Source organism: Bradyrhizobium sp. HKCCYLS20291, assembly GCF_051167715.1.
GTDB lineage: Bacteria > Pseudomonadota > Alphaproteobacteria > Rhizobiales > Xanthobacteraceae > Bradyrhizobium.
The window spans coordinates 112,507-159,891 of record NZ_JBNPTO010000018.1 but is presented as its reverse complement, the minus strand read 5'-3'; the positions used below and the strand labels follow the sequence as shown (position 1 = coordinate 159,891).

General features: G+C 66.5%; 45 protein-coding genes and 2 tRNA genes (1 of these 47 only partly in view). 16 read left to right on the top strand and 31 right to left on the bottom strand.

Annotation, left to right across the window (positions count from 1 at the left end; all coding sequences use genetic code 11):
- Positions 1–115: 115 nt before the first annotated feature.
- Positions 116–544 carry a hypothetical protein gene (locus ACQR07_RS30585; protein WP_434905783.1) on the bottom strand — a complete coding sequence of 143 codons (429 nt, stop codon included), beginning with the start codon at positions 542–544 and terminating at the stop codon, positions 116–118.
- A gap of 437 nt (positions 545–981) precedes the next feature.
- Here ACQR07_RS30585 and ACQR07_RS30580 point away from each other — a divergent pair, with 437 nt between their 5' ends.
- A complete protein-coding gene (locus ACQR07_RS30580) occupies positions 982–1,557 on the top strand; it encodes a hypothetical protein (RefSeq protein ID WP_434905782.1) in 576 nt (191 codons plus the stop codon).
- 59 nt (positions 1,558–1,616) lie between these two features.
- Here ACQR07_RS30580 and ACQR07_RS30575 read toward each other — a convergent pair whose 3' ends face one another.
- From ACQR07_RS30575 to ACQR07_RS30560, 4 genes are all read right to left on the bottom strand, one after another.
- Positions 1,617–3,026 carry a GSCFA domain-containing protein gene (locus tag ACQR07_RS30575; RefSeq protein WP_434905781.1) on the bottom strand — a complete coding sequence of 470 codons (1,410 nt, stop codon included), beginning with the start codon at positions 3,024–3,026 and terminating at the stop codon, positions 1,617–1,619.
- Positions 3,027–3,698: 672 nt separating this feature from the next.
- The gene (locus ACQR07_RS30570; protein WP_434905780.1) at positions 3,699–4,136 is read right to left on the bottom strand and encodes a hypothetical protein; all 438 of its coding nucleotides are present in this window, start codon (positions 4,134–4,136) and stop codon (positions 3,699–3,701) included.
- 488 nt (positions 4,137–4,624) lie between these two features.
- Positions 4,625–4,864, bottom strand: a complete 240-nt coding sequence (locus ACQR07_RS30565) for a DUF7336 domain-containing protein (protein ID WP_434905779.1) — start codon at positions 4,862–4,864, stop codon at positions 4,625–4,627.
- Positions 4,865–4,949: 85 nt separating this feature from the next.
- Complete coding sequence (locus ACQR07_RS30560) at positions 4,950–5,861, bottom strand: LysR substrate-binding domain-containing protein (protein ID WP_434905778.1); 912 nt, start codon at positions 5,859–5,861, stop codon at positions 4,950–4,952.
- An 89-nt stretch (positions 5,862–5,950) separates the two neighbouring features.
- On the opposite strand from ACQR07_RS30560, the gene ACQR07_RS30555 reads away from it, so the two are divergent.
- A complete protein-coding gene (locus ACQR07_RS30555; RefSeq protein ID WP_434905793.1) occupies positions 5,951–6,640 on the top strand; it encodes a nitroreductase in 690 nt (229 codons plus the stop codon).
- A 950-nt stretch (positions 6,641–7,590) separates the two neighbouring features.
- Here the strand turns inward: ACQR07_RS30555 and ACQR07_RS30550 are convergent.
- The 4 genes from ACQR07_RS30550 to ACQR07_RS30535 form a co-directional block, all read right to left on the bottom strand.
- Positions 7,591–7,666 (bottom strand) — tRNA-Thr (locus ACQR07_RS30550).
- A gap of 165 nt (positions 7,667–7,831) precedes the next feature.
- Complete coding sequence (locus ACQR07_RS30545) at positions 7,832–9,754, bottom strand: heme biosynthesis protein HemY (protein ID WP_434905777.1); 1,923 nt, start codon at positions 9,752–9,754, stop codon at positions 7,832–7,834.
- A gap of 17 nt (positions 9,755–9,771) precedes the next feature.
- A complete protein-coding gene (locus tag ACQR07_RS30540) occupies positions 9,772–11,085 on the bottom strand; it encodes a hypothetical protein (protein WP_434905776.1) in 1,314 nt (437 codons plus the stop codon).
- Positions 11,086–11,135: 50 nt separating this feature from the next.
- Positions 11,136–11,873: a uroporphyrinogen-III synthase gene (locus tag ACQR07_RS30535; RefSeq protein ID WP_434905775.1), complete on the bottom strand. Its 738-nt coding sequence runs from the start codon at positions 11,871–11,873 to the stop codon at positions 11,136–11,138.
- 139 nt (positions 11,874–12,012) lie between these two features.
- Between ACQR07_RS30535 and tsaD the strand changes: the two genes are divergently transcribed.
- The 4 genes from tsaD to ACQR07_RS30515 all read left to right on the top strand — a co-directional run bounded on the left by tsaD (position 12,013) and on the right by ACQR07_RS30515 (position 16,007).
- Positions 12,013–13,080: a tRNA (adenosine(37)-N6)-threonylcarbamoyltransferase complex transferase subunit TsaD gene (gene tsaD, locus ACQR07_RS30530; RefSeq protein ID WP_434905792.1), complete on the top strand. Its 1,068-nt coding sequence runs from the start codon at positions 12,013–12,015 to the stop codon at positions 13,078–13,080.
- 207 nt (positions 13,081–13,287) lie between these two features.
- Complete coding sequence (locus tag ACQR07_RS30525; RefSeq protein ID WP_434905774.1) at positions 13,288–14,268, top strand: NAD(P)H-dependent glycerol-3-phosphate dehydrogenase; 981 nt, start codon at positions 13,288–13,290, stop codon at positions 14,266–14,268.
- Positions 14,269–14,363: 95 nt separating this feature from the next.
- Positions 14,364–15,470 carry an alpha/beta hydrolase gene (locus ACQR07_RS30520; RefSeq protein WP_434905773.1) on the top strand — a complete coding sequence of 369 codons (1,107 nt, stop codon included), beginning with the start codon at positions 14,364–14,366 and terminating at the stop codon, positions 15,468–15,470.
- Between the two features lie 123 nt (positions 15,471–15,593).
- The gene (locus tag ACQR07_RS30515; RefSeq protein ID WP_434905772.1) at positions 15,594–16,007 is read left to right on the top strand and encodes an EVE domain-containing protein; all 414 of its coding nucleotides are present in this window, start codon (positions 15,594–15,596) and stop codon (positions 16,005–16,007) included.
- A gap of 45 nt (positions 16,008–16,052) precedes the next feature.
- Here ACQR07_RS30515 and ACQR07_RS30510 read toward each other — a convergent pair whose 3' ends face one another.
- From ACQR07_RS30510 to ACQR07_RS30490, 5 genes are all read right to left on the bottom strand, one after another.
- Positions 16,053–16,550 carry a DUF2059 domain-containing protein gene (locus tag ACQR07_RS30510; RefSeq protein WP_434905771.1) on the bottom strand — a complete coding sequence of 166 codons (498 nt, stop codon included), beginning with the start codon at positions 16,548–16,550 and terminating at the stop codon, positions 16,053–16,055.
- 330 nt (positions 16,551–16,880) lie between these two features.
- A complete protein-coding gene (locus tag ACQR07_RS30505; protein WP_434905770.1) occupies positions 16,881–18,383 on the bottom strand; it encodes an ammonium transporter in 1,503 nt (500 codons plus the stop codon).
- Positions 18,384–18,422: 39 nt separating this feature from the next.
- The gene (locus ACQR07_RS30500) at positions 18,423–18,761 is read right to left on the bottom strand and encodes a P-II family nitrogen regulator (RefSeq protein WP_008971557.1); all 339 of its coding nucleotides are present in this window, start codon (positions 18,759–18,761) and stop codon (positions 18,423–18,425) included.
- Between the two features lie 322 nt (positions 18,762–19,083).
- Entirely contained in the window at positions 19,084–20,394 is a 1,311-nt protein-coding gene (locus ACQR07_RS30495; protein ID WP_434905769.1) for an ammonium transporter, read from the bottom strand.
- An 83-nt stretch (positions 20,395–20,477) separates the two neighbouring features.
- Positions 20,478–20,816, bottom strand: coding sequence for a P-II family nitrogen regulator (locus ACQR07_RS30490; protein ID WP_434905768.1), 339 nt, complete (start codon positions 20,814–20,816; stop codon positions 20,478–20,480).
- Between the two features lie 212 nt (positions 20,817–21,028).
- On the opposite strand from ACQR07_RS30490, the gene ACQR07_RS30485 reads away from it, so the two are divergent.
- Positions 21,029–21,910 (top strand): DUF4339 domain-containing protein, encoded by an 882-nt coding sequence (locus tag ACQR07_RS30485; RefSeq protein WP_434905767.1) that lies wholly within the window; start codon positions 21,029–21,031, stop codon positions 21,908–21,910.
- A 5-nt stretch (positions 21,911–21,915) separates the two neighbouring features.
- Here the strand turns inward: ACQR07_RS30485 and tesB are convergent, their stop codons facing one another.
- On the bottom strand, positions 21,916–22,791 hold the full coding sequence (tesB, locus tag ACQR07_RS30480; RefSeq protein ID WP_434905766.1) for an acyl-CoA thioesterase II: 876 nt from the start codon (positions 22,789–22,791) through the stop codon (positions 21,916–21,918).
- 80 nt (positions 22,792–22,871) lie between these two features.
- Here tesB and ACQR07_RS30475 point away from each other — a divergent pair, with 80 nt between their 5' ends.
- Positions 22,872–24,167, top strand: coding sequence for a ubiquinone biosynthesis hydroxylase (locus ACQR07_RS30475; protein ID WP_434905765.1), 1,296 nt, complete (start codon positions 22,872–22,874; stop codon positions 24,165–24,167).
- A gap of 136 nt (positions 24,168–24,303) precedes the next feature.
- Here the strand turns inward: ACQR07_RS30475 and ACQR07_RS30470 are convergent, their stop codons facing one another.
- Genes ACQR07_RS30470 through ACQR07_RS30460 form a run of 3 tightly spaced genes read right to left on the bottom strand, consistent with a single transcriptional unit; the run spans position 24,304 to position 26,032 of the window.
- Complete coding sequence (locus ACQR07_RS30470; RefSeq protein WP_434905764.1) at positions 24,304–25,233, bottom strand: alpha/beta hydrolase; 930 nt, start codon at positions 25,231–25,233, stop codon at positions 24,304–24,306.
- 3 nt (positions 25,234–25,236) lie between these two features.
- Positions 25,237–25,434 carry a Trm112 family protein gene (locus ACQR07_RS30465; RefSeq protein ID WP_434866523.1) on the bottom strand — a complete coding sequence of 66 codons (198 nt, stop codon included), beginning with the start codon at positions 25,432–25,434 and terminating at the stop codon, positions 25,237–25,239.
- Between the two features lie 55 nt (positions 25,435–25,489).
- Positions 25,490–26,032 (bottom strand): TetR/AcrR family transcriptional regulator, encoded by a 543-nt coding sequence (locus tag ACQR07_RS30460; RefSeq protein WP_434905763.1) that lies wholly within the window; start codon positions 26,030–26,032, stop codon positions 25,490–25,492.
- Positions 26,033–26,119: 87 nt separating this feature from the next.
- Here ACQR07_RS30460 and ACQR07_RS30455 point away from each other — a divergent pair, with 87 nt between their 5' ends.
- The 3 genes from ACQR07_RS30455 (at position 26,120) to ACQR07_RS30445 (ending at position 28,024) form a co-directional block, all read left to right on the top strand.
- Complete coding sequence (locus tag ACQR07_RS30455; protein WP_434905762.1) at positions 26,120–26,470, top strand: hypothetical protein; 351 nt, start codon at positions 26,120–26,122, stop codon at positions 26,468–26,470.
- A 363-nt stretch (positions 26,471–26,833) separates the two neighbouring features.
- The gene (locus ACQR07_RS30450) at positions 26,834–27,181 is read left to right on the top strand and encodes a cupredoxin domain-containing protein (protein ID WP_434905761.1); all 348 of its coding nucleotides are present in this window, start codon (positions 26,834–26,836) and stop codon (positions 27,179–27,181) included.
- Positions 27,182–27,193: 12 nt separating this feature from the next.
- A complete protein-coding gene (locus ACQR07_RS30445; RefSeq protein WP_434905760.1) occupies positions 27,194–28,024 on the top strand; it encodes an FTR1 family iron permease in 831 nt (276 codons plus the stop codon).
- Here the strand turns inward: ACQR07_RS30445 and ACQR07_RS30440 are convergent, their stop codons facing one another.
- Together ACQR07_RS30440 and trxA are read right to left on the bottom strand one after the other, a co-directional pair.
- A complete protein-coding gene (locus tag ACQR07_RS30440; RefSeq protein WP_434905759.1) occupies positions 28,025–28,699 on the bottom strand; it encodes an LON peptidase substrate-binding domain-containing protein in 675 nt (224 codons plus the stop codon).
- Between the two features lie 60 nt (positions 28,700–28,759).
- Positions 28,760–29,680: a thioredoxin gene (gene trxA / locus ACQR07_RS30435; protein WP_434905758.1), complete on the bottom strand. Its 921-nt coding sequence runs from the start codon at positions 29,678–29,680 to the stop codon at positions 28,760–28,762.
- Positions 29,681–29,968: 288 nt separating this feature from the next.
- Here trxA and ACQR07_RS30430 point away from each other — a divergent pair.
- Positions 29,969–30,043, top strand: a tRNA-Gly gene (locus tag ACQR07_RS30430).
- Positions 30,044–30,082: 39 nt separating this feature from the next.
- Here ACQR07_RS30430 and ACQR07_RS30425 read toward each other — a convergent pair.
- From ACQR07_RS30425 to ACQR07_RS30415, 3 genes are all read right to left on the bottom strand, one after another.
- Positions 30,083–31,546 (bottom strand): caspase family protein, encoded by a 1,464-nt coding sequence (locus tag ACQR07_RS30425; protein ID WP_434905757.1) that lies wholly within the window; start codon positions 31,544–31,546, stop codon positions 30,083–30,085.
- A gap of 106 nt (positions 31,547–31,652) precedes the next feature.
- Positions 31,653–32,957 carry a nicotinate phosphoribosyltransferase gene (gene pncB / locus ACQR07_RS30420; protein WP_434905756.1) on the bottom strand — a complete coding sequence of 435 codons (1,305 nt, stop codon included), beginning with the start codon at positions 32,955–32,957 and terminating at the stop codon, positions 31,653–31,655.
- An 85-nt stretch (positions 32,958–33,042) separates the two neighbouring features.
- Positions 33,043–34,389: an amidase gene (locus ACQR07_RS30415; protein WP_434905755.1), complete on the bottom strand. Its 1,347-nt coding sequence runs from the start codon at positions 34,387–34,389 to the stop codon at positions 33,043–33,045.
- A gap of 369 nt (positions 34,390–34,758) precedes the next feature.
- Between ACQR07_RS30415 and ACQR07_RS30410 the strand changes: the two genes are divergently transcribed.
- Positions 34,759–36,036 (top strand): PQQ-dependent sugar dehydrogenase, encoded by a 1,278-nt coding sequence (locus ACQR07_RS30410; RefSeq protein WP_434905754.1) that lies wholly within the window; start codon positions 34,759–34,761, stop codon positions 36,034–36,036.
- Between the two features lie 141 nt (positions 36,037–36,177).
- Positions 36,178–36,753 (top strand): c-type cytochrome, encoded by a 576-nt coding sequence (locus ACQR07_RS30405; RefSeq protein WP_434905753.1) that lies wholly within the window; start codon positions 36,178–36,180, stop codon positions 36,751–36,753.
- 189 nt (positions 36,754–36,942) lie between these two features.
- On the opposite strand, the gene panE is transcribed toward ACQR07_RS30405, so the two are convergent.
- The 5 genes from panE to ACQR07_RS30380 form a co-directional block, all read right to left on the bottom strand.
- Positions 36,943–37,866, bottom strand: a complete 924-nt coding sequence (gene panE, locus ACQR07_RS30400; RefSeq protein ID WP_434905752.1) for a 2-dehydropantoate 2-reductase — start codon at positions 37,864–37,866, stop codon at positions 36,943–36,945.
- Positions 37,867–37,995: 129 nt separating this feature from the next.
- Complete coding sequence (locus ACQR07_RS30395) at positions 37,996–38,733, bottom strand: SDR family oxidoreductase (protein ID WP_434866510.1); 738 nt, start codon at positions 38,731–38,733, stop codon at positions 37,996–37,998.
- Positions 38,734–38,835: 102 nt separating this feature from the next.
- Positions 38,836–39,444: a 2-hydroxychromene-2-carboxylate isomerase gene (locus ACQR07_RS30390; protein WP_434905751.1), complete on the bottom strand. Its 609-nt coding sequence runs from the start codon at positions 39,442–39,444 to the stop codon at positions 38,836–38,838.
- A gap of 107 nt (positions 39,445–39,551) precedes the next feature.
- Positions 39,552–40,898 (bottom strand): MATE family efflux transporter, encoded by a 1,347-nt coding sequence (locus ACQR07_RS30385; protein WP_434905750.1) that lies wholly within the window; start codon positions 40,896–40,898, stop codon positions 39,552–39,554.
- A 110-nt stretch (positions 40,899–41,008) separates the two neighbouring features.
- Entirely contained in the window at positions 41,009–41,581 is a 573-nt protein-coding gene (locus ACQR07_RS30380) for a DUF2239 family protein (protein ID WP_434905749.1), read from the bottom strand.
- Positions 41,582–41,749: 168 nt separating this feature from the next.
- Here ACQR07_RS30380 and ACQR07_RS30375 point away from each other — a divergent pair, with 168 nt between their 5' ends.
- A complete protein-coding gene (locus tag ACQR07_RS30375; protein ID WP_434905748.1) occupies positions 41,750–42,415 on the top strand; it encodes a glutathione S-transferase family protein in 666 nt (221 codons plus the stop codon).
- 3 nt (positions 42,416–42,418) lie between these two features.
- Here the strand turns inward: ACQR07_RS30375 and ACQR07_RS30370 are convergent, their stop codons facing one another.
- On the bottom strand, positions 42,419–43,825 hold the full coding sequence (locus tag ACQR07_RS30370) for a serine hydrolase domain-containing protein (protein WP_434905747.1): 1,407 nt from the start codon (positions 43,823–43,825) through the stop codon (positions 42,419–42,421).
- Positions 43,826–43,988: 163 nt separating this feature from the next.
- Entirely contained in the window at positions 43,989–45,755 is a 1,767-nt protein-coding gene (ggt, locus tag ACQR07_RS30365; RefSeq protein WP_434905746.1) for a gamma-glutamyltransferase, read from the bottom strand.
- 101 nt (positions 45,756–45,856) lie between these two features.
- On the opposite strand from ggt, the gene ACQR07_RS30360 reads away from it, so the two are divergent.
- Positions 45,857–47,260, top strand: coding sequence for an MFS transporter (locus ACQR07_RS30360; RefSeq protein WP_434905745.1), 1,404 nt, complete (start codon positions 45,857–45,859; stop codon positions 47,258–47,260).
- Between the two features lie 78 nt (positions 47,261–47,338).
- On the opposite strand, the gene purH is transcribed toward ACQR07_RS30360, so the two are convergent.
- Positions 47,339–47,385: the 3' end of a bifunctional phosphoribosylaminoimidazolecarboxamide formyltransferase/IMP cyclohydrolase gene (purH, locus tag ACQR07_RS30355; protein ID WP_434905744.1), read on the bottom strand. 1,546 nt of this gene lie beyond the right edge of the window; 47 of the gene's 1,593 nt are visible here — the last part of the coding sequence; its start codon lies beyond the right edge, outside the window; the stop codon is at positions 47,339–47,341.

The following is a 47,385-nucleotide window of genomic DNA, read 5'->3' as shown; positions in this document are numbered from 1 at the left end:
GGAGCCACCTTCAGAATCGATTTTTGACCAGATCACAATGCCTTACAGGGCTGGTTCACATGCGATTCCCCTGCCCTCAAGGGGAGGGTGACAGCGGGGCTGACCTCCAGGCGGCTCACCAATAGATGCCGTGGCGGTGCAGCTCGCGCACGATGCGGGCTTCGGTCCAGCTCTTAGCCCGCGGCTTGGCGGATCGCGCCGACTTCGAGCGCCGCGATGATTTCTGCACCGAGCCGGTCGGCTCGGGCGGCGGCGCGGCCGCGGCACTGGCGGGCGGCGCGGCCGTCGTCGCTGGGGCGGCCGAAGACGATGCTGGTGCTGACGCGGCCGCGGCGGGCTGCGGAACCGGCTGGGCCTGTGCCACGGCCGGCGCTGCGGGCGCGGGCGTGACGGTGATCTCGCCGGCGGTCTGGACGTAGGCCGGCCGCGGTGCCGCGACCGGCGCTGTGTCGCTCGACGACAGCGACAGGCTGCGGGTTTCGCCGGCCTGCGCGACGGCGGCCGACGCCAGCACCCAAGCCCCGATCAGGATGATCTTGTTCATTTTGATAGCTCCCCTTGTTGGCTGCGGGGGATACTAGGCGGCGCATCGCTGCGCGGATGTGATCCGGGTCACGCCAGGTGCTGCAAGCTGTTCCTGCAAGCCTGAATTGATGAAGCGCGATCGGCACGCAATAATCGTCATTTTTGCAGAACCTTTTTCAAGGCCGCTGCGACTTCCGTTCAGGACGACGGGAGCTCGGGACGGAGCCCCTCGGCCATCCGGACATCATCGATGCCCGCTCACGCGCGCTGAGCACGCGCCTAGTTCCGCTCATCCGAGTTTGCTACCACATTACCGTCACGGCGGCGTTGTTCCATAAAACTGGAACCACCCAGATCGGGGTATGACTGTATGCATACGTACTGTTCGTTGGTGTTGTTCAGAAGGTTCGCCGAATCCGATAGGGAAAACGATCGAGTCGCGGGAAGGATGGGCGCATGCGCCGGGTGATCATTGCGCTGACGGGAGCAGTCCTGTTGCTGGCCGGCCATGGACAGGGCCGGGCCCAGACCGGCGAGAACGATGTCGAGGAGGTCTATATCGCGCGCAGCGTCCGGCATGGCCGTGTGGTGCCGTCGGATTTCTGCGCCCCGACCAAGACCGGTTTCGCGCCGGCGCTGGAGGATCAGCTCTCCGTCCATGCCGTCAACGTGCAGCCGAAAGACGGCCGCATGACCGGCAGCAACGACAAGAGCATCGGCGAGATGCGGGTGTGCATCGGCCAGGCGATGGATCCGACCGTGCTCGGCACCTATACGGAAGGCCAGTTCAACGGCATCGCCTTCATCGGCATTGGAGACTGCCGTCTGGTGCGCGGCAATCAGCCCGAGGAGGGCCTGCTCACCCACCGCTGCTTTCAGGCGCTGACGGGACTGCCCGAGCCCTATGTCGGCGGCTTCCTGGTCTCCAGCTCGCTCTATTCGAAGACGCCGTTCGGCACCGAGAGCTCGCCGCCGGGCTATGCCCAGGCCAGCATTCTGGTCATCCGGCTCTGGCGGAAGCGGCTGCCCTGAGGCAGCCGTTGCGCAAATCTTCTGCTTAGCCAAGTCTTCCGCTTAGCAAAGCCTTCCGCTCAGGCCGGCGAGAACGTCTGCACGAAGGCGCGGACGGTCGCCGACACCTTGTCCTCCGAGACGTGCCAGGCCGCGCCGTCGTCGGCCGCGAAGAAGCTCGAGGCGTTCGAGCCGCCCCAGCGGAACACCTCGAACGACGGCCAGTACCAGATGTCCTCGAGGTTGGAATTGTTGACGATCTCGTGGGCGACCAGCCGCATCGTGCTCTTCGACAGGCAGTCGGCCTGCACCACCGACTCGTATTCGAACGAGGTCAGCAGCGGCACCGGCGACACTGTGACGATCACCTTGATGCCGGGCCGGACGCTCCTGACGAAGTCGATCAGGTAGCGCACGTTGTCGACGTTCTCCTGCACGCTTGCGGTGCGGAACTTGTACTTCTCGGCCAGCGCCCGGGAGTTCAGCGCGGTCGGCCTGGGCAGTACGAAGGCGCCGGTCTCGCGGTCGAAGAACGCGGCGGCCACGCCGAGCGTCAGGATGAACACGTCGGCCTGCTTGATGACGGCGAGCGTGTTCTCCTGGCTCGATCCCGGCGGCAGCAGCTCGACGATGCGTTCGCGGATCTCCGGATCGATCTTGGCGCCGCGCAGCCAGTCGACGAACACGCGGTTGGCGAAGGTCGTGTTGATGTACTCCGAGATCTCCATGTGGTGGCTGTTGTAGCCGCTGTCATTGAGGCTCTTGGAGAGGTTGCGCGCGAAGCACGAGCCCATGGTGAAGAAGCGCGTGCTCTTGTCGAGGAATTTTGGCGCGCTGGCGAGGTTCACGGCGATGTGGTTGGTGATCAGTGTCTGCAGGTCGCCGAGGAAATCCTTGGTCTCCGGATAGCGGCCGACCTTGGCGCGCGCCCCCTTGGCCTCCTTGACCTTGCCCTTCTTGGCGTTCGAGCGCGCCAGATCCAGCGTCTCGCGGTTGATCGGGTTGTCATAGCCGGGGTTGAGCTTGATCGCCTTTTCGAGCGCGGCCACCGCCTCCTCGAACTCGTTGTTCTGGGTCAGGATCTCGCTGAGCGAGAAATAATCGGCGGCGTCGTTTGAAGCCGGCGCGAGCTTGCGGAACAGCTCCATCGAGCGCGTGAACGGACCGACATGGCTGCAGCGCACGGCGGCGCTGCGGATCAGGTGGAGGTTGCCTTCGGTGGCCTGCGCGAAGATCTCGGGATTCTCGTCGAGGATCGCCAGCATCATGTCGCGCGCCTCGGCGCGCTTCTTGTGCGAGCCGTCGTCGATCAGCTGCGCATAGATGAAGCGGGCGTTGATGTCCTTCGGGTCGAGCTCGAGCAGCTTCTGGAAGGCGAGTTGGGCGCTGACGTAGTCCTTGTCCTCGATGTATTTGTAGGCGAGCGTCCTGATCTGGCCGACGATGGACTGAAACTGGGTGTGGCTGTCGAGGGCGGTGGTGGTGCTCATGTCGAGGGCTCGCCTTTGTCGCTCGTTTCGGTTCATGAGCTGCGCGCCGCCCGTTGCCGGGCGCGACACGTCGTTCACGCGGACGCGGCAGCCCGCGCGTGACACATCTCGACCATGACAACTGGATCCTGATCGCCACCGGCTTGGCCGGCGACGTACGCCCGAGCGCAGCCCACCATTCCCGGCGATTCGAACAGGAACGGATGCACGCCCCCATCGCCGCCTGCCGCCTGCGCGTGTATGCGCATGCAGTTCGCGGGACACGATGGTCGCGACGAGGTTAACCAGTTCTTAACTAGCAGGACCGCGCGACTACGGACGGAAATCTACGGAGAATGGTGCGGGAAAGGGCGCCCTCCTATAGAAACATCCTGCTGACTTCACCGGTGGATTTCTGTGCGATTTTGGCGAAGGCCAACGAAAACGCCAACATTCTCCGCGGCCTTGGCGACCGATCCGGAACACCGCGAAGATTTTCCAGGCATCAGGACGCGCGCGCCTGGTGGACTGAAGCCGACGTCGGTGGCTCGAACTGGCTTCAGCGCTGCAAGCACCGTCCGGTCAGATCGCTTACAGCTGATCTACCCCAAAGATAGTCACTGGACTGTCCGCACGGCAAGATTCGGCCGCCATGACAAGGTGTGGACTACCAGTCAAACATCAGTTTGAGGATCATTTGTGATGAGCCGGGGCGACCCGGAGCGGTTCGCGGACCGTCAGGGTCCATGGGCCTTGATCGTGCATCTCGGGCTCGGGGTCATCGGTCCGGCCGTAGCGCAGTCGTGCGCCCGCTTCGAGCCGAGTGTGAATCCGCACGACGAGCGGCTTTCGGGATTTGACGCCATGAGCAGCGAGTGCCGCGCGCAGCTGTTGCCACCGCCTTTCGGTGAAGAGGCTCGTATGGCACATGTCTTCACAGCAGCAATAGACCCGGCCCGCGCGAAACGTGAGGCACAGGTCAAACTGCTCGCCATGGCCTCGGACGTTTTCGATGGTCAGGGCATAGTAGTCGTCCGGCCGTCCCTCGGCACCTCGGTTCTGTCGCAGCAAATCAATCCACGCAGCACGGATGCCGTCGTGGAGTTCACGCAGAGTCTCGCGTTCGTTCATGGCTATGGCGCGTGCCCAGCGGCGCGCTGTTTCTGTGGGCGTCCGTGGAGCTTGGCTAACTCCGAGCTATTTGAGCCTCAGAGAGTCGGGACCGCGAACCTCAGTCCAGCGCGTGACGCCGAGTGCACTCGATAGCACTTGCATCACGACGGAGTTGTTGAGCGCAGCATCTTTGGGGTGGTTCACTTGGACGCCCCTGATCCCGCTCCTCCAGACCGCGTCTGGATGAACTTCCGGCTTTCCCTGCCAACGGCGCGTGAAATAGAAGACTCGCCACTCCTCGCCAGGAAGACGATAGCAGCCCTCGATGTGGTCGCAATCTTCCGGGTAGTAGCAATCGAAGCTGATCTCAGCATTCATTTGGAGCGCCACTGAGGCAGCAAAATTGCCGAGCCTGTGACTGCCGAGGGACGGTAACCCAAAGGATCCGCGGACGACAAGGGGCCTGAGGTCCAATGTGGGTCACAGAACCCAACATCGCGCGACGCTCACCCTGCAGTCTTCACGGAGGTGAATCCCTCGTCCCATCGATCTTTGTCGACTTCATATTCGTCGACGATGAAACAGTCCGGATACTCGCGAAAGCCCTCGAATTGAAGTTTGCGCTGTCTTGCTGCAACCGCTGCGGTGGCGCTGCTGTAAACCCCGATGAGTTTGTCGTCGGTATCGTTCTCATCGACGGCGTCTTCGAGCGGTCGACTGTGCCAAAGCAGAAAAACCGTGCGCATCTGGCTATTCCTCGTTTTAGGCTGGCCATCGCGAGTTTGGTGACCGTGCATAAAACTCACGGATATTTCATGCAGTCCAGCACTGTCACCGTAATTCAGGTGCAGGCCGCGCCTGCAGCGCCCGTCTGACCGCCTCGCGGATCATAGCGACTCGAGGCGCTTTCCGCATGTTGAACGGTGAGGCCGCGAAGACGCCGACGTCGGCTACGAAACGTCCCGGCAGCACCTCGGTGAGAGCCCCATCGAGGATCGCGGCCTCGCATAGGAAGCTCGGCAAGGGCGCGATCCCGCAGCCGAACGTGCACAGATGCGCCAGAGCTGTGTAGTCCGAAACGATCATGTGCGGCACGATGTCGACATCCATCGCGTGTCCCCCGGTCCGGAAAGTCCAGCGGGTGCGTGCGGCGTAGGTCTTCGGCGCAAGCAGCTTGTGATCGGCGAGGTCGGTCAAGCTCGCGAGCTTGCCGCTCCGGGCCAGATAGGCCGGTGACGCGCACAGTCGTCCCGCGATACGGCCGATCTCGTCGCACGACCAGCCCGACGGCGCATCCGCCGAGAGGCGGATCGCAAGATCGTAACGGCCTGACGAAAGGTCGACATAGCGATCGGACAAGTCGAGTTCGAACCGCAAGTCCGGATATTGCGCGGCCATCTCCGCGAGGATCGTAGCGAGCGTGGCGCGGCCGAACGCCGTCGGCGCGGCGATGCGGACCGACCCGGCCATGCTGGTCCGGCCGGATCCAACCGACGCATCCGCCGCGCGAAGGATATTCAGCGCAGTCCGGACAGTGGCGACATAGGCATCGCCCTCGCCGGTCAACGTCACAGAGCGCGTGGTTCTGGCGAGCAACGCCACTCCCAACTGCGCCTCCAATTGCGCAATCCGGCGGCTGACCGTCGATTGCGTCAAACCCAGTTCGCGCGCGGCGCGGCCGAAGCCGCCAGTGTTGACCACCGCCAGCAACGCGTCGATCGCAGCCAGGCGCCCGTCATTCATGCGCATCACGCATTACTGTTACCCCTCCACGGTCATGATCTAATCAGCCTAAGCATGGATGAACAAGCAGGAGGAGCCGAACGGTGTTTATGTCCGTCAGCGAAATCATTCAACGTCGTCGGTCGGTTCGTGCCTTCCGAGCTGATCCGGTCGCGGCGACGACCGTCCGCGAAATCCTGGAGCTCGCCGCGCTGGCACCGTCGAGCAGCAACATGCAGCCGTGGCGCGTCTGGGCCATCGCCGGCGACGATCTCGCCGCGCTCAAGCAACTGGTGCGGGCAAGTGCCGCGGCCAATCCGCGGGGCGAGCCGCCGCAATATCCGATCTATGCCCCCGACTTGAAAGATCCGTACAACGCACGGCGCATCGCATGCGCCGAGGCGTTGTATGGCCTGCTTGGCGTCGCGCGCGACAACAAGCTCGGCAGGTTGATGCAGTTTGCCCGCAACTTCGACTTTTACGGCGCGCCGGTCGGCCTGATCGTCGCGATCGACCGGACTATGGAGCGAGGGCAATGGGCCGACATCGGGATTTATCTCGCCCATCTGCTGCTGCTCGCCGAGGAACGCGGGCTTGCCACCTGCGCACAAGCCGCATGGGCCGGCATGAACCAGACTGTCCGCACATTCCTGAACATGCCGGACGAGTACATCCTGTATTGCGGCGTATCGATGGGCTACGCCGACGAGGATGCTCCGATCAACCGTCTGAGGATCGGCCGCGAGCCGCTCGCGGTCACCACCGAGATGCGCGGCTTCGGCGCCGAGGTTGCGGCGTGAGGACGACTGCGCCTGCCGCCGATACCGACGCCCGCCCGCTGTAAGGATGGCGTTCCGCAGTGACCTTCCAGACGCCTCGGATGCACGTCTACTTTGCCCGCGCGACGCGGACGTGAGCGACGGCGTGTAGCCTTGTTACGGGGATAATGCTGGACTGCACCGAACTACGGTGACGCTGTATTTTCCTCGTCGTCCTGCTCGGGAGCCAGTTTGGCCTCATCATCGAGTTTGATGGTGGCCGACACGGGACCCATTGACGGTGTGCCGCAGCAAGGGAGCCACACACCGGCGACGAATTCCGAATACCAGAAATTTTGTTGACAAGGTCCCCAAATCAGTGGTTAGATCCGGTCATCCCGCCCGCACTGAGAGGGGCGTATCGCGATCGTCACGGGACGTTGCGGCGGGGAGCGGTGGCCGCGGGGCGACGCAGCATCCTTGAGGGTGCGGACGAACGTCGTCGTGCGGACGGTCAAGCCGTGTGGTCCCGACACCCCGACGCTGGTGTCTTGGTCGGCGACGATGCCGATGACGGGGGCAAGCAAGCCCGGTCCCCTGGGAGAGCACGGAGCAGCCGTAAGACCATTGCGCAGGGAAGGCCGGGTTGTTTCCGGCTGAGCCTGTGGTTCCTGCCCCGTGCACTTCTTTCGCACGGGGGCCATGGGTGCCAGTCGGCACTCGGCCATCCCCGCGCCCTCTCAATTGATGAGGACGCCAGTTGCAGCACAGCTCGGGGCTATCAGCCTGCGAGATCGCGGCTGCGTGGGCGCGAGCTACGGCTGCTGATAGCAGCGGGCTGTTTGACAGCGTTGATCGGATCAGAGAGCGAGGATTGGCCCGTGGGCAGAGGGAGGATCAAACGCCCCGCTTCGCCAAGTGGCTTCGCCGGGCACGCTTCGCCCTTCGAGCTCCGACTCGGCCGCGCCGCGCGTAGCCCGAAGGGCGAAGCGTGGTGCCGCAAGAGGGACTCGAACCCCCGACCCCGTCATTACGAATGACGTGCTCTACCAGCTGAGCTATTGCGGCGAACCAAAGCAGCGGCTGGCCGGCGAGGCGCCGGCCGACGCGAATGCGCTCCTGATATCGGGCGGACGGCCCGTTGGCAAGAACAAGACGGAGCGGGAACGCTCGCTCCGCGGCGATTTCCGGCGGGGGAGCCGGGCGGAGGGCCCGGTATCCCACGGGGCGGCGTCAGCCGCCAAAACGGGACCAGAACCCCCGCCAGCCACCGGCCTGGGCCTTGGGGGCGATCTGCTCGGCGAACTCGTCGCGCGGATGGTCCTCGTCCTCGACGCCGGGATCATCCGGCGGACGCATGATCGGGACGATGGCCTGGATCTGGGTCTCGCCCGGCTTGGCCAGGTCGGAGCGGTTGCGGAACAGCGGCGTCGGGGCCGCGGCGGCGGTTTCCACCGGCTTGGCGGGCTCCGCCGGCGTCTCGGCCTCGTCGGTGATATCAGCCTCAGCCTCGGCCTGGGCCTCGGGTGCGGCGGCCTGCAGCGGCGGGGCGGCCTCCGCCGTGGATTGTGCCGGTGCCGGCGTCACCTCGACCACAGGGCTGTCCTCAGCCTTCTCAACAGGGATATCCACCGGCTTGTCGACAGGGTTGTCCACGGCGTTCACGGTGGGAATCTCGACTGCCGGTGCCGGCGCGGCCGCCTCGGCGGGGCGTGGCGGCTCGTTGTCCTGCAGGGTCGGCGTGATCACGACCGGGGCGGCCGCGGCGCCGCGCGGCGGCTCGACCAGGCCGTCGGGGATCGCGGGACGGCTCGGCGGCGCCAGCACGGCTTCGGCGAATTCCGAGCTCTCGATCACGCTGTTGCGCTCCGACGGCAGGCTCGCCACCGGGGTCTGCCACTGGAACGCGTCGAGCCGGCCGGTGACCGGCGAGATCGGGCGCCAGCGGTCGCTGACATAGCCGTCCGCGGTCCAGGCCGGGTCGTGGCGGGCGCGCACCGCGCGCAGGGTCCATTCGCGCGCACGGCCGGCATCGCCGAGCTCGGTACGCTCCAGCTCCGCCATCAGCATCGCGACGCGCTGGGTCGGGTCATCGGTGAACGGCGCCAGCGCCGCACGGGCGCGGCCGAACTCGGCGGCGTCGATCGCCGCCCGAGCCACCGCCAGCGCGCCTTCGACATGGCCGGGCGTCCGCGCGGCGAGGTTCTCAACCCGCGACAGCCGCTGCCTGGCCGAATCGCCGAGCCGGACATGGGCATAGGCGTCGGCGAGATCGGGATGCGGGCAGGACGCCCAGGCCGCCTCGATGATCTTCATCGCGCGCCGCACCTGATGCGCCTCGCTCTCGAACTTGGCGGCGAGCACCGCGGCCGGCACCAGGGTCGGCGCCAGCTTCACGGCTTCCATCGCGCTGGAGCGCGCCAGGTCGCGGTTCTCGGTCTCCAGCGCGATCGCGCGCGCGGTCAGCAGCACGCCGCGCTGGCGGCGATAGGTCGGCTTGTCGATCATGCCGGCGGTGTAGTTGCCGTCGAGGATCGAAAGCGCGCCGTTCCAGTCGGCCTGGGCGCAGCGGAAGCCGAGCACGGCATGCGAGGCCCAGGCGGCATTGGGCGCGAGTTTCAGCGCCTCGTCGGCGATGACCACGGCGGCCATCGCATCGTCGGCGCGCTGTGCCTCGATGAACAGGCCGCGCAGGCCGAGCAGGCGCGTGTCGTGACGCTCGGCCATGGCGCGGAACGCGCGCCGGGCGCCGTCGCGGTCGCCTTCGAGCTGGGCTGCCTGCGCATGCAGGAGAAGGGTCAGCGGATCGTCGCCGGCGAGGCGCTTGGCGGTGTCGGCATGCTGGCGCGCCGCGGTCGAATCGCCGTGGCCGATCGCCAGCAGGCCGTGGGTGATGGCGTGGCGGCCGCGCTGATGGCGGCGCTCGCGGCGGTGGCGGTTGATGCGGCCGGGTGCGCGCAGCAGCGTGCTGGCCAGGTTCCAGACCGCGACGCAGGCGGCGATGGTGAGGCCGAGCGCCAGCACGAACACCGGCAGGGTCATCGCGACCCGCCAGGGGCCCCAGTTCAAGACGACGTCGCCGGTCTGCTCGGCGACCCAGGCGGCACCCGCGGCGGCGAGCCCGACCAGGATGAGGAAGATGACGATCCGGAACATGTGCGTCCTTGGGCGTCCTATTGCGCGGGTTTGGCGAGCGCGGTCATCGCGTCGTCGGCGAATTTGCGGGCGGTCGACAACGCGGCATCGCGCGCATCGGCCTTGGCGAGCCAGTCATTGGCGGGGGCGCGGTCCTCGGGCGACATGGCCTTGAGCTCGCGGCGCGCCTCGGCGACGTCGTTGCGCAGCGCCGCCGAAGTGATCCGCGCGACGGCTGCGCCCCGGTCGGTGCCGGCGCCATCGGTGCGCTCGACCTTCACCAGCCGCGCCGCGCCGGCGGAGAGCTTGTCGACGATCGAGGTTCCGGTGGTGCCCTCCGGCGCCGGAGGCGTCAGCTTCGGCACGATGGTCAGGAGATCGCGGCTGAGCGCGGCGGGGCTCGGCACGCCTGACGTGGCGAACGTCTCCAGCGGCTTCAGCAGGGCCGCATCGCCTGCCAGCGATTTCGCTGTCGACAGCGCCGCGCCATACGGATCGCCGTGGCGTACGGCGACGTCGAGCAGGGTGGCGGCGACCACGCGGCGCAGCGGTGCATCGTCGGCCGACTTGGCCGCCTCGGCCGCCGCAGCCGCCTCGGTGATCTTGCGGCTCTCCTGCGCGAGCGCCGCGCTCTGGCTCTTGGCCGTGCGCTCCAGCGCGTCGATGCGCGCGGTCAGGCCGGACAGATCGACCGGGGCCGGGGCGGGTGGCGGCGCCGTGCCGTCGCGCGGCTGCGTCTTGACGTCGTTCAACGCCGCCATCGTCTGGTCGCTCTGGGTGCGCAACGCATTGACGTCGCCGCGGACGGCCGCGATCGCCTTGTCGACCGCGTCGATGCGGCCGGCCATGGCGGCGTCCGGCTTGCCGACCCGCTGCTCCAGCGTGGCGACGCGGCTGGTGAGTGCGTCGACCGCAGTCGCCTGCGGCGACACCTCCGACGGCGGTGTGACCTGAGGCCAGCCCAGCATCGAGCCGACGCCGATCACCAGGGCTGCGGCCGCTGCGCCGGAGAACGGCGCGATGATCCACGGCGACACCGGACGCGGCGGCGGAAGCTCGGCCCGCGGCGGCTCGGCTGCGGCGATGGTCTCCGACTCCGTCTCCCTGGCCGCCAATTCCGGCTCGGCGTCAGCGGCGCCATGCGGATGCGACTGGCTGGCCGTGCCCGACGATCCCTCGGCCACCGCTTCGGCGGGCGCCGACCAGGGCGATGCCGTGGGGCGCTCGGCCGCGCTCTCGGCGGCAGAAGGGCGCTCCTCGCGCGAGGTCGGCTCGAGGTCGATGGTCGGCGGTGGCCGTTTCGGCCGCCCGGTCTCGGAGGCCGGCGCAGCGGTGTCGGGTTCATCGACCATGGTGAGGGGTTCCCTGGCTGAGGCAGATTGGGCAGGCCGTCTTACGCCATTCACGGTCGCAACGCACGAGCCAGCCCTTCCAGCATGTCGTTTTCATCCGGATGCGCCGCGATTGTGACCTGGGTCGCCCCGGCCTCGCGCAGCACCTCGGCGACATTCGCCGACATGCAGCAATGCGGCACCGCCAGGGCCGAGATTTCGACACCGTCGGCCCGGATCGCCGCCACGAACGCCGCGGCACTTCGCCGCGAGTAATGCAGCACCGCCGCGATCCCGTTCGCCGCGAATGCGTCGCAGACCTCGCGCGGCAGCGCCGTGACCTCGGCCATCCGGTAGACGGTCTGGGTGACCATGGCGAAGCCGCGCTCGGCGAGTTCGGAGGCGAGATCGCGCGAGATGTCCGCGCCGGCCAGATACAGCAGCGTCGGCCTGCCGCCGTCACGCGCCCGGGGCACGCTGTCGGCGACGAGATCGCGCAGCGCCGCTGCGTCGCTCGCGGCGGAGATAACCTCGGTGAACCCTGCCGCGCGCGCGGCAGACGCGGTGTGATCGCCGACCGCGAACAGCGGCCGCGTCAGCAGCGTGGAACCGGCGAGCTGCGGGCCGGCGGCGCGCACCGCATTGGCCGACGTCACGATCACCGCCGCCACGTCGCTGGCGACATCGGCGGGCAATGCGACCGGCTCGAAGCGCAGCATCGGCGCCAGCAGCGCGTCGATGCCGCGCGCCCGCAGGGCGATCGCAGTCCGTTCATTGTCGGGAGCGGGACGGGTCACCAGCACGGCCATGTGCTATGCTCCCGTCGAATACGGAGCGGCCGGGTCGCAACGGACGGACGATTGCACCTGGCGACCTCGTGGTGTTAGGCGGTATCGCGCACTCATAATAGCCGAAGGGTTGAGATTGGGTAACGATACGACAACGCTGGTGCTCGGCATCGAAACCACCTGCGACGAGACCGCCGCCGCGGTGGTTGCGCGTGATCCGGATGGCAAGGGCCGCATCCTCTCCAACATCGTGCGCTCGCAGACCGACGAGCATGCGATCTATGGCGGCGTGGTTCCCGAGATCGCCGCGCGTGCCCATGTCGACATGCTCGATCACCTCATCGACGCGGCGATGCGCGAGGCCGGCATCGACTATGCCGCGCTGTCCGGCGTCGCCGCCGCAGCGGGCCCCGGCCTGATCGGCGGCGTCATCGTCGGCCTCACCACGGCGAAGGCGATCGCGCTGGTGCACGACACGCCGCTGATCGCGGTCAATCATCTGGAGGCTCATGCGCTGACGCCGCGTCTCACCGATGCAATCGACTTCCCCTATTGCCTGTTCCTGGCCTCCGGCGGCCACACCCAGATCGTCGCCGTCGTTGGCGTCGGCGACTATGTCCGGCTCGGCACCACGGTCGATGACGCCATGGGCGAGGCGTTCGACAAGGTCGCGAAGATGCTCGGTCTGCCCTATCCCGGCGGACCGCAGGTCGAGCAGGCGGCGCGCAACGGCGACGCCAGGCGCTTCGCGTTTCCGCGCCCGATGCAGGGGCGAGCCGATGCCAATTTCTCGCTGTCCGGCTTGAAGACGGCGGTGCGCAACGAGATCGGCCGGCTCGCGCGCGTGAGCGAGCAGGACACCGCCGATCTCTGCGCCAGTTTCCAGGCCGCGGTGCTGGACTCGACCGCCGACCGGCTGCGCGTCGGGCTCGACCTGTTCAAGCAGCGCTTCGGTGCGCCGACGGCCCTGGTCGCGGCCGGCGGCGTCGCCGCCAACCAGGCGATCCGCGCCGCACTCGACGACGTCGCGCAAGCCGCCGGCACCCGCCTGATCATGCCGCCGCCGGCGCTGTGCACCGACAATGGCGCGATGATCGCATGGGCCGGAGCCGAGCGGCTTGCCCTCGGCATGGTCGACGGCATGGACGCCGCGCCGCGCGCCCGCTGGCTGCTGGACGCCAGTGCGAACGTGGCGGCGAAGTTCGCGAACACGCGTGCGGGGTTTTGAGCACGTGGGCAGATCATCTCTCCACGCTTCGCTCGCGAGCGGGGCAACCTTCAGCCTCTCTCCGCGCGCGGGGAGAGGCCGGATTGCATCGTCAGATGCAATCCGGGTGAGGGGGGCTCTCCGCACGGCCGGTGCGCGTGGCTGCCCCTCACCCCAACCCTCTCCCCGTAAGAACGGGGAGAGGGAGCGCAGCCGCGGTTGCCGCTGATGGCTCGCTTCCAAACCATCTCCATCATTGGTGCCGGTGCCTGGGGCACCGCGCTCGCCGCCGTCGCCGCGCGCGCCGGCCGGGACGTCACGCTCTATGCGCGCGATGCCGATCACGCGGCGCGCATCGCCGCTGCGCGGGAGAACCCGCGGTTGCCCGGCATTCCGCTCGCCGACAGCATCGCCGTGACCGCCGATCTCGCCCAGGCCGCGCGTGCCGATGCCGTGCTCATCGTGGTCCCCGCGCAGCATCTGCGCGGCGTCGTCATGCATCTGGGGCCGCTGCTCGCGCCGGGCACGCCGCTGGTCGCGTGCGCCAAGGGGATCGAGCACGGCACCCACAAATTCATGACCGAGGTGATCGCCGAGGCGGCGCCGCGCGCCATGCCAGCCATCCTGTCCGGCCCGAGCTTCGCCGACGATGTCGCGCGCGGCCTGCCGACCGCGGTCACGCTGGCTGCGCCCGACGAGCCGGTCGCGGCCGACCTGGTGCAGGCGCTGGGCTCCTCGACCTTCCGGCCCTATCACTCGACCGACGTGCGCGGTGTCGAGATCGGTGGCGCTGCCAAGAACGTGCTGGCGATCGCGGCGGGCATCGTGGCGGGACGGCAGCTCGGCGCCTCGGCGCTGGCGGCGCTGACCACGCGCGGCTTCGCGGAGCTTGTCAGGCTCGGCCGCGCGTTCGGCGCCCGGGGTGAGACGCTGACCGGCCTGTCCGGCCTTGGCGACCTGATCCTGTCCTGCGCCGGTCCGCAATCGCGCAACTTTGCCGCCGGTCTGGCGCTTGGCCGCGGTGAGCCGCTGCCGGCGGGCAAGCTCGCGGAAGGCCAATACACCGCGCCGGTGCTGGTCGAGCTCGCCGCGTCACGCGGCGTCGAGATGCCGGTGGCCCAGGCGGTGGCCGCGATCCTCTCCGGCGCTGTCACGATCGACGCCGCGATCGAGGCGCTGATGATGCGTCCGTTCAAGGCGGAGGAGTAGGCGGCCTTCACGGCAACGGGAGGCTGTATTAGCCTGGGCTTGATCCGGCGAAGTCCGGTCGATCAACGAAGAAACAATCCGCCCGAGGAAACCCCATGCGCAGATCGCACCTTGCTTTGGTGTCGGCGAGCCTCGCCTTGCTCGCCGCCACCGCCCCGTCGCACGCCCAGACCGCGACCAGCTATGACGAACTCGCCAAGAGCGAAGCCGCCGCCAATTCCGAGAACGGCAAGCGGGTCGCGCCGGTCAAGTCGATCCGCAATCCCTCCGACGAGGTCAGCCCGGAAATGCAGGCGATGATCGGCGCGCCCTATCCGCCGCATTTCAACGCCGATCCGAAGACCCCGGCGGAATGGAAGGAACTGATCGACCGCCGCGCCAAGCTGGCGATAGCTGGTCTTCCCGCGCTGAAGGAGAGGCTCGGCGTCAAGGTCGAGGAAGCCAAGATCGCCGGCGTGCACTGCTTCATCGTCACGCCGAACAAGATTCCGGCTGACAACCGCCGCCGGCTGCTGGTCCACGTCCATGGCGGCGGCTACGTGTTCGGCCCTGGCGAGGCGGCGCTGCCGGAGGCGATCCTGATGGCCGGCTTCGGCGGCTTCAAGGTGATCTCGGTCGACTACCGCATGCCGCCGGACTTCCCGTATCCGGCCGCGATGGACGATGCGATTGCGGTGTGGAAGGCGCTGGTCAAGACCAACGATGCCAGCCGCATGGCGATCTTCGGCACCTCGACCGGCGGCGCGATGACGCTCGCCATGGTGCTCAGGGCCAAGGCCGAGAAGCTGCCGAGGCCGGCCGCGATCGCGCCGGGCACGCCGTGGGCCGACATCGACAAGATCGGCGACAGCTACGCCGGCAATGAGTGGCTCGACAATGTGCTGGTGACCTGGGACGGCTGGCTCGGCCGCGCCGCCAAGCTCTATGCCAACGGCACCAGCCTGAAGGATCCGCAGATCTCGCCGATCTACGGCGACTTCAAGGGCTTTCCGCCGACCATCCTGACCTCCGGCACGCGCGATCTGTTCCTGAGCAACACCGTGCGGACGCATCGCAAGCTGCGCCGCGCCGGCGTCGTCGCCGACCTCAACGTCTATGAGGGGCAGTCGCACGCGCAATATCAGTTCAACGTCAATGCGCCGGAGACCAAGGAGGCTTTCACCGACATCGCCAGGTTCTTCGACCGCCATCTTGAAGAGTAGCGTTCGGCTCCCAACAGGATTCGGCATGGCCGGGCTTGACCCGGCCAGCCGCGTCTTCTTTCATCCGCCGCGTCGAACATCGCCGGACGATCCGTCCGAGCCCCGCGAAGGACATCCCGCTCCATGAGCTACTGGCTGGTCAAATCCGAACCCTCGGTGTGGTCCTGGGATCAGCAGGTCGCGAAGGGCGCCAAGGGCGAAGCCTGGACCGGGGTGCGCAACTACACGGCGCGGCAGAACCTAGTGGCGATGAAGAAGGGCGAGCTCGCCTTCTACTACCATTCCAACGAGGGCAAGGAGATCGTCGGCATCGCCGAGATCATCAAGGAAGCTTATCCCGACCCGAGCGACAAGACCGGCAAGTTCGTCTGCGTCGACATCAAGGCGCACAAGCCGTTCAAGACCCCGGTGACCTTGGCCGCGATCAAGGCCGATCCCAAGCTGGCCGAGATGGCGCTGGTCAAGCAATCGCGGCTGTCGGTGCAGCCGGTGACGCTGGAGGAATGGAAGCACATCTGCAAGCTCGGCGGGGTGTAGCGGTTGACGACCGCGCAATTCCTCGGTCTCAGGCCGTGAGGCCGATCAGAGGTTCAACCCTTTCTTGCGCAACTCCTCGACCATCTGCTTGCTGATCTCCTCACCGACGGACTGCCCGAATTTCTGGCCGACGATGGTCGTTTCCTGCGTCACGGTGACGAGCTTCTGCAGGACGCGTTGCCCGGTCGGCGTCTTGTAGAACTCGGTCATGGTCCTGAGCTCCTCCGCCGAGAAGTTCCGGGCGTAGACGAGTGCGGCCGCGTCCGCGAGTTCGGACATCCTACCTTTGAACGCCTCAAGGAATCTGGGCGTCAGCGCATCGTATTCAATCGCCACCTCGGCGCGGCCCTGCACGATCGTCGGCTTCAGGTTCTTCATCATGTTGGGCAACATCGCCCCGATCTGGTCATTCAAGTGCATGACGACGATCAGCTCCTTCGCTGCGGCGAGAGCCTCCGGTGACGCGGTCTGCGCCTTCGCCGTAGGCGCGGTCATGGCCGACAACAGCATCGTCAAGGCAACGATTACAAAGTAGCGCTTCATCTCGATCCCCTGTGGCGACCGTCGTGCCGCCGCGATTCATTCTAGCGACGCACCACCCGTCCGTAACTGCACGTTTCGGTTGTGCGGATCTCGCGCTGAATTCCCTCTCGGAGGCAACGCGGCCAACGCCAACCTCGGCTGTCGTCCCTGCCTTGCACTCGCAGGGACGACACCGGTTTGTTTGCGGCCGCTCTGCCCCTTCAGGCCGGCGCCAAAAAAAGAAAGGGGCCCCAGCTTGCGCTGGAGCCCCTCAACGGTCAGGGCATTGCCGGGTATTTGCCCGAACCGAAGTTGCGGACTTGGCCCCGTGGGACCAAGTCCCGGGAGAACTCAGTAGTTGTAGGCGCGCTCGCCGTGGTCGGTGATGTCGAGACCCTCGCGCTCCTGCTCCACGGTCGGGCGCAGGCCGATGATCACGTCGACGACCTTGTAGAGGATCGCCGAGCCGATACCCGACCACGCCAGCGTGGCGAGAACAGCCTTGATCTGAGCCAGCATCTGCGTGCCGAACTCGTAGGTGCCCGCGTTGTTGCCGGTGATGTTGGTGTAGTCGGTGATGCCGACGCCGCCGAGGGCCGGGTTGACCAGGATGCCGGTGGCGAGAGCGCCGATGATGCCGCCGACGCAGTGCACGCCGAACACATCGAGCGCGTCGTCATAGCCCAGCGCGTTCTTCACGGTGGAGACGAAGAACAGGCAGACCGGCGAGACGATCAGGCCGAGCACCAGCGCGCCGATCGGGCCGGCATAGCCGGAGGCCGGCGTGACGGCGACGAGACCAGCGACCGCTCCCGAGCAGATGCCGAGCAGCGAGGGCTTGCCCTTGATGGCCCATTCGCACAGCAGCCAGGACAGCGCCGCACCGGCGGTGGCGACCATGGTGTTGACGAAGGCCAGCGCGGTGACGCCGTTCGACTCGAGGTTCGAACCGGCATTGAAACCGAACCAGCCGACCCACAGCAGTGCCGCGCCGATCATGGTCATGGTCAGCGAGTGCGGAGCCATCAGCTCCTTGCCGTAGCCGGTGCGCTTGCCGATCACCACGGCGCCGACGAGGCCGGCGATGCCAGCGTTGATGTGCACCACGGTGCCGCCGGCGAAGTCCAGCGAGCCCGCCTGGAACAGCCAGCCGGCGTTGCTGGTGACTTCGTCGAGCTTGGCCTGAGCGGCGGTCTTGGCGGCGGCGTCGGTGGCAGCGGCGAGAGCCTTCGCAGCAGCAGCGACGTCATCCGGCGCGGGGACGTACCAGACCCAGTGCGCGATCGGGAAGTAGATGAAGGTCACCCACAGCAGCACGAACAGCATAACCGCCGAGAACTTGATGCGTTCGGCGAAGGCGCCGACGATCAGGGCCGGAGTGATCATCGCGAAGGTCATCTGGAACACGAAGTAGGCGAGTTCCGGGATCACGACGCCGTTCGAGAAGGTAGCTGCCGTTGCGTTGGCATCGACGCCGTGCAGGAAGGCCTTGGCGAAGCCGCCGACATACTTGGTCATGCTGCCGCCGTCGGTGAAGGCGAGCGAGTAGCCGTACAGCGTCCAGACCACGCCGACCATGGCGACGATCGCGAACACCTGGGTCAGGACCGAGGCCATGTTCTTGGTGCGGACGAGACCGCCATAGAACAGCGCCAGGCCGGGGACCGACATCATCAGCACGAGCGCGCTGGAAATCAGCATCCAGGCCGTATCGCCCTTGTTGGGAACGGGGGCGGCGGCAGCCGCGGCGGCCGGCGCATCCTCGGCGAACGCCACATCGGCGAGGCCTGCGACGCAGAGCCCGGCGATCGCGAGCGTAACCCATGCCGCGCTGGTTGGACGTTTGAACGTCATTTCATAGTACTCCGTAAGTGTTCTGGTTTGAGCGCGAAATCAGAGGGCCGCAGCGTCCGCTTCGCCGGTGCGGATGCGCACGGCGTGCTCGAGGCTGATGACGAAGATCTTGCCGTCGCCGATCTGGCCGGTCTTGGCGGCCGAGGAGATCGCGTCGATGGTCTTGTCGACCTGGTCGGAGGGGATCGCGACCTCGATCTTGATCTTGGGCAGGAAGCTCACCGCATATTCGGCGCCACGGTAGATTTCCGTGTGGCCCTTCTGCCGGCCGTATCCCTTCACTTCGGTGACCGTGAGACCATGAACGCCGATGGCGGTCAGGGCGTCCCGGACTTCTTCCAGCTTGAATGGCTTGATGATCGCCATAACAATTTTCATCGGTCCTATCCCCGCTTGGGCTCGGCACGGACGTTGCCGAGCGCTTCCTGTCGACTGAGGTTCACCACGCGGAGAGAGCTTCACGACGCGGGCACAGCCGGGGGCGTAGAATCAAATGCCGTGCCAGACGGCCGGTCAGGGCTAACGAGCCGTGAACGCTGACCTTTTTGGCCATCCAGGGGGGAGGAGGGGGCTGCGCCATTCGGTCGCGCCTAGCGAATGGGCAGACATGCGCAAAATCTGCGCATGTCTGGCTCAAGACACAATGCTGCTCACTGCGCGGGCAGCATTGGTCGACTCAGAACAGATCAATTGGCGTCAATTACTGCAGCGCCTCGCCGTGCTGGGAGATGTCGAGCCCCTCCAGCTCGTGCTCGCGGGACACCCGCAGCGGCACGAAGGCGCTGACCAGCTTGAGCAGGCCCCAGGTGACCCCGCCGGTCCACACCAGGGTGACGGCGACGCCATAGAGCTGGGCGACGAGCTGTTTCGGGTTACCTTCGATCAGGCCGGCCGTGCCGCCGATGGCTGCGGTAGCGAACACGCCGGCCAGCAGCGTGCCGGTGAGGCCGCCGATGCCGTGGACGCCGAACACGTCGAGCGAATCGTCGTAGTGGAAGCGCTGCTTCAACGAGGTGCAGGCCCAGTAGCAGATGATACCGGCAAGCGCGCCGATGACGAGGCCGTGCCATGGCGCGACGAAGCCGGACGCCGGCGTGATGGTGCCGAGGCCCGCGACCGCGCCCGAGATCATGCCGAGCACCGACGGCTTGCGCCGGGTCGACCATTCCAGCGCGCCCCAGGTGATCGCACCGGCGCAGGCCGCCAGATGCGTGGTCAGGATCGCCATCACGGCATGGGCATTGGCGCCGAGCGCCGAGCCGCCGTTGAAGCCGAACCAGCCGACCCAGAGCAGGCCGGTGCCGACCACCGCCAGCGACAGGTCGAACGGCGACAGGTTCTCGGTGCCGTAACCCTGGCGCCGGCCCATCACCAGCGCCGCCACCAGCCCGGCGGTGCCGGCGGACAGATGCACGACCAGGCCGCCGGCGAAATCGACGGTCCCGGCCTGGGAGAGGAAGCCGCCGCCCCAGACCCAATGTGCCAGCGGGATATAGACGAAGATGAACCAGCCGATGCTGAACAGCAGGTAGGCCGAGAAGCGCATGCGATCGGCCACCGAGCCCGCCACCAGCGCCACCGTGATGATCGCGAACGTCATCTGGTAGAGCATGAACAGCGATTCCGGGATCGTCTTGGCGCCCGGATGAACGCTGTCCATCCCCATGCCGGCCAGGAAGGCGCGATCGAGGGTGCCGATCCAGGCGCCGTCGCCGACGAACGCCAGCGAATAGCCGAACGCCACCCACAGGATCGAGATCACCATGACCGCGGCGAGGCTCTGCGCCATCGTCGCCAGCACGTTCTTCTTGCGGACCATGCCGGAGTAGAACAGCGCCAGCCCCGGGATGGTCATCATCAGCACCAGCGCGGTGGCGACGATCATCCAGGCGGTGTCGGCGGCATCGATGGTCGATGGCGCAGCGGCGCTTGCTGGCGTGGTGAAGGCAATGACGCAAGCTGCAGCGAAAGCCGCAGACGCGCGCAGACAACGAGACGCGCAGGTCCCCATGACAGTCCCCCCGGCATGTCAGTTCAGATTGAGAATTTCAGGTCCGCCGCGCCGTTGCGGCGGGCGTGCAGCCGTGTGGCCGTCTAGAGTGCATCGGTGTCGGTTTCGCCGGTGCGGATGCGCCGGGCATGGTCGATCGGTGTGACGAAGATCTTGCCGTCGCCGATCTGGCCGGTGCGCGCATGCGTGGTGATGACCTCGACCGCCTTGTCCGCCATGTCGGCATTCACGGCGATCTCGATCCGCAGCTTGGGCAGGAAGTTCACGATGTATTCGGCGCCGCGGTAGATCTCGGTATGGCCCTTCTGGCGGCCATAGCCTTTGACCTCCGTAACGGTCATGCCGTGAACCCCGATCGCGGTGAGGGCCTGACGCACCTCGTCGAGCTTGAAGGGTTTGATGATCGCAACGACGAGCTTCATGGGCGGGCCTTGGGTTTCCTCAGATCGGTCGAAACAGCCTGTTTCGGAGGCAGGCTCGAGATGGCCGTTGTGGCCTGTTCCTAGGCAAATGGCACAAAAACAGCGCAGCGTTAAGCGAAAACGTCAGGGAGTGACGGATATCACTGAACGGAACGCGCCATCGCCCGACAGATGGAAGACGTCTTGTTGCCTCCCTTATTCAAGGACCTCCCATGTCGAATCGTTCCTGGTACTACGCAGCCCAAGGTCAGCAGCAGGGACCCATTTCGGAAGACGAGTTGCGCGACCTGATTGCCGGGGGCGTCGTGACCGCCGAGACGCTGCTGTGGAGCGACGGCATGGCGGGCTGGGAGAAGGCCGGCCGCATTCCCGGGCTGATGTCGGGGGTGCCGAGCACCGCGCCCGGCGGCCCGCCACCGTTTGACGGCAGGAGCGGCGGCGGCATCCCGGCCGGCGCGCTCTCGGCGGATCTGGAGACCTTGACCTATTTCGGCTGGACCTTGCTTTATTTCGTCGGCCAGTTTCTGGTCGTCATCACCCCCTGGACCGCCGTCTATCTCTACCGCTACGTGATCGAGCGGATGAAGGTGCCCGGCCGGCCGAACCTCACCTTCACCGGTCAGCCGCTCGACATCTGGTATGTCTTCATCGCGATGGGCGTGCTGGCCTATGTCGGCCTCAGCGATCGGCCGATTCTCAATCTCATCTCCCTGGTCGCTCCGGCATTCCTGGGATGGATGGTGCTGCGCTGGCTGCTGAGCAACCTCGCCTCGAATGGCGAGCGGCTGCCGATCCATTTCGAAGGCAGTCCCGTCGTCTATGCCGGCTGGTACCTGCTGCTGATCGTGTCCGGCATCACCATCGTCGGCTGGGCCTGGGTGCTGACCGCCTGGATGCGCTGGGTCTGCCGCAACATCCAGGGGACGCGGCGCGAGGTCGTGTTCAACGGGTCTGGCCTTGAAGTGCTCTGGCGCTCGATCGTGTTCGGACTGGGCAGCATGCTGATCATTCCGATCCCGTGGCTGCTGCGCTGGTACAGCGCCTGGTACGTCTCCCAGTTCGCCGTCGTGCCGCGCGGCTCGCAGCCGATGTGATCAGGCTACGCCCGGCGTTCGCGGATCGATCCCTCCTGCGCGACGGAGGCGACCAGCGTGCCGTCGGGCTTGAAGATCGAGCCGCGGGTCAGCCCGCGGCCACCCTGCGCGCTTGGCGAATCCTGCGCATAGAGCAGCCATTCGTCGGCGCGGAACGGCCGGTGAAACCACATCGCGTGATCGAGCGAGGCCGGCATCATGCGCTTGTCGAACAGGGTCCGGCCATAGCGCGCCATGACCGCGTCGAGCAGCGAGAAGTCCGACGCATAGGCCAGCGCGCACAAATGCAGCGCCGGATCGTCCGGGAGCTTCGCCGCGGTCCGGATCCAGACGTGAATGCGGCCATCGTCGATCTTCTGGCCGAAATAGCGGCTGAGTTCGACCGGACGCAATTCGATGGGACGATCGGATTCGTAGTAGCGGCGGATGAAATCCGGCATCCGCTGGAAGACCTCCTGAAACATCGGCTGCTTCGAGATCTCCTCCGCCGTCAGCTTCTCCGGCGGCGGCACGTCGGGCATCTTGTCCTGGTGATTGAACGAACTCTCCTCGTCGCCATGGAACGACACCATGATCGAGAAGATCGCGTTGCCGTGCTGGATCGCGGTGACGCGCCGCGTTGCATAGCTCTTGCCGTCGCGCAGCCGCTCGACCTGGTAGATGATCGGCACCTGCGGGTCGCCCGGCAGGATGAAATAGCAGTGCAGCGAGTGCGGCAGCCGGCCCTCGACGGTGCGGCAGGCCGCCATGACAGCCTGGCCGATCACCTGGCCGCCGAACACGCGCTGCCAGCTGGTCTTGGGGCTGTTGCCGCGGAACAGGTTCACCTCGATCGGCTCCAGATCGAGGATCGAGATCAGGTCGATCAGTCCCTTGGACATGGCGTCGTGCTTTCGCTGGCTCGGGCGGCTGCTGCGGCCCCATTCTGGCTGGATCAGGCATCCGGAATTGATGGCCTCGGGTGGCAGCCCTTGGTTTCCGCCCCTGTTTCGCCCAGCTATACTCCACCCGCAAGAGTAACCGTGAGCAGAGTGGCATGACGACACAGCGAAGCATTGTCATTTGTGGCGGCGCCTTTGCCGGCCTGGCGCTGGCGCTGGCGCTGCGCCAGGGGCTTGGGCCCGAGGTGCCGGTCATCGTGGCCGATCCCGCGCTCGCCAACCGTCCGAGCCGCGACCCGCGCGCCTCGGCCATCGTCGCCGCCTGCCGCAAGCTGTTCGATGCGATCGGTGTCTGGGCCGACGTCGCGCCGGAGGCGCAGCCGATCCTCGACATGGTCATCACCGATTCCAAGCTGGAAGACGCTACGCGGCCGGCGTTCCTGACGTTCGCGGGCCAGGTCGAGGCCGGCGAACCGTTCGCTCACATGGTCGAGAACCGGCTGCTGATCGACGCGCTGGTCAAGCATGCCGAGGCCGCCGGTGTCGAACTCAAGGCGCTGCCGGTGACCGGCTTCGAGACCCACGGCGACAGTGTCACGGTGACCTTGGGCGACGGCACAAGCTGTGAAGCCAGCCTGCTGGTGGCCGCCGACGGCGCCCGCTCGAGACTGCGCGAGCGCGCGGGCATCCAGACCCATGGCTGGGACTACGACCAGTCCGGCATCGTCGTGACCGTCGGTCACGAGCGCGACCATGGCGGCCGCGCCGAGGAGCATTTTCTGCCGCCGGGACCGTTCGCCATGCTGCCTCTCACCGGCAGGCGTTCCTCGCTGGTGTGGACCGAGCGGCGCAGGGAAGCCCAGCGCCTCGTGGCGCTCAGCGCGGATGAATTCCATGCCGAGCTGGAAAAGCGCGCGGGGCTGCATCTCGGCGAACTGAAGGTGCTCGATCAGCCCAAGGCGTTTCCGCTGTCCTATTTCGTCGCGCGCTCCTTCATCGCGCCGCAGCTGGCGCTGGTCGGCGACGCCGCGCACGTGATCCATCCCATCGCCGGGCAAGGGCTCAACATGGGGCTGAAGGACGTCGCGGCGCTGGCCGAGGTCGTCGTCGATGCCGCGCGCATGGGAACCGATCCGGGTCAGATCGACGTGCTGGAAAGCTATCAGCGCTGGCGCCGCTTCGACACGATGGCGATGGGCGTCGCCACCAATTCGCTGAACTTCCTGTTCTCCAACAAATCGACCCTGCTGCGCGCGGTGCGCGACATCGGGCTCGGCATCGTCGATCGCGCGCCGCCGTTGAAGGAGCTGTTCATCAAGCAGGCCGCCGGCCTCACCGGCCAGATGCCGCGGCTGCTCAAGGGCGAAGCGCTATAGGCGCTAGCGCATAATGCGTTTCCGCGGAATCGCATCGTGGTAGCCTCGCGCACGTTTCCGATTTCGCAGCGCGCACCTGGAGGTCAGCCCCGCTATCACCCTCCCCTGGAGGGGGAGACCGAGATCGCGGCGCCTACTAGCGCGGGTTCGGGGCCGCGATGAAGCCCGCCACGGCGTCAACCATGTCGGGATCGAGCGGGCGGTCGGGTTCGTTGTAGGAGGCGAGGTTCTCGTCCTCGTTGGCGACGTCGACCAGGACGTGGTTCATGTCCGGCAGCCACAGCGTCTTGGCGGCCGGCGCAGCGGCGGCGAGCGCCACCATGTCGAGCCGCGCGATCTGATGGTCGCGGGCGCCGCCGACGATCAGGATCGGGATCGTGATCTGCTTCAGCGGGTCGATCGGATCCTCGGCGAAGGCGGAGCCGATGCCGGGCTGCATGCTCGGCGCGATCGGCAGCTCCGGCGGGGCGGGATCGACGATCCGCCCGGCTATGATCGCGTCGATCGCCTTGGCGACCGGCTCCATCTTCGCCGGCGGCAGCTTCTTCTCGAGCTGCGCCTTGAGCAGATCCCCCTGCCGCCGCGCCGAGGTGACGAGCAGCACGAGGCGGTCGGCGGGGGTGCGGCGGGCGGCGAGGATGGCGACGAGGCCGCCCTCGCTGTGGCCGACCAGGACGATGCGCGCGAACTTGCCGCGCAGGAAGTCGACCAGCGCGGCGGCATCGTCGACATAGTCCTTGAAGCGGAAGTCCTCGGGCCTGCCGAACTCCGCCTTCCAGCCGCGCGCACCGCGCTTGTCATAGCGCAGGCTGGCAACGCCGCGGGCCGCGAGCTGCTCGGCGAGCTTCTTCAAGGTCGCGGGCTTCAGCTCCGGCCCATTGCCATCCCGGTCCGTCGACCCCGAGCCGGCGATCAGCAGTGCGACGGGCGGTTTGTCGATGCCTGATGGGGTGGTCAGAACGGCGTCGAGCGCGCCGACGCGGACCGCGCTCTCCTCGGCCGACGCCGCCGTCGTGAGAACGGCGAGCGCCAGCACCAGCGCGCAGCGGATGACGGCGGCGCGCATCGCTCAGTCGATCTTCCGGGCTTCCTCGGGCAGCATGATCGGAATGCCGTCGCGGATCGGATAAGCGAGCTTCGCCGACCGCGACACCAGCTCTTGCCTGGCCGAATCGTATTCCAGCGGGCCCTTGGTCATCGGGCACACCAGGATTTCGAGCAGCTTGGGATCGACGGAATTGGCGGGGCGTTCGAGCGGGGCGTTCATGGCATGGATCTCCAGCGGGCGCCTCTTATCACACCGGCGGCCGCGCTGTCCTCACTCAAGGCTCGTGCAACGCGATCCGGATCAGCTCCTCGATGACGGCCTGCTGCTGCATCGCTGGAAGCGGCCGGTCCGACAAAGCGTGGCCGAGAAACGTCCAATACAGCACCTGCGCGCGCGCCTGCGCCAGGGCCGGCGGCAGGCCCGTGGCGGCGAGCAGGCTCTCGACATAGCCGAGCCGGCGCCGGTCGATGGCCTGGACGGCCTGGCGAGCACCCGGGTCGGACGCTGCCCAGCTGCGCACCGCGCGTTCCAGCGTGAGCCGGATCGAGAAGGTCCGCCGCAGCAGGACGGCGATGGCCGGCGCATCGTCGGTGCTCGCCTCGACCCCGGTGATGATCTGCTCGGCCGCGACCTCGCGCCAATGCCTCAGCAGCTCGGCGTGGAACGCGGCGACATCGGCGAAATGCCAATAGAAGCTGCCGCGCGAGACCCCCATGACCTTGGCCATCGGTTCGGCCTTGAGTGCCGTGAACCCCTTGCTGGCCAGCACCTTCAGGCCCTGGTCCAGCCAATCCTTCGCCGAGAGCTGTTCGTTCATGTCGCCACCTGCCGGACCATACACTTATGTATTGACGCGCGCCAGTGCCGGGCGCATCTTCCATACATAACTGTATGGAGAATGACTATGCGTGATATCCTGCTGCAAGTTGCCGGGCTGTTCGCGATCACGGCGGCCCTGATCCACGGCATCCTCGGCGAGACCGTCGTGTTCAAGCGCGCCACCATCGCGCCGGAGCGGTTGCGGATCCTGCTCCGGATGGTCTGGCAGGTGGGAACGGTGGCGTGGATCGGCTGCGGGGTGCTGTTGGCCGCGGCGCCCTCGTTCGACTCCGATACGGCGCGCCATTGGATCGTCGTCACGCTCGTCGTCGTGTTCGGCTTCGCCGCGGTCGCCAACGCGATCGCGACACGTGCGCGCCATTTTGGCTGGATCATGCTCGCGGGCGTCGTCGCGCTCGCCGCGGCGGGCTATTGACGGCTGTGCGGCGTCAATCCGGACAGGACAGGCACTCGCCGCCGAGCGGGCCAGTGTCTGAACCTTCTTGTCGCGCGGCTGCGATCAAACCGCCACCGTTCACTCGCAATGCGGGCTCCGTGGCGATGGTGTGGCGCGTGAACGAAAGTTGTAACGAAACCATGCCCCGTCGGCGCTCGCCCGCCGAGCGGTCGCCACTGCCACGACACATTCACCGAGAATGTTTCCAACTTAGAATGAGTCTCTTTGCAGATGTGGCGGCGGGCCGCTTAGCTGTTCGTCGTCGCGAACAGGTACCTCGATGTCGATGCGATCGCGTACCAGTTCTCAGATTTGCTTGTTGGAATACGAGAGGGCTGATCGATGTTGACCGACGTGGTGCGCAAGTGGGTCGTGGTCGGGGGAAGCCTCGGCATGCTGCTGATGGCGGCGCAGGCCCAGGCCGAGGGGGCGAACGAGATCTGCCTCACCTACGCGAACGGGCAGTTCGAGCCGAAGGAGCCGACCGTGCCGGCGGACGCGCCGCTGGTCATCCGCGTCAAGAACCTGGAAGCCAAGGCGATGGAGTTTGAAAGCGAGACGCTCAAGGTCGAGAAGGTCGTGGCGGCCAATAGCGAGGCCGTCCTCAATCTGCGTGCGATGAAGTCGGGGCGCTACGAGTTTCACAACGACTTCAATGACAAAGCCCGCGGCTTCATCAACGTTCAATAAGGCCGTCGTCCCATGCTCGCCGCCCTGATCATCGTCTTCCGTGAAGTCTTCGAAGCCGGCCTGATCGTCGGTATCGTGCTCGCCGTCACCAGCACGGTGCCGGATCGGCTGCGCTGGATCGGCGGTGGATTGCTGGCGGGGCTCGCCGGCGCCTGCATCGTCGCGGCATTCGCCGGCGCCTTGACGCAGCTGTTCGAGGGCATGGGACAGGAGCTGTTCAACGCGGCCATTCTCGGAACGGCCGTGATCATGCTGACCTGGCACAATGTCTGGATGGCGCGCCATGGCCGCGAGATGGCCAATGAGTTGCGCAGCACGGGGCAGGCCGTCGTGACCGGAGCCAAGCCGCTGGTCGCCCTGACCGCCGTGATTGCGATCGCGGTGCTGCGCGAGGGCAGCGAGGTGGCTCTTTTTCTCTACGGTGTCGCCACCTCGGCCGATGATTCGGGCGGAGCGCTGCTCGGCGGAGGAATCCTCGGCCTGCTGCTCGGCGTCGCCGTCTGCCTGGCAACCAGCTATGGTCTGATGCGGATTCCGCCGCGCGCGCTGTTCAAGACGACGACGGTGCTGATCACGCTGCTGTCGGCCGGAATGGCGGCCCAGGCGGTGTTCTTTCTCGCGCGCGCCAATTGGCTGACCTCGCTCGATCGGGTGGTCTGGGACTCCAGCGCGGTGCTGCCCGAGAACGGGCTGGCGGGGCGGACGTTGAAGGCGCTGGTCGGCTACACGGATCAGCCGACGGCGATGCAGCTCACCGTCTATGTCGCCGTGGTGCTGGCGACTGTCGGCCTGATGCGCCTGATGACCATGCCCTCGGCGCCGCGGATCGCCGCCGCCGAATGATCATTGCAGCGGCGGATCGCCCGACGTCCGCTTCTTGGCGAGATCCATCTCGGTGACGGCGACCAGGATCTCGGCGCGGGTCTTGAGGTCGGGCGCCTCGAGCATGGCCTGCTTTTCCGCCGGGCCATAAGGCGACATCATCGCCAGCGCGTTGACCAGCGCTTCGTTGGGAGCGGCTTCGATGCCGGCCCAGTCCACCTTGAGATTGTTGGCCTTGAGGAAGTCAGTCAGCACGGCGAGAAGCGCGTCGCGGTCGACCGCCTCCTCGCCCTTGCGTGCCGTGAAGTCGTCGACATAGGGGAAGTAGTCGACCCTGCACTGGCGATAGACGGTCAGCACCGTCATCTCCTCGACCACCTTGAAGCGCGACACGCCGGTCAGCTCGAGGATGTAGCGGCCATCGCCGGACTCGGCGAGCTGCGTGATTCGCCCGACGCAGCCGACCTTGAACAGAACCGGCCGCTCCTCGCTGGAGGAATGCGTGACATCGGGCTGGATCATGCCGATCAGGCGATGGCCGTCGCGGAAAGCGTCGTCGACCATCGCGAGATAACGCGGCTCGAAAATGTTGAGCGGCATTTGGCCGCGCGGCAGCAGCAGCGCGCCCGCCAGCGGAAATACCGGAATGATCTCCGGCAGCTCGGCGGGACCGCGATATTCGGCATTGATCGGCATGCGCTACCTCGTGTCCGCGAGACCCGGTCCGTCGGAGCGTGCCGCCTCGCCCAGCTGCGTTTACGAAAACAGGATCGTCGACAGCCGCTTGCGGCCGTCGACGGTGGCCTCGTCAGCACCGCCCCAAGCTTCGAAAAACTGCACGAGCTGCTTGCGCGCGCCGTCCTCGTTCCATTTGCGATCCCGCTTCACGATTTCGAGCAGATGGTTGGTGGCTTCCGTCCGTTTGCCCGCGGCGTTGAGCGCGATCGCCAGGTCGAAACGCGCCTGGTGGTCGAGCGGATTAGCGGCGACCTTCTGCTCGAGCTCGCCGACGGGGCCGAGCGACTGCGCCTGCTCGGCCAGGTCGATCGCGGCCTGCACCGCCGAGACCGCGGAATCGCTGCGCTTGGCTTCGGGGACCTGCGCCAGCGTCTCCTTGGCCTGCTCGACCGCGCCGGTCTCGAGGTAGCACTTGGCAAGGCCCGCCAGCGCCGGGATGTTGTCGGGCTCGACCGAGAGCACCTCGGCGTAGATCTGTGCGGCGCCCGCGGGGTCGCCCTCCGCCAACACCGCCTCGGCTTCCTTCAGGATCTCGCCAATATCGGGCTCGCCCATGCCGGGAACGCCCTTGGTGATCTTCTCGATGAAGGCGTTGATCTGGCTTTCCGGAACGGCCCCCATGAAGCCGTCGGCCGGCCGGCCGCCGACGAAGGCGATCACGGCCGGAATCGACTGGATGCCCATCTGGCCGGGGATCGCCGGATGGTCGTCGATGTTCATCTTGACCAGCTTGACCTTCCCTTTGGCCGCCTTGACGGCCTTCTCCAGGATCGGGGTCAGCTGCTTGCAGGGCCCGCACCACGGGGCCCAGAAATCGATGAGGACCGGCTGACGCTTCGATTCCTCGATGACGTCCTTCACGAAGGTCTGCGTCGTGGTGTCCTTGATCAGATCCGGCACCTGTGGCGCCGCTCCGCCGCCCTGCTCAACAATGGTCACGGGGTCCTCGTCCAAAAATGCTGGATTGGGCGGCCGGCCGGGAACCGGCGGGCCACCGCGCCTCAATACACGGTTTCCGTCCCTTTAAGTGGCGGTCATCCGGGAAATTTCAATCGGTTCATCGCGGCGGCCGCAGGTGTGCCGAATCGGGCCGGTTTGGCCGGCGCCGACACCCAAAATTGAAGGCCGCCACGTGACGAAACCTGTCGCAGACCTGTTGCATTCGTCCGCGGCATTTGGCATAGGTCTGCCCGTCGCTGGCGGCCACGCCGCCCAGTGGTCACGGATGCGGGTGTAGCTCAGTGGTAGAGCACGACCTTGCCAAGGTCGGGGTCGAGGGTTCGAACCCCTTCGCCCGCTCCAAATCGCCGCTCCGCAAATATCCTTCTTACTTTCGACGGCTCACTGGACCGGCTGGGACTTGTCCCAAGCCGCGAACACGTCTGCGAACACACGATCCCCAGTCGGACCTTTGCTGATGGCCAGAATGGCCCGTCGCTGGTTGGTGTACACGAGGGGAATGTCGATCCATTCGCGCCCGGCCAGGAGTTCGCTGTTGCGCGCGCGGTCGGCGTCGACATTGGAGAACCCGACCAGGAAGGATCCTTCCGTTACCTTGACCGCAAGCCCCGCCAGCGGCGTGCCGCGCGCCTGCTCATTCGTCTTCATCAGGATCCCCGGCACGCTGTTGATGCCGCCACCGGCGAAATCGGCGGCGCGCACGAAGGTGAGATCGGCGACATGGCTGGCCGGCAAGGTGGGATCGTCGTTGCGGCGCAGCTGCAGGCTCACCTTCAGCTTGCGATCTGGAATATCAATCTCGGCCCGGATGGCCGGCACTGGCTGACCCGATCGCGGGCTCTTTATGGTGTCCATCCGCCACGTCACCGAGCCGTCATAGCGCTTGCCCTTGGGATCGGCGGGATCCTCGTCGTACAGCACGGCGAGGCCGGGTGTCCGGGCGTCGAGAGCCGTTGCTGGCGCGGACGGCGGCGGGCTCGCCGGCGCCGGCCCCGCGGATGGCTGGTTCGCCGGAGCCTTGCTCGTCTGTTCGGCGACAACAGGCGCAGGGCTCGCGCGCGGTGGCCCAACGGCCTCGCTGCCGCCAAGCGGCGCGGCCAACAGCAGCGGCTGTTGGCTCCCGGCCGTCGCGCGCTTGACGGCAATCCCCGCCCGATTGAGCGTCTCGATCAGTCCAGCCCGATCTGTTGAAGCGAATGCCTCGGCCAATGCCGTTGCGAAGGCACTATGACCGTAGGGTCCGCGCTGACCGACCGAAGCCGGTTGCGCCGAGAAGGACAGAAGCGTGTTGGCGGGCACGCTCGTCGCCACCAGGCCAGCCGACAGCCCGGCAATGCCGCGCGCGGCGAATGGGTTCGACCGGAGGGCATCGAGGATCACGACGTTCTGCCGGCTGTCTGGTCCTTCCAGCTCGCGCAACATCGAGGCGAGCTCGCGCAGCTCAGCCTCGACGTCGGCCGCTTTCGCCGGAGCTGCGTCGACCGGGACGAGATAATTCTTGCCGCCGAAGTTGAGCCCATAGCCGGCGTAGTAGATCAGCGCGACATCGGCGTCGGCGATGCGGCCCTTGAACTCCGCGAGCGCGCGGTCGAAGCCCTGCCTGGTCAAGTCGATCTGCGCAGCGCCACCGCTCAGGGTGAAGCCGAGGCGGCTCAGCGTTTCGGCCAGCAGCTTGGCGTCCGCGGCCGGCTCGTCCAGCAGCGGCGCATGCTCGTGGATGGAGTTGCCGATCACCAGCGCCACGCGCTTGTTGGCCTGGGCGGATCCGACACCCGCCAGGAGCGCAATGACCACGGCAACGCCCGCAAAAAAAAGCTGCCTAACTCGGCGGCCCACCCCACGCATGCCAATGATCTCCTGCCACCCGGTTGCCGTGTTTGCGGGCTGATTTTACCGCAAGCCGAACAAAGCCGGAACAAGAATCATGGGCGACGTCAGGAATATCAATTTGTCAGACGAACACCGGCATGCGAACGCGCCCGGCATCACCGAACACGCGCAGGTAGCGGGCGATCTCGGCGGGGTCGCCGGTCGCCTTCTCCGGATTGTCGGACAGCTTGACCGCGGGGCGGCCGTCGACCGAGGTCACCTTGCAGACCAGCGAGATCGGATCGAGGTCGACCGAGCCATCCGGCGAACAGCCGACGAAGTCGTTGGTGAGGTTGGTGCCCCAGCCGAACGACAGCCGTACCTGGTCGGAGAAGCGATGGTGGATGCGCTCGATCGATTTGACGTCCATCGCATCGGAGAACACCAGGAGCTTCTGCTTGGGATCGCGGCCCTTCGACTTCCACCAGGCGATGATCTCCTCGCCGGCCTCGATCGGCGGCGCGCTGTCGGGGCGGAAGCCGGTCCAGTCGGCGACCCAGTCCGGCGCATCGCGCAGGAAGGCCTTGGTGCCGAAGGCGTCGGGCAGCGCGATCAGGAGGTTGCCGGCATAGGTCTGCCGCCACTGGTCGAGAATCCGGTACGGCGCGAAGCGCAGCTCGTCGTCGTCCTTGGCGAGCGCGGCCGCGACCATCGGCAGCTCGTGGGCGTTGGTGCCGATGGCTTCGAGATCGTTGTCCATCGCCAGCAGCACGTTCGAGGTGCCGGTGAAGGATGAGCCCAGGCCTTCCTTGACGGCCTCGACGCACCAGCGCTGCCACAGGAAGCCGTGGCGGCGGCGGGTGCCGAAATCGGACAGCCGCAGGCCCTCGAGCTTGCGCAGCCGCTCCACCTTGGCCCACAGCTTGGCCTTGGCGCGGGCGAACAGCACGTCCAGCGCGAACCGGCCCTGTCCCTTCATGGCCTGGCGCGAGCGCAGCTCGTTGACGATCGCCAGCGCCGGGATCTCCCACATCGTGGTGTGGGTCCACGGCCCATGGAAATGCAGCTCGTACTGGCCGTCCGATTTGCGCAGCTCGTATTCGGGCAGCCGGAAACTGCCGAGCCAGGCGAGGAAGTCCGGCGAGAACATGTGGGTCTTGCCGTAGAAGGTATTACCCGCCAGCCAGATCAGCTCCTTCTTGGTGAAGCGGATGGTGCGGGCGTGATCGAGCTGCGCACGCAGCTCGCCCTCGTCGATGACATCGCCAAGCCGCACCCGCTTGGTGCGGTTGATGACCGAGAAGGTCACCTTCTGATCCGGATAGAACTCCCGAATCATCTGCAGCATCAGAAGCTTGTAGAAATCGGTGTCGAGCAGGCTGCGCACGATCGGATCAAGGCGCCAACCGTGATTGTAGGTTCTGCTCGCGATGTCTGTGACTGTCATATGATGGTTTTACAGCGCGGGCGCGAAAGCCGCCACTGGGCTTTGTCGCAGGGGATGCCTGCGGCGCATCGGCAGGCTTTGCGCACTAGAGGCGGGCGAGCGGCGGCAGGCCGGGATCGAACGCCAGGCTGGCCTCGACCCATTTTGCGACCCGGAGAGCCCGCACGTCGTTGCGATAGGGGCCCGCGATCTGCACGCCCAGCGGCAGGCCGTTCTTGCCGAACCCCGCCGGCAGCGCGACCGCGGGCGCCCCGACGAAGGTCCAGGGTGCGCAATATTCGGCGTCGCCGGTCCAGGCGAGGCCGCGCGGTGCCTCGCCGAACGCGGGCAGGGTGAGCACGGCGTCGAAGCCGTCGAGGTCCGCGTCCAGCGCCTTCTGCTGCGCCGCCTGCGCCGCCTTCGCGGTCAGATATTCCATCGCGGTCTTGGTTCGCCCGCTCTCGACATGCGTCTTCATGACGTCGCTGACGCGATCGGGGTAGCGCGCGATCAGATCGGAAAAGATCGTCGTCGCCTCGCTGAGCATGATCGTGGTGATCGCATCCCAATGGACCGCGTCGAGATCCGTCAGCGCGATCTCATCGACCATCGCGCCATTCGCGCGCAGCTTGTCGATGACCGCTTCGAACACCGCCTTCTGCTCGGCCTCGACGCGCTGCCATTTGGCGAAGCGCACCACGGCGAGCCGCGGCTTGGCGAGAGGCGCGAGCCCCTGCGCGATGTCGAGCGTGAACGCCGGCAGCGGTTGGCCGTGACGATCGTCGGCGCTGGTGCCTGCCAGCAACGACAATGCAAGTGCCACATCGTCGACGCGGCGGGCGAAGAAGCCGACATGGTCGAGCGAGGGGCTGAGCGGATGCACGCCTGTGCGCGGGATCGCGCCGAAACTCGGCTTGAAACCGACGACGCCGTTGAAGGCGGCGGGCCGGATCACCGAGCCCAGCGTCTGCGTGCCCAGCGCCAGCGGCACGAGCCCGGCGGCGACGGCCGCAGCCGAACCGGACGACGAGCCGCCCGGCGTGTGCGCCGGGTTCCATGGGTTCACCGTCGGACCTGGACGACGCCAGGCGAACTCGGTCGAGACCGTCTTGCCGAAGATCGTCGCACCGAGATCGCGCAGCCGCGCGACCACCCAGGCGTCCGCGTCGGGGACATGGTCGCGGTAGATCGCCGAGCCGTTGGTGGTCGGCATGTCCGACGTCGCGATGATGTCCTTGATGGCGACGGGAACTCCACCGAGCGGACCGCGCTTCGCGGTCACGTCGCGCGGCAAGAATTCGAATGCCTTGAGCTGCGGCTCGATCGCACGCGTTCTCTTCAGACACTCTTCACCATACGACGCCGCTGCTGCCGGGTCTGCCTCGAATTGCCGCAGCAGCTCGACAACGCCAGCACCGGCTTTCGGCGTGGGCAGAGAAGAATGCTCGGACATCCACGATCCCCGTCGGCACGACGTGTTGTCGCGCGGTGAACCGTCACGGCTCTCCGCGAACGAGTTCCAATCCTAGCGGCTGTTCCCGCGCGCGCCAGATCAACCGTCGATGAGGTCGTATGAATACGGCGCATGACGGCAAGATCTGCCGTGCGGCGGAAGAAGGCGCGCGCGTCATTCGCATCGTGCTCTGCATGAGATCGAGTCGAGCGGCGCATCCCGATCGCGCGTTGCCTTCGCAATGCGCTTCTCACTTGCGCGGGATGTGCTACCATTTTCGAGTCGACTACTGACGTGGCGACCAAGAACGTTCCAACACGTTCCGATAAGTAAGACGCAGCCACACGAGCTGCTCATGGGAGTGAAGCGATGACATCGGCTTTCCACCGAAGCATTCTTGCGCTTGCAACAATCAGTCTTCTCGCCGGCACCAGCATTGCCGGCGCGCAGCAGCAGCCCGACCAGGGCAAGGGCTTGAAGAAATACGAGTCCGGCACCAAGGAGTTCTGGACGCATCCGCCGGACGACTGGTTCCTCGGCGACGAAACCGAGGCGCAGAAGGGACTGGCGCCGCCCTCGGGTCCGCCGACCGGCGCATCCGACGCCGAGCTCGCCAAGATCATCAAGCAGGTGAAGTTGCCGGACGGCTTCAAGATGGAAGTCTGGGCGTCGGGCGTGCTCGCCGCGCGGCAGATGGCGTGGGGCGACAAGGGCACGCTGTTCGTCGGCTCATTCGGGCTCGGCAACGTCTATGCGATCACCGACAAGGGCGGCAAGCGCGAGGTCAAGACGGTCCTCAAGGGCCTGAACATGCCGACCGGCCTCGCCTTCCAGGACGGCAATCTCTACGTCATCGCGGTCGACAAGCTGATCAAATATGAGAATGCCGAGGCCAATGTCGACAATCTCGGCCAGGGCAAGGTGGTGTATGACGACATGCCGTCCTATGCCGCGCATGGCTGGAAGTACATCGCGGTCGACAAGGAGGGCTGGTTCTATCTGCCGTTCGGCCCGCCCTTCAACATCGGCATCCCGCCGACCTCGGTGTCGCAGATCCGCCGCGTCGATCCGCGCACCGGCAATGCCGAGATCTATGCGCTCGGCGTGCGCAACAGCGTCGGCGGCGACGTCGATCCGCGCACCGGCAAATACTGGTTCACCGAGAACGCGCGCGACTGGGTCAGCGACGATCTGCCGAGCGACAAGCTCAACATGATCTCGAAGATGGGCGAGCATTTCGGCTATCCCTATTGTCACCAGGGTGACATGCCGGATCCGAAATTCGCGATGGGCCACAAGTGCTCCGAGTTCACGCCCCCGGTGCTGAACCTCGGCGCCCACGTCGCGCCGCTCGGCATGAAGTTCTACACCGGCGACCAGTTCCCCGCCGAGTACAAGAACAACATCCTGATCGCCGAGCACGGCTCCTGGAACCGCCACAAGTACCAGGGCGCGCGGATCATGCGCGTCATTGTCGGCCCCGACGGCAAGGATGCCAAGCAGGAGGTGTTCGCTTCCGGCTTCATCGAGGGCGACCAGGGCTACCTCGGCCGTCCCGATGACATCATCCTCGCCAAGGACGGCTCGATCCTGGTGGCGGACGACTGGGCCGGTGCGATCTATCGCATCAGCTACGAGAAGAAGTGAGCCTTCGACCATCGGGGCTGCGCGCTGCCATTCTGGCGGCCGCAGCCCCAACTATTTTGAACGCAGCGCGTTGTTCCCATTTGCGGACGCGCGAGACGGCATCGCCGTGGTGCGGCCGCGGTGATACGGGGAGGATGAGACATGCGTCATGGAGTTGCCGGTCTGCTCGCGCTCGCACTGTTGAGCTGTCCGGCTGACGCGGCCGATATCGCAGCCGGCAAGGCGAAGGCGGAGCTCTGCATCGGCTGTCACGGCGAGAACGGCATCTCGCAGACCGAGAACATCCCCTCGCTCGCCGGCCAGCAGGATCAGTTCATCCAGTGGCAGCTGGTGTTCTTCCGCGCCGGCACGCGCAAGAACGAGGCGATGAAGCCGATCATCGAGCAATTGAACAACGAGGACATCCGCAACCTCGGCGCCTATTTCGCCTCGCTGCAGCCGGCCAAGCCGCCGCAGGATGACAATCCCGAACTGTCGAAGAAGGGCGCCGAAGCCGCCGCTGGACGGCGCTGCGCGTCATGCCATCTCGACAGCTATGCCGGCACCAAGGGCGTGGCCCGCGTCGCCGGCCAGCGCGAGGAATATCTCGTCAAGGCGCTTCACGACTACAAGAGCGGCCAGCGCGTCGGCGGCAGCCAGGCCGCGATGACGGATGTGGCCTACCCGCTGAGCGCCGAGGAGATCACCGCACTCGCGCATTATCTGGCGCACTTGTAGTGAAAGGTGGTGGGATGGTGCGGCCCACATCCACCGCTGTCGTCCCGGCCTTGAGCCGGGACCCATACCGCGGAATCTATCGAGGGACTTCGCTGGCAGTTGCCTGCATCACGACCGCTGCGGAGTATGGGTCCCGGCTCAAGGCCGGGACGACAGCGGAGTATGTGGCGTCACCTCGCCTCACTACGTCTATTTGCCCCTTTGCGCCTCGTACACCTTCAGCTGCGTGTAGGCGATGCGCAGCCGCGGCACTGGGACCTTGGCGGCGTCGGCGCGGGCGACGAGGTCGCCGATGACGTGATCGGCTTCGACCGGCAGGCCGGCGCGGAGATCGCGGAACATCGAGGCGGTCATCGGTGATCCCTCGGCAGTCAGCATGCCGGAGACGCGCTGGAAGAACGCGCCGGCCGGCGCGTAGCCGGCGGCCGCGGCGGTGGCGCTGCACTCGTCGAGCATGCCGAGCAGGAAATCCTTGCCGCCCGGCGCACTCAGGATCACGCCGACCGGCGCGCGCATCAACGTCGTGGACGCGGCGAGCGAGGACAGGAACACCCACTTCTCCCACATGTCCTGCATGACGTGGTCGCTGGCGGCGGCGTTGAAATTGCCGCGCTGGAAGATCTCGAAGATCGCTCGGACGCGGTCGGATGTTCCGCCGTCGCGCTCGCCGAAGCCGAGCGACTGCATCGGCTGCAGATGCACCACCTCGCGCTGCTCGTTCAGGGTCGCGGCGATGGCGCAGAGACCGCCGAGCACGCGTTCGCGTCCGAACCTGGCATCGAGGATGTCGAGATGCTTCATGCCGTTGAGCAGCGGCATGATCGCGGTGTGAGGCTCAACCGCCGGCGCGAACGAGTTGATCGCGTCATCCAAATCGTAGGCCTTGCAGCTCAGCAGCACGAGGTCGAAGTGCTGCTTCAGGCCCTCGGCCTGCACGGTCGGCGGATTGGGCAGCGTGACGTCGCCACCGGGGCTGCGGATCACGAGGCCGGCGCTGGCCAGCTCCGCCGCGCGCCGCGGGCGAACCAGGAAGGTGACATCGGCGCCGGACTGCAGCAGGCGGCCGCCGAAATAACCGCCGATGGCGCCGGCGCCGACGACGAGAATGCGCATAGGTAGGTCCCTCTGTTAGCGAGGTGCATCATGCAGAAGCGAATAGCGAATGGCGAGTAGCGAATGGGTATGGCGACCATTCCCTATCTGCGCCCCCTATTCGCTATTCCCTATTCGCCATTCGCACCCTCACCATTTTTCGCCGAACGGCCGGATCTCCATCTCGAACGTCCAGGCGCTCTTCGGCTGCTGGTAGAGCTGCCAATACGCCCCGGCGACCGAGGCGGGCGGCATCAAGAGGTCGGGGTTGTCCAGCGCCTCCTTGCCCCAGAGCTGGGCGCGGCGCTCGCGCACCCAGGCGGTGTCGACGCCGGAATCGATGATCAGATGGGCGACGTGGATGTTCTGCGGCATCAGCTCGCGCGCCATCGACTGCGCCACGGCGCGCAAGCCGAACTTGGCGGAGGCGAACGCCGCAAAGCCGGAGCCGCCGCGCAACGATGCCGTCGCGCCGGTGAAGAAGATCTTGCCGCCGCCGCGTGGCAGCATCAGCCGGGCGGCCTCGCGCCCGGTGACGAAGCCGGCCCAGCAGGCCATCTCCCAGACCTTGCGGAACACACGGTCGGTGGTCTCCAGGATCGGGAAATTGACGTTGGCGCCGACGTTGAAGATCACGACCTCGAGCGGTGCGTGCTTGTCGGCCTCGTTGAGGAAGGCGGTGGTCTCGTCCTCCTTGCGCGCATCCAGCGAGCGCGCCACGATCCGGCCGCCGGCCGCCTCGACCTCCGCCACCAGCGGTGCGAGCTTGTCGCCGTTGCGACGGCCGGCAAACACCGTGAAGCCTTCGGAGGCGAACTTCTTGACGATCTCGGCGCCGATGAAGTCGCCGGCACCGATGACGGCGACGGTGGCGTTGCGCTGTTGCATGCTTTGTCTCCATTCTCACTCGTCGTCATTGCGAGGGAAGCGACGCAATCCAGAGTCTTTGCGTGGCCCTGGATCGCTTCGTTGCGCTCGCGATGACTGAGATCATCTTCCGAGGATGTAGTCCTCGACGTCGCGCAGTTGCTCCTTGCCAAAGAACATCTCGTTGCCGACGAAGAAGGTCGGCGAGCCGAACGCGCCGCGCTCGACGGCGCGCTGCGTATTCTCGACCAGCTTGGCCTTCACCTCGGGCTCCTGGGCGCGGGCGAACAGTTTTGCGCCGTCGAGCCCCGACGAAGTGATCGCAGCGACCGCAATCTCCGGATCATCCATCTTCTTCGGCTCCCGCCACATGTGGTGGAAGGCCGCGTCGACATATTGCTCGAACACGCCCTCGAGCTGGGCAGCGATTGCCGCGCGCATCAGGTTCAGCGTGTTGACCGGGAAGTTCGGGTTCCAGACCCAGGGCTGCACCTGGAAGCGCTTGAGAAAGCGCTGCGTCTCGACCTCGTGAAACTCGCGCTTGTTCTTGATGCCGGCGAGCGACTCGGCCGGCGACTTGTTGTTGGTCGCCTTGAAGATGCCGCCGAGCAGCACCGGCACATAGGTGAACTGGACGCCGATGCGCTGGACGATCGCCGGGATCGCCTCATGGCTGAGGAACGCGTTCGGACTGCCGAAGTCGAACAGGAACTCTGGTGCGGGTCGGCTCATGGCGGTCTCCTCGGCGGTTTGTCGTATTGTGGTCCAGCGTCGCGGCTGCGTCCAGAGTTTTATGATGATCATCATATTGCGGCGGGCGGCATGAAGCGCGCGACGCCTCAGATCATTCGTTGCACCGTGCGCTTGCGCCAGACCAGTAGATAGAAGCTCATTTGCAGCAGCGCCATGGCGGCGAACGTGATCGGATACGCCAGCCAGACGCCGTCTAGCCCGATGCTGCGGCTGAGCCAGGTCGCCGCGGGCACCTCGATCAAGGCGATGCAGAACGCCGAGATCGCCAGCGGCATCCACACCGTGCCGGAGGCACGCATCGCCGCCGAGAACGTGGTCGACATGCCGAACAGCACCGAGCTCCACAGCACGATGTGCAGCGAGCGCTGCGCGACCTCGATCACCGCGGGATCGGTGATGAAGAACCCCATCAAGGTGCGCGAGAACAGATAGCCGATCGTAACCAGGCCGCCGGTCAGCAGCACGTTCATCTCGATGCCGGTGCGCACGATGCGGCCGATCTGCTGCGGCGTGCCGCGGCCGATCGCCTGGGCGCCGAAGATCGAGACCGAGATCGCGATCGACAACGCCGGGAATTGCACATAGCCGAGCACCTGGTTGACCGCGCCATAGGCCGCGGTGGCGTCCGAGCCGAAGCCGTTGACCAGCCCGACCAGCACCATCTCGGCCAGCGACATCACGATCATGCCGATGGCGGCGGGAATGCCGAGCCGCAGCACGATGCGCAGCAGCTTTGGATCGGGCCGCATGCCCCTGACGAACGCCGCATCGATGGCCAGCGGATGCCTGCGCCGCCGCAAATAGATGTGAAGCAGCGTCAGGGTGATCAGGGTGGAGATCGCGGAGGCCCATGCGGCGCTGGCGACGCCGAGGCGCGGCATGCCGAGCCAGCCGCGGATCAGCGCCGGCGTCAGCACCAGGCCGAGCGAGGTCGACGCGGCAAGCGCGGCGAGCGGCGTCACGGTGTCGCCGACGGCGCGCATCTGCGACGACAGCAGGATGTAGGCGAAGGTCAGCGGCATCGTCAGCATCATGATGCGGGCGTAGCCTGCGGCCGCGTCGAGGATGTTGGGCGGCGTGGCGAGCGCGCTGAGCAATTCGCGGCTGAACAGTCCGCCGAGCGCGATCAGGCCGGCGAGCAGCAGGGTGATGGTCAGTGTCGTGCCGGCGATCGCCTTCACCTTCGCCGGCTCCTTGGCGCCCCAGGCCTGTCCGATCAGCACGCTTGCGCCGGAGCCGAGACCCATCACGAAGGAGATGAAGAAGAACATCGCCGGGAAGAACACCGAGACGGCGGCGAGCGCCTCGACGCCGATCATCTGGCCGAGATAGACGTTGTTGATGGTGCCGAACAGCGACTGCAGGATGTTGCTGAGCATCATCGGCGCGAGAAATATCAGGAACGGCTTGCGAAGCGGAGCGGGAGTCGACACGGCAGGATTCCGTTCGCCGCTCTCGGATCGAGATGGCGGCGCGTGTTGAAAGGGATGGGACGGGAGCGCATCGGAATGGCTCTCCCGCCAGCTCATCGAAACAGGACAGATCAGTCGGCGCGGCGGCGAACAGCGAGCGCCATCACATGGTCGCGGATGTCGGCGGGCCAGTCTACGATCAAAGCCGTGACGCGTTCGAGATCGCCGGCGAACAGCGCCCGTGCCGCCTCCTCGAAGTTTCGCAGATTGCCGCCCATCGTCGACATGAAATGATAGGCGGCATCGCGCGCCTCGCGGACGCGGTCCTTGTCGCCACTGGCGCGGCGGGCCTCATGGACCAGCTTGCGCAGCGCGACCGAAGCGCCACCGGGCTGCGCGCCGAGCCACTCCCAATGCTCCGGCAGCAGCGTCACCTCGCGCGCGACGACGCCGAGCCGGGGGCGGCCACGGCCACGCGGCTCACTGGGCGCGGGCTCCGCTGTTGTCGCAGGGCTTCCAGCAAGCCTGGCCAAGATCTCCCGGTCGCTGCCGCGCAGATCGAGGTCAATCGGCCGCCCGGTGCGGTCGCTGAAGATCACGACCGGGGCCGGGCTCGCCGGCGCGTGCTTGAGCGCCAGTGCGACCTTCGGCAGCGTTCCTGCTGCGATTCGATCATGGCCTGCGAAAGCGGTGTAGGTATCCATGTCCATCTGCCCCAACTTTTTGCGGCTCATAAACTCCGGATAAAAATCGTTGTCAATATTATCCGGGTAAATTTATCACTCCTCAGAAGGCATTTCCTTACCTCGCCGAACCCGTTCCGTCCTGCTACGGAACAGCGCCCGCCACCTGATCCGCCTTCCGGGGACTTCATGCTCACCGTTCACCACCTCAACAATTCCCGCTCGCAACGCGTGCTCTGGCTGCTCGAAGAGCTTGGCGTGCCCTACGAGATCATTCGCTACGAGCGCCAGCCCGACATGCGCGCGCCGAAGGAACTGCGTGCCATCCATCCGCTCGGGAAGTCACCGGTCATCACCGACAACGGCAACACGGTCGCGGAATCCGGTGCCATCGTCGAATATCTGATCGAGACCTACGGCAATGGCCGCATGATCCCGCCGCCGAAGACGCCGGAGCGGCTGCGCTATTCCTACTGGCTGCACTACGCCGAGGGCTCGGCAATGCCGCTGCTGCTGCTCAAGCTGCTGTTCAACATCATGCCGAAGCGGGCGCCGGCGCTGCTGCGGCCGATCGTGCGCAAGGTGTCGAACCAGGCGCTGACGTCCCTGGTCAATCCGCAGCTCAAGCAGCACATGGCGTTCTGGGAGAGTGAGCTGCAGAAGAGCGACTGGTTTGCCGGCAACGAGTTCACCGCCGCTGACATCCAGATGAGCTTCCCGCTGCAGGCCGCAGCTGCCCGTGGCGGCCTCGAGCAGGGCCATCCGCGCGCGATGGACTGGCTCGCGCGCATCGAGTCGCGGCCGGCCTACAAGATCGCGCTGGAGAAGGGCGGGCCGTACGAGGTCGGTCGCTGAGCGCTACTTGGCGGCGGTCGCCGGCGATCCTGTCGCCGCGATCACCTCGCGCACCAGCCGCGCGACGCCCTTGATGTCGCCGTCCGGGTCGACGGAATCACCGAGCCGGACCACCACCATGCGCTGGCTCGGCATGATGACGAGCCGCTGGCCGAGCAGGCCGAAGGCGAAGAACGCATCCGCCGGGATGCCGGCGCGCGCACGGCCCAGTGCGTGCACATGCTGGCTGCGGTTGGTCCACAGGCCCGCGCCATAGTCGGTGTCGAGCGTCGCGGTCGCCGACATCGCCACCCAGCCTTCGGGCAGGATGCGCGTGCCGCCGACGACGCCGTCACCGAGATAGAGCAGCCCGAATTTGGCCCAGTCGCGCGCGCTCGCCAGCATGTTGGCGTGGCCCTGCATCGTGCCGGTGCCGTCATATTGCAACGTCGCGCTGCGCATGCCGAGCGGGTTGAACAACTCGCGCCATGCGAGCTCGATGGCCTGCTCCGACCCGCCGGCGGCGTCGCGGATGATGCGCGCCAGGATCTGCGTGGTCGCGCTGGAATAGGCCCAGCGCTGCCCGGGCGGAGCCAGCAGCGGCGCATGCACCGCGAAGGCCGCCATGTCGCGATGGATGTCCATCTGGCTCGACGCGTCGAAGCCCGAATTGGTCTCGTCCAGCGCCAGGCCCGACGTCATGCGCATCAGCTGCTCGATCGTGATGTCGTGGCGTGGATCTCCCGCCTCGCGCCATTCCGCCACCGGGGCCGGATTCGACGGGCTGATCCTGCCTTGCCGCGTCAGGATGCCGAGCAGGGCATTGGTGACGCTCTTGGTCATCGAGAAGCCGATCAGCGGCGTGTCGACGCCGATGTTGGGCGCATAGCGTTCCGCGATCAGGCGTCCGTCCTTGACGATGACGACGGCCTTGGTGCGCCGGAACGGCGGAGCGGCCGGCTCCTCGAACGCGTGATCGAGCGCCGCTCTGAGCGTGGCGTCACCGGGCTCCACGGGGGCGCCGTCGGGAAAGTCGGGCAAGGCCGGCGCAGGTCCAACCGCACGCAACGCGGCAATGTCGCTATGCGGCACGTAAGGCGGCTTCTGGCCCTGAAGGGCCACGCAGCCGAGCCCGTCATGGAACGTCGCCCGGGTGGCGTGAAGACCGAGCAGCGAGGCTTCCACCATGCGCGTGTCGGTTTCGACGCGGTAGCGCATCACGGCGCGCAGGCGGCGCAGCCCTGGACGTTCCATCGTCTCCGCGAACACCGCTTGCGGCTCGAGGCCGGAGACGAAGGTCTTGGCGCAGATCATCTCGGCCACGGCGGTGGTCGCCGCGCGCAAGGCCCGGTCGGGCCGATAGGTGAGCCAGCCCGCAACCAGCAGACCGGCAAACACCAGGAGGCCGACAAATAATCTTCGCAAGTTCACCAGAACGCCTGAAATCGTCTTGCGGGCCAGCCACGCGGCTCCCTCTGATCACTTCTAACGCGGCTTCAGCACCTCGCCAACGGAGCGACATGGCGGAACGCGCACGCCGGGCGGCGGCAAATCGTCATCCTGGCAGTCAGGAGCGGATCGGGCGGCGGACGCCTCAGCGTCCCGCCGCGGTCGATCCCTTGCTGCGCGGGTCGGGGGCGCCGACCAGGCCATCCGCCGTCACCAGGATCGAATTGGCCGAGGTGCGTCCCATCGGCTCCTCGATCTTGTGACCTCGCGCCCGCAGATCGGCGAGGACATTGTCGGCAAAACCTTTCTCGACCCGCACCTCGTCGGGCATCCATTGATGGTGCAGGCGCGGAGCGCTGACCGCGTCGCGGACATCCATGTGATAGTCGAGCACGTTCACGATCACCTGCAGCACGGTCGAGATGATCCGGCTGCCGCCCGGCGAGCCCGTCACCAGCACCGGCTTGCCGTCCTTCAGCACGATGGTCGGCGACATCGACGACAGCGGCCGCTTACCGGGGCCCGGCAGATTGGCCTCGAAACCCACCAGGCCGAAGGCGTTGGACGCGCCGGGCGCCGCGGTGAAATCGTCGAGCTCGTTGTTCAGCAGCACGCCGGTGCCTTCGGCGACCAGGCCGACGCCATAGGGGAAGTTCAGCGTGTAGGTGTTGCTGACGGCGTTGCCGTCATTGTCGACGACTGAGAAATGCGTGGTGTTGCTGCCCTCGCGCAGCGGCTTGATGTTGAGGACGTCACCGGCACTGGTGGAGCGCGCGGAATCGATGCCCTCGCGCTGGCGCGCGGCGTAGTCCTTCTCCAGCATCGCCCGGACGGGGGCGTCGACGAAGGCGGGATCGCCGAGATAGCGGGCGCGGTCGGCATAGGCGCGCTTCATCGCCTCGATCAGCAGGTGCAGCGAGGCCGGCGAGCCCTGCTTGAGATCGGCCAGCTGAAAGCCTTCGAGGATGTTCAGCATCTCGACCAGAACGGTTCCGCCCGAGGATGGCAGCGGCATCGAGACGATGTCGTAGCCGCGATAGGTGCCGCGCACAGGGCTCCGCAGCACCGGCTGATAGGATTTCAGGTCGGCCGCCGTCATGATGCCGCCCGCAGCCTGGATCGCCTTGACGAGCCGCTCGGCGACCGGGCCTTCGTAGAATCCGCGCGGCCCTTGATCGGCGACAACGGTCAGCGTCGCGGCGAGGTCGCGCTGCACCAGCCGGTCGCTCTCCTTCAGCGCCGTGCCGTCCGGCCGCATGAAGATCGCGGCAGAGGAAGGCCATTTCGCCAGCCGCGGCGCCATCATCGGCAGCGTGAACGCCACGTCGTCGGCGACCGGGATGCCGTCGCGCGCCAGCACGATCGCGGGATGCAGCAGCTGCGCCAGGCTGAACTTGCCCGAGCCGTATTTGTCCAGCGCCAGCGCGAGGCCGGCGACCGAGCCGGGCACACCGATCGAGAGCGCCGAGTCGCGCGACTTGCTGATATCAGGCTTGCCGTCGGCGCCGAGGAAGATGTCGCGCGTCATCGCGGCAGGGCCGGTCTCGCGATAGTCGATCGCGACGTCCTCGTTGCTCTTGGCAAGGTGAATCACCATGAAGCCGCCGCCGCCGATATTGCCGGCGACCGGGTAGGTGACCGCCATCGCAAAGCCGGTGGCGACGGCGGCATCGACCGCATTGCCGCCGAGCGCGAGGACGCGCTGGCCGACCTGCGCCGCGATCCGTTCCTGCGCGACGACCATGCCATGCGCAGGCGGCTGCGCCGGCGCGGTGACGTTGGGCGGCTCGGGGATGTCGCCGGATCCGGGGTCGAACGCCCACGCCGGCCGGCCTGCCAGCAACACAGCGAACCCTGCGAACAGCACGAATCCTGACAGGAGTCGCCGTCGATCAATCGTGAACCTGGCCATCGCGATTCCGCCGTTGCTGACATCCGCTGGGGATCGTCAGATGTTATAGGGCCTCATCGCCGGCGTAAAACCGCGACACCGTGATCCCAGAGGATTTCCGCATGGCCGTCACCACGATCGAGACCTCCGACGCCGTCGACGGCCGAACCTATCCCGGTCGGGCCGCGGTCGTCAGCTGGATCTTCTTTGATTGGGCGACGCAGCCCTATTTCACGCTGATCACGACCTTCGTCTTCGCCCCCTATTTCGCGGCGCATGTCGCGCCTGATGCCGCCAGTGGTCAGGCGCTATGGGGATTCGCGACCGCCGCAGCCGGCATGGTGATTGCGCTGCTGTCACCGGTGCTCGGCGCCATCGCCGACGCCACCGGTCGACGCAAGCCGTGGATCGCGGTGTTCGGCGGCATGCTGGTGATCGGCTCCGCATTGATGTGGATCGGACGACCCGGCGCGCCCGAGCTGATCCCGCCGCTGCTCGCGGCCTATGTCATCGCCACCATCGGCGTCGAGTTCGCGACCGTGTTCAACAATGCGATGATGCCGACCCTGGTGCCGCCCGAGCGTATCGGCCGGCTGTCCGGCACCGGCTGGGCCACCGGCTATGTCGGCGGCATTCTGTCGCTGGTCATCGTGCTCGGCTTTCTCGCCGCCAATCCCGACACCGGCCGTACGCTGTTCGGGGTCACGCCACTTTTCGGGCTCGATCCCCTGACGCATCAGGGCGACCGCATCTCCGGGCCGCTCACCGGCATCTGGTTCATCCTGTTCGTGCTGCCGATGTTCCTGTTCACGCCGGATTTTCCGGCGCGGCATCGGCTCGGCGTGGCGGTGCGCGAAGGCCTCGGCCAGTTGAAGCAGACCTTGCGCAGCCTGCCGCAGCAGCGCGACGTGGCGCTGTTTCTCATCGCCAACATGATCTACACCGATGGGCTGGTCTCGCTGTTTGCGTTCGGCGGCATCTATGCGGCGGGCACGTTCGGCTGGAACACGATCCAGATCGGCACCTTCGGCATCATCCTCGCCGCTGCCGGCACCTTTGGCGGCTGGCTCGGCGGCAAGCTCGATGATCGGCTTGGACCCAAGCGCGTGATCGCCGGCAGCATGAGCCTGCTGCTGCTCGCGATCATCGCGATCCTGCTGGTGAGCCGCGATTCGATCCTGTTCATTCCGGTGACATCAGTCGTTCCGGGCGGACCGCTGTTCGCCTCGCTGCCGGAGCGCGCCTATCTGCTGCTCGGCTGCGTCATCGGCGCCTGCGGCGCGCCGCTGCAGGCGGCATCGCGCTCGCTGCTGATCCGCATGGTGCCGAAGGAGCGCGTGGCGCAGTATTTCGGCCTGTTCGCGCTGACCGGCAAGGTGACGTCGTTCATCGGCCCGCTGCTGATCGGCATCATCACCGCTGTCACCGCGAGCCAGAAGGCCGGCATGGCCGTGCTGGTGCTGTTCTTCGCGGCCGGGCTGGTGCTGCTGGCGCGGGTGAACGCGGAACGTCATGCCCGGGCTTGACCCGGGCATCCATCTCCCTTCGATAAACTCTTCTCTGGATGATGGATTGCCGGTTCAAGCCCGGCAATGACGACCTGACTAGTGCCGGAAATGCCGGACGCCGGTGAGCACCATGGCGATGCCGT

What these genes read in the sequence shown, in the direction of transcription:
- ACQR07_RS30415 (WP_434905755.1), bottom strand. Translation starts at nt 34,389, where the DNA reads ATGTCCGAGCATTCTTCTCTGCCCACGCCGAAAGCCGGTGCTGGCGTT.
- ACQR07_RS30360 (WP_434905745.1), top strand. Translation starts at nt 45,857, where the DNA reads ATGGCCGTCACCACGATCGAGACCTCCGACGCCGTCGACGGCCGAACC.
- ACQR07_RS30410 (WP_434905754.1), top strand. Translation starts at nt 34,759, where the DNA reads ATGACATCGGCTTTCCACCGAAGCATTCTTGCGCTTGCAACAATCAGT.
- ACQR07_RS30380 (WP_434905749.1), bottom strand. Translation starts at nt 41,581, where the DNA reads ATGGATACCTACACCGCTTTCGCAGGCCATGATCGAATCGCAGCAGGA.
- ACQR07_RS30580 (WP_434905782.1), top strand. Translation starts at nt 982, where the DNA reads ATGCGCCGGGTGATCATTGCGCTGACGGGAGCAGTCCTGTTGCTGGCC.
- ACQR07_RS30565 (WP_434905779.1), bottom strand. Translation starts at nt 4,864, where the DNA reads ATGCGCACGGTTTTTCTGCTTTGGCACAGTCGACCGCTCGAAGACGCC.
- ACQR07_RS30500 (WP_008971557.1), bottom strand. Translation starts at nt 18,761, where the DNA reads ATGAAAATTGTTATGGCGATCATCAAGCCATTCAAGCTGGAAGAAGTC.
- ACQR07_RS30510 (WP_434905771.1), bottom strand. Translation starts at nt 16,550, where the DNA reads ATGAAGCGCTACTTTGTAATCGTTGCCTTGACGATGCTGTTGTCGGCC.
- ACQR07_RS30485 (WP_434905767.1), top strand. Translation starts at nt 21,029, where the DNA reads ATGTCGAATCGTTCCTGGTACTACGCAGCCCAAGGTCAGCAGCAGGGA.
- ACQR07_RS30540 (WP_434905776.1), bottom strand. Translation starts at nt 11,085, where the DNA reads ATGGTCGATGAACCCGACACCGCTGCGCCGGCCTCCGAGACCGGGCGG.
- ACQR07_RS30450 (WP_434905761.1), top strand. Translation starts at nt 26,834, where the DNA reads ATGTTGACCGACGTGGTGCGCAAGTGGGTCGTGGTCGGGGGAAGCCTC.
- ACQR07_RS30460 (WP_434905763.1), bottom strand. Translation starts at nt 26,032, where the DNA reads ATGAACGAACAGCTCTCGGCGAAGGATTGGCTGGACCAGGGCCTGAAG.
- ACQR07_RS30535 (WP_434905775.1), bottom strand. Translation starts at nt 11,873, where the DNA reads ATGGCCGTGCTGGTGACCCGTCCCGCTCCCGACAATGAACGGACTGCG.
- ACQR07_RS30490 (WP_434905768.1), bottom strand. Translation starts at nt 20,816, where the DNA reads ATGAAGCTCGTCGTTGCGATCATCAAACCCTTCAAGCTCGACGAGGTG.
- ACQR07_RS30520 (WP_434905773.1), top strand. Translation starts at nt 14,364, where the DNA reads ATGCGCAGATCGCACCTTGCTTTGGTGTCGGCGAGCCTCGCCTTGCTC.
- ACQR07_RS30505 (WP_434905770.1), bottom strand. Translation starts at nt 18,383, where the DNA reads ATGACGTTCAAACGTCCAACCAGCGCGGCATGGGTTACGCTCGCGATC.
- ACQR07_RS30545 (WP_434905777.1), bottom strand. Translation starts at nt 9,754, where the DNA reads ATGTTCCGGATCGTCATCTTCCTCATCCTGGTCGGGCTCGCCGCCGCG.
- ACQR07_RS30575 (WP_434905781.1), bottom strand. Translation starts at nt 3,026, where the DNA reads ATGAGCACCACCACCGCCCTCGACAGCCACACCCAGTTTCAGTCCATC.
- ACQR07_RS30515 (WP_434905772.1), top strand. Translation starts at nt 15,594, where the DNA reads ATGAGCTACTGGCTGGTCAAATCCGAACCCTCGGTGTGGTCCTGGGAT.
- ACQR07_RS30495 (WP_434905769.1), bottom strand. Translation starts at nt 20,394, where the DNA reads ATGGGGACCTGCGCGTCTCGTTGTCTGCGCGCGTCTGCGGCTTTCGCT.
- ACQR07_RS30445 (WP_434905760.1), top strand. Translation starts at nt 27,194, where the DNA reads ATGCTCGCCGCCCTGATCATCGTCTTCCGTGAAGTCTTCGAAGCCGGC.
- ACQR07_RS30390 (WP_434905751.1), bottom strand. Translation starts at nt 39,444, where the DNA reads ATGAGCCGACCCGCACCAGAGTTCCTGTTCGACTTCGGCAGTCCGAAC.
- ACQR07_RS30570 (WP_434905780.1), bottom strand. Translation starts at nt 4,136, where the DNA reads ATGAACGAACGCGAGACTCTGCGTGAACTCCACGACGGCATCCGTGCT.
- ACQR07_RS30555 (WP_434905793.1), top strand. Translation starts at nt 5,951, where the DNA reads ATGTCCGTCAGCGAAATCATTCAACGTCGTCGGTCGGTTCGTGCCTTC.
- ACQR07_RS30395 (WP_434866510.1), bottom strand. Translation starts at nt 38,733, where the DNA reads ATGCAACAGCGCAACGCCACCGTCGCCGTCATCGGTGCCGGCGACTTC.
- ACQR07_RS30465 (WP_434866523.1), bottom strand. Translation starts at nt 25,434, where the DNA reads ATGAACGCCCCGCTCGAACGCCCCGCCAATTCCGTCGATCCCAAGCTG.
- ggt (WP_434905746.1), bottom strand. Translation starts at nt 45,755, where the DNA reads ATGGCCAGGTTCACGATTGATCGACGGCGACTCCTGTCAGGATTCGTG.
- tesB (WP_434905766.1), bottom strand. Translation starts at nt 22,791, where the DNA reads ATGTCCAAGGGACTGATCGACCTGATCTCGATCCTCGATCTGGAGCCG.
- ACQR07_RS30375 (WP_434905748.1), top strand. Translation starts at nt 41,750, where the DNA reads ATGCTCACCGTTCACCACCTCAACAATTCCCGCTCGCAACGCGTGCTC.
- pncB (WP_434905756.1), bottom strand. Translation starts at nt 32,957, where the DNA reads ATGACAGTCACAGACATCGCGAGCAGAACCTACAATCACGGTTGGCGC.
- ACQR07_RS30585 (WP_434905783.1), bottom strand. Translation starts at nt 544, where the DNA reads ATGAACAAGATCATCCTGATCGGGGCTTGGGTGCTGGCGTCGGCCGCC.
- ACQR07_RS30440 (WP_434905759.1), bottom strand. Translation starts at nt 28,699, where the DNA reads ATGCCGATCAATGCCGAATATCGCGGTCCCGCCGAGCTGCCGGAGATC.
- ACQR07_RS30455 (WP_434905762.1), top strand. Translation starts at nt 26,120, where the DNA reads ATGCGTGATATCCTGCTGCAAGTTGCCGGGCTGTTCGCGATCACGGCG.
- ACQR07_RS30560 (WP_434905778.1), bottom strand. Translation starts at nt 5,861, where the DNA reads ATGAATGACGGGCGCCTGGCTGCGATCGACGCGTTGCTGGCGGTGGTC.
- panE (WP_434905752.1), bottom strand. Translation starts at nt 37,866, where the DNA reads ATGCGCATTCTCGTCGTCGGCGCCGGCGCCATCGGCGGTTATTTCGGC.
- ACQR07_RS30470 (WP_434905764.1), bottom strand. Translation starts at nt 25,233, where the DNA reads ATGCGCGCCGCCGTCATCCGCTGCGCGCTGGTGCTGGCGCTCGCCGTT.
- ACQR07_RS30405 (WP_434905753.1), top strand. Translation starts at nt 36,178, where the DNA reads ATGCGTCATGGAGTTGCCGGTCTGCTCGCGCTCGCACTGTTGAGCTGT.
- ACQR07_RS30525 (WP_434905774.1), top strand. Translation starts at nt 13,288, where the DNA reads ATGGCTCGCTTCCAAACCATCTCCATCATTGGTGCCGGTGCCTGGGGC.
- ACQR07_RS30425 (WP_434905757.1), bottom strand. Translation starts at nt 31,546, where the DNA reads ATGCGTGGGGTGGGCCGCCGAGTTAGGCAGCTTTTTTTTGCGGGCGTT.